Genomic DNA, 55,947 nt, shown 5'->3' with positions numbered 1-55,947 from the left:
GCCTCGGCCCAGTCCAACAATTGATGCGCCGCGAACGTGTTTACGATCCGGCTGTCGTCGCTAAAATTAAAGGTGAACCCAAGTTCCGAACCTAGTTGCGTCAGCCTTTCGCGGGCCTGCTGACTTTGTTCGGCGGTCGAGCCGTATTTCTCCATGATATGCTCACGCAGGTTTTGGCCCTCGGGCGGCATGTTCGGGTTCAGCTCAAAAGGGTGCCATCTGAGCTTGGCCAATACGTTTTCCTGCTGCAGCGCCAGATCCAGCTGTCTGAAGCCCACAATACACCAAGGACAAACGACGTCAGATACGACATCCACCTGAACGACGGGGCGAGGGTCTGGCGTTGTCATGCTAAGGCTCCTGACTGGGCGGATGTATTGAATTTCATGCTACAGATATGAATGGGGAACAGGAAATCAATCCGGCGTGTTTTTGCCTCTTCACATCCCGTTCCGCACCGTCTATATGCGCCTCTACCAAGTCACAGACAGTGCGGTCGTGGCGGAATTGGTAGACGCGCAGCGTTGAGGTCGCTGTGGGGTAACTCCCGTGGAAGTTCGAGTCTTCTCGACCGCACCATTCCCTGAAAATCTGGCAGTGCAAATTTAACGAAACACCGTGTAGAGATGCACCAGTTTCGGGTTCACTAATGTTGCCTGCAATTCCTGTCTCGCTCGTCTGGTCACGGATGTGTATGACTTGAACTCAAGACCACTCGGGAAAGGTGCAGATGTCTCAGGCCATCACCATATTCACGACAATGAAAAACGAAGGCCCCTACATGTTAGAGTGGGTGGCTTTCCACAAGTCCCTGGGGGCCGATCATTTTGTGATCTTTACCAACAGTTGCGAAGATGGAACCGATGACATCGCGCGTCGATTGCAGGAACTGGGTATCGCGACGCACGTTTCCAACGAGGTAAAAGAGGGCGGTAACCCGCAGCACCAGATGCTTCGGCGTGCACGGCGCCAGCCGAAGGTGAAAGAAGCCGACTGGCTCATGTGTCTGGACGTCGACGAGTTTTGGAACATACGCTGCGGGGACAACAGTTTTCATGCCCTGATCGAAGAGGTCGAGCAGCGTTCGGGCCAACCTGTGGATGCGATTTCGTTCGCGTGGAAGCTTTTTGGAAGTTCTGGAAATATCAGTTTCGAAGATAAACCGGTGACCGAGGCTTTCTCGATGGCGGATCTTGCTTATCCACATCATTCAGGTCGTGCGTACGGACTTAAGACCTTGTTCCGAAACAACGGCAAATTTACGCGATTTGGCCCCCATCGGCCCAAGGGCTTCACGGAGGAGGGGGCCGCCGATATTGCGTGGTCCGATGCAGGCGGTAAGCTGTTCCCGGCAGATAAGGTTGGCTGGCGTGCCTGGCGGAACTTCGATCACTCCCTTGGTCGTCTTCACCATTACTCTGTTCGGTCCTTGGACGGGTTCTTGATCAAGCGCGACCGTGGCAGGACAAACCACATCCGGGTGGACCAAGGGCAGTCCTACTGGCAAGACATGAACGCCAACAAAGAACTGGACCAGTCGATCCTGCCCGCGGCGCAGCGAGCGGCCCCGGTTCTGGCAGAACTGAAATCAGACCCCAAGCTAAGAGAGCTACATGAAAACGCCTGTGACTGGCATCGGGCGAAGGTTACAGAAATAAAAATGCGCCCGGATTGGATCGAATTCCGCGCTTGGCTGGCAGAGAACCTGATCTGACGGCAATGGCAGAGGATCTTTCGAAACAGCAACTCAAACCCGACCACCCCGATCGTAAGACGGGATATGAGCGTATTTTGACGGATCCCGCACCACCTTGGTTCGTCGAACTGTATCCGGGTGGCGATGGAAAAGGCTTTCTGCAGAAACTGGAGCGTCATTCGGTTCTGTTTCATCACCGATCGGCCACGCAGCTTGTGGTCAGTTTCGACAATATCGCGAATGCCAATGACCTGTCTTTCGCGCGTGAACCATGGGGTTGGAAATTCTTCCGTGACGAAGGGTGGTCGCATATGGGGGTCTTTGCGCGCACCAAGGCGTGGTACCGCGACCCGGAAATCATCACCTATTTTCAAACCAAGGCAGCCGAAGGTTTTTTTGACCAATTCGACCGGGTTGTCTTTGCCGGCGCGTCTATGGGCGGGTTCGGGGCGCTAACTTTTTCAAGCCTGGTGCCCGGGTCGATAGTGATCGCCTTTAACCCCCAGACGACGCTGGATGAACGCCTTGTGCCGTGGGAGCCGCGCTATCGCTTTGGCCGGGTGCAGGATTGGGATTTGCCGATAGCTGATGCGGCGAAAACCGTGTCCAACGCAAGCAAGGTTTACGTCTTCTATGACCCGTTTTTTGATCTGGACCGGCAACAGGTTCAGCGCCTGCAAGGGGACAACGTCCATCTACTGAAGACGTGGTTTTCGAACCATTTCGCGGCCCCGATGTTGCGCAAGTTGGACATCCTAAAACCTATTATGTTGGCGGCGATGAACGGATCGCTTGAACCAGATGCGTTCTATAAGATGATGCGAGCCAGACGCCGGCTGCCACTGTACATGCGTGGAATCGAAGCCCACTGCGGTGATCGCCATCCCGTGCTCACACAACGCGCACGCCAAAGGTTCAGGCACCTGCGCCGACAAGCCGCGGCCAATGCGGAAAAGGATCCCGCATGAACGGTGCCAAAGGCGTCTTTATCGGCCAACGTAAGGATCGCATGGGTGCAAGACTGCTCATGATGTTGACCTGCATTCGTTTGGCCGAGGATTTTGGGACGACGTACAAGGTCAACTGGTTTCCGCAAGGCGCAGACGCCCCGGAATTGGACCAACCTGATGAGCTGTTTAAGCAAGATTGGATGCGCAAGCACTTTTTGAAAACGGCTCAATTCGAAAAGCTCAATCGCAACACAAAGCCGGTGTGGGCATTTCTGGGCGATCCATCACCTGACCGCCTGATCGCGCATCTGAATGCAGGTCACTCGGTGCTGGTTGAGGAGGGGTTCGAAGTTCTGGCCTTTCCTTGGGAAGACATTGAAGCAATCCGCCCCCGGTATCGCGATTTCATTCATCGGATCGGATTCACCGATGAAATCCGAGCGGTGATGGATCGCGCGGATAAGATGCTGACAGGGCAGGGCGTCTCTGCCTATCACATCCGTCGCGGTGATATCTTGAACGGGCTTCCATGGAAGCACACGACCTGGCCAGCAAAGATCGAGCCCGAAGAACTTTATGAGGCTCATCTTGAGAAAAGCGGCGGGCAAAAGGCGATCATGTTTTCGGACCAGCCAGAACTAATTGCTCGGTTTCAGAAACGTTTCCCCAACCTTATGCAGATGTCAGATATCGCCGACTTATCAATGATGACACGCGCCAAGCGGGATTTCCTTGAGCTTTATACGATGTCGCGTGCTGATCAGGTAATTGCCCCGTATATATCGGCGTTTTCCATGGCCGCCGCCCGCATTTCCGGGCGCCAGAGGCTGATTTTCAAAGAAGTTCTCTCGGCTGCGGAGATGTCCTGCGCAACAGAGCGTGTTATCGACCGCGTCGCAGAGGGGCCAAGTACGTTTCTAAACAAATCCGAGGCGGCACACATATATGCAAAAGCCGCCCAGTACTTGTGTGCGCAGGACCAGATCGAGCGCGCATATGACTTGGCCGAGCCGATACTTGCTGAACAACCGGACAATGCGTTTCTTCCGATGCTACAAGCCCTGAATTGCTTTTACATGTCCAGATGGAAAGAAAGCGGTGCTCTTTGCAAAGGGGGGTTGGAAAACCCCAACCTCTGGCCTGAGGATTTCGCAGTTCTAACTGCTTTGTATGCCGCGACGTTGGGCGCGCAAAAGAAACGCTGGTCAGCAGGGCGACAGCTGGCTCGGGCTTTTTGGGCCAAGCCGTTGCGTCCGGATGTGGTCGTTTTGGGTTCTAGGATGCTGTACCGTGACCAGATCCCATACCGGTTGTTTCCACCCGTAGACTGGAGGTTGCAAAGAGATATCCGACAGCGGCGATTTCCACCCTTTAACAACCTGTATTTGTTGCAGCACAAAGTTATCGTTCGGCAGCCCTGCAATTTTGATATGATACTTCTGGACTGGGCTGAGCTTTCAACCGATCAAAAGGCACACAGACTGGTTCAGGATTCTGTGCGTTTGGAACGGTTGCACACCGCTTTGATCAATGCCAAACGTGTGGAGAAAGCTGACCCAGGCGCTGAAAGCTTGAATGCTGTACTACAGTTTCATTTGGGTGGCATATCTTCGTCAGCAGCTATTGATACTACCCGGGCCTGTATTGCTAAGCACCCGGAAAACCCCATCTATCATATGCGTTTGTCGCGAGTTTATGAGAACGAAGGCGAGCTAAACAGTGCGCAGCGTTCAATGGCTGAAGCAGTCGCATGTGACCCAGAAAACCCTTTTTTGATATTTGCTATGGGGCGGGTTCTTGAGAGAGCGGGATCAGACGAAAAGGGTCAAAATCAGATTCTGAATGCAGCTGAACTGGATCATGTCACGGCTGCGATACAGGGTGCGGCAGGGCAAATTTCGCTCAAACGCGGCGATAAAATTGCGGCGCGTCGATATTTGCAGAAAGCACATGATCTTTATCCACACTATAAGCGGTACGCCAACCAACTAAGACGCGCGCAGGGCTAAGAGTGAGTCGATATTTTTTCCCCTTCGCTAGCGTCTTGGATATGAATGTCATTCCAATTATGGTGGCAAAAAACACGATGCGCTGGTTTTGTCGGATCGTGTCTAGGAGAATAAAATGGTCGGGCAGGACCCAAGGTATGTAAGCATCACCCCAATGAAGAATGAGGGGCCATTTGTTCTGGAATGGGTGGCCCATAATCGGGCGATTGGTGTTGATCAGATTGTGGTGTTCACCAATGACTGTTCGGACGGGTCGGATGCCTTGCTTCAGCGCCTGGATGAGACGGGCTTTGTCACCCATGTCGACAATAATTCACACCGCAAAAACAGCCCTCAGAAAAGGGCGTACAACCGATTTCTAAAGATGGAGTTTGCGCGACCTCAGGACTGGGTCATCGTGATCGATGCAGATGAGCATATCAACGTCAAAACGGGTGACAACACGCTGCGGGCTTTGACCAACGCAATCCCGGATGCAAAGACAATTTCGATGACGTGGCGTTTGTTCGGAAACGCTGGCGTCGTTCAGTACGAAGATCGCTTTTTGTCCGATCAATTCCGCCAAGCCGCGCCAGAGCGGATTTTCCGCCCTCCGCAAGCTTGGGGTCTGAAAACGATGTTCCAGCGCGAGATTTGGGATGGTTTGGGGGTTCATCGACCAAAACGCCCGACTGTCGCGACAATGCAAGACTGCCACTGGTACAACGGATCCGGGGAACTTATGCCAGAGCGTTATTTTGATAGTAGCTGGCGCTCGGCCCGCGACTCGGTCGGTTATGATCTGGTGCAGGTGAACCATTATGCGTTGAAGTCTTGCGAGAGCTATCTGGTCAAGAAAATGCGGGGACGAGCGCACCATTTGGGCGAAAGTCTGGGTTTGGAATACTGGAATACCATGAACCAGAATGCCGAAACCAACACATCAATCGACGCCGTTCTGGATCGAAAACGCGCAATTTACTACGAGATGTTGTCAGATTCCGAGACAGCGCGCCTGCATCACATGTCCTGTGATCAGCATCGTCAGCAGATTGCTCAATTGCGGGAAATACCTGAAATGCAAGAGCTTTTGCGTCAAATGACATCAGATGTTTCCGCAAGTGCGGCGGTGTGATGGTCGCTTAGATGATGGTGGGACGCATCTGATGCTCTGGCTGCATTTGGGGATGCCCAAGACTGGAACCACGGCTTTACAGGCGTTTTTGCGGGGCAAACCAGACCTTCTGAACGATATCGGGCTTCGATACATGGAGACGGGCCGGCGCAGGTTAGAGGGCAGTTCTCGCTTGGCGATCAGCCACAACATCGTCGCCTTTCATATGAACCAAAGCGATCAGCCGATGGACCCGTTCCGGACGGCAATGACATCCGAGTTCGACGCATACTCTGAACAGACCTGCCTTGTATCATCCGAGATGTTCTATTCCTGCGATCTGGCCAAGTTGGCTCAGGTTTTTTCGGAAATCCCGGCTCGTGAGATGAGGATAACGTTCTATTGTCGCCGGTATTCCGAATTCTTCGAAGCCGATTACAAGCAACGCGCAAAGAACGGTCGGATTTCGGTTATCGGTACGCCCTATATCCGCGAACAGCTGTCGCAAATCGAAAGCGACCCACAAAGGTACAGCTTTGCTTTCAAGCTTGGTCAGATACGGGCAGCCTTTCCAGGTGTGACCGTGGTGCCGCTTTTGTATGAGCGGTCCCAGATGATCCGCGGTCATGTCGTGGACGATTTTCTGACGCGTATTGGTACGCCATTGCCCGATGGGTATGTGACGGATCAAACCTCGAACCCATCGCAATCACGGGCCGCAAGCGAGGCGTTCGGGATCGTCACGCGTGCGGTGGGACGCAAGCGAAGCCGCCAATTGCGGCGGTTGGCACCGGACGATCCGGTGATGATCCGCCGGAATGATGTTCTTGAGCCAAATGAACGCGCGTGGCTGGATGAATTCATGGCAGGGAAAGATCGCGCGTTCCATCAGGAATTCTTTGCCGATTCAGCGGAAATGTTCCCTCCCAAACAGCTCAGCGCAGAGGACGAAGGGTTTCGCCGGGATACAGCAGAAGAATACGCCGCGCTGAAAGAAGCGTCTGAGATCGTGTTCAGAATGGCGCTGGACGCGTAAAGTCCGGTTAATCGACCGTAATTTCCTGACGCTGACGACCGGTCGTTTTGTCAAAGATCAGGATGCGATTGTCGTCGGTGACTACAGCGTACCAGTTGCTGCCGATTGTCAGAGCCTCTGCTTTTGCGCCATCCGGTAGGTCGATTTGGTCCGGAAGGGTGGGGGTTCTGTCCGTTAGCCGGATGACAATCAGGGCGAATGTCACTAGAACCCCGCCAATCATCACCGCGGTCAGCAGCATGACCATCCGTCTCAGCAATTTCAGCTGCGGCGTTTCTATCGGTTCTTGAGGCTCGGAAGGGACAGTCATGGGCACTCGCCAGATTGAATTTCAGATCGCGGCTGATCCGCCGCCTCGCCTTGATAAGGCGCTTTCCCGAGATGTTCCAGCCGAGGAAAACCTCTCGCGCACGAGGTTGGGGCGGCTGATCGAAGAAGGGGCGGTCCAAATCGACGGTGCCGAAATCCGCGATCCGAAGGCCAAAGTGGTCGAGGGCACGCGCGTGGTCATATCCGTCGCCGAAGCAGAAGACAGCCATATTGGACCCGAAGACATTCCGCTGAATGTTGTCTTCGAGGATGGTGACCTGATCGTTCTTAATAAACCGGCTGGAATGGTGGTTCATCCTGCTCCGGGTTCGCCAAACGGAACGCTTGTGAATGCACTGCTGCATCATTGTGGTACAGAATTGTCCGGTGTCGGCGGCGTAAAGCGGCCCGGAATCGTGCATCGAATAGACAAGGAAACCAGTGGGTTACTTGTTGTTGCGAAATCTGACGCCGCGCATCATGGCCTTGCCGCCCAGTTCGAAGCCCACAGTGTCGAGCGGTACTACAGGGCCGTCTGTTACGGTGTTCCCGATGCCAATGATCCAAGGTTGCGTGGCGTTAAAGGGGTCAGTTTCGAGCCCGGCAACATCATGCGCCTGACCACGCAATTGGCTCGGCACAAAACGGATCGTCAAAAACAGGCCGTTCTGTTCCATGGCGGTCGGCACGCCGTAACGCGGGCACGGGTGGTCGAGGTATTTGGCACACCGGCTGGTCTTGCCTTGGTCGAATGTTGGCTGGAAACTGGCCGAACGCATCAAATTCGCGTCCATATGGCCCATGCTGGCCACGGGTTGGTCGGGGATCCTGTCTACGGCGGCAAAAGAAAGCTGGCATCGAAAACCTTTAGCGCGGATGTCGCCGAGGCGGTACGCAGTTTCCCACGGCAGGCACTTCACGCAGCTGTTCTGGGGTTCGAACACCCTGTGACAGGCGAATATTTAAGGTTTGAGGCGGATTTGCCTGGCGATATGGAAAATCTGATTGATAAGCTGAGAACACCCCTGACATAATGTGCAAACAGTTGTGAGTAACGCGTTCTTATCTTTCCTTTATCCATCGTTAATTCCAAACTGTTAACGGTACCTCTTGAATGGAATGGGATGACCTCCCATATCCTATGTTAACAACTTAAACATTTGTCGGAGGGACATGAATTATGGCAAATTACGCAAATCTCCCCGCGCCGACGCCGGAAGGCGGTCTGAACCGCTATATGCAGGAAATTCGCAAATTCCCCCTGCTGGAGCCGGAAGAAGAGTATATGCTGGCCAAGCGTTGGGTCGAAGAGCAAGATACTGAATCAGCTCATAAAATGGTTACGTCGCACCTACGACTGGCGGCTAAGATCGCGATGGGATACCGTGGTTATGGTCTGCCACAGGCCGAAGTAATCTCTGAGGCCAATGTGGGTCTTATGCAGGCGGTGAAGCGGTTTGACCCTGAAAAGGGCTTCCGTCTGGCAACCTATGCGATGTGGTGGATCCGCGCCTCGATCCAGGAATATATCCTGCGGTCCTGGTCACTGGTGAAATTGGGCACGACCTCGGCGCAGAAAAAGCTGTTCTTCAACCTGCGCAAAGCCAAAGCACGTATCGGTGCATTGGAAGAGGGCGACTTGCGCCCCGAGAATGTCGCTCAGATCGCCAATGACCTTGGCGTGACAGAAGAAGAAGTCATTAGCATGAACCGCCGTATGTCCGGTGGCGATGCCTCGCTGAACGCGACCGTCGGGTCCGAAGGCGAGGGCACCATGCAATGGCAGGACTGGCTTGAGGACGAAGACGCGGATCAGGCCGGTGACTATGAGGCCCGGGATGAACTTGATGCGCGGCGTGAGCTTTTGGCCGCAGCGCTTGAAGTTCTGAATGACCGCGAGAAGGATATTTTGACTCAACGTCGCCTGATGGATCAGCCGGTCACGCTCGAAGAGCTGAGCACGCAGTACAACGTCAGCCGCGAACGTATTCGTCAGATCGAAGTCCGTGCTTTTGAAAAGCTGCAAAAGAAGATGCGGGACCTTGCGCGTGAAAAAGGAATGTTGGGCGCGATGTAACGCACGCCCAACTCAACGAACAGCCCGCCGATTTCGGCGGGCTTTTTTATTGGGCCAGTTGCTGTCTGAAGACACGCACCATGTTCTCGCCCATCACTTTGCGAACTTGGGCTTCGCTCAGGCCTTCGGCCAGCAAGGCTGACGTCAGCGCAGCCAACTCAGAAGTATCAAAAGCGGTTTCCACAGATCCGTCATAGTCAGACCCCAGTGACACGTGGTCTTCGCCCAGTGTTTCGACGGCGGCCTTGATCATCTTTGCAATACCGGCGGGTGTAATGTCGCCACAGGTCACGTCGGCCCAATATCCCATACCGATCACGCCCCCGGTTGCTGCGATGTCCTTCATTAGGTCATCAGGATAGTTGCGCTTGACGGCACAAAACCCGTGCAATCCACCGTGACTTACGATCAAAGGAGCGTCGGTCAGGGCCAGTACATCCCGGGCAACCTGTGGGCTGGAATGGGCCAGATCGATTACAACTGGCATGGTGGCCAGTTCAGCGACCACCGCGCGCCCGAATTCGGTCAAACCGCTGTCTTCGTGACCGTGCAAAGAAGCCCCCAAGGCGTTGTCAAAAAAGTGCTGTAGTCCAAAAACCCTGTGCCCGGCGTCGAATATGTCTTGGAGGTTCGCCATATCGCCCTCTAACGCATGCGCACCCTCGATCCCCAGAATTCCACCGACCACAGCCTCACCATTCGCCTTTGCCGCCAAAACGGCATCCAGATCGGCGCGGGACTTGACGATTTTGAGCTGACCGTCCGAGGTTGCCTCGAACCGATGCAGTTTCTCCGCTTGATAAATGGCGCGCTCTTTGAGGCTGTTCCAGGTACGCAACGGCCACCGCTGGCCGATCGCAAGAAGGGTGATATTGTCGAAAGCCTCAGCAGAATTGGCTTCGTAGTTTTGACCCGCGGGGGATTTCGTAACCGCCGTGAATACTTGCAGTGCAACATTGCCTTCGATCAGGCGGGGGATGTCCACCTGACCGCGCGTTCCGCGTTTCGTCAGATCGCGGCTCCACAGCAAAGGGTCTGCGTGAAGGTCTCCGACGATCAACTTTTTGTGTAGCGCGGCTGCTTCTTCCGCGACCGCATAGGGGTCGTGCTCGATCACGTTGTTCCGTGTGGACTCGATGTAAGGTGGCAAAAACACGAAGAAAACGATCAAACCGGCGATGATTGCCACAACCACAAACCCGGCGACCCATTTCAAGAATCTGCGCATCTGCTCTTCCTTCCGACATCCCAGCGCAGACTACGCGGGATTGGGGCTTAGAAAAGCCTGACTTTGCGTCGGGTGGTTGATAAACAGGCTTCTGTCTGCCGCACCAGCGGCAAGAAAAGGAGGGGACATTATGCAAAAACCAGTTCAATGGGGCGTTTTGGGCGCGGCCAATTTCGCACGTCAATTTATGGCACCAGCAATTCACGGGGCAGACGGGGCGCGCCTTGCAGGGCTGGCAACGTCCAGCGCCGAAAAAGCGGAACCTTTCCTGTCATTTTGTCCTGATCTGACTGTGTACGACAGCTATGACGCTCTGCTGGCAGACCCGCAGATCGACGCGGTTTATATCCCGCTGCCGAACCACATGCATGTGGAGTGGAGCCTGAAAGCCTTGGATGCAGGCAAGCACGTTTTGTGTGAAAAGCCGATGACGATGCAGGGGTCTGAGTTCGACGCACTGATCAAAAAGCGCGATGAGACCGGTTTGCTTGCGGCCGAAGCCTACATGATTGTTCACCACCCGCAGTGGCAGTTTGCACGCAAGCTCATTGCAGATGGTGCAATTGGCAAACTGGTACACGTGACCGGAGCGTTCAGCTTTGATAACCGCGAAGACACCTCAAACATCCGCAACCGGGCCGAGACCGGCGGTGGTGGTCTGCGCGATATCGGCGTTTATGTCATCGGCAGCGCCCGCTTTGCGACGGGGCAAGAACCGGTCAGCGTTCAATCGGCTATCCGCTGGGAAGATGGGATCGACGCGTTCACTGAAATTCGCGCCCAGTTCCCGGACTTTACCTATTCCAGCTACGTTTCGATCCGCATGCACCCCTACCAAGAGATGCTGTTCCACGGTGAAGGTGGTGTCATCCGTCTGACCGCACCGTTCAACGCCCGCGTTTTTGGAGAAGCCAGGGTTGAACTGCACCGGCCGGGGCTTGAGGTGCAGGTCACGCGGTTCCCAGGTGATGATCACTACAAACTGCAGGTCGAGGCGTTTTGTAGATCTGTCCGCGAAGAGGTCGAGTACGCTTGCCCGCTGGAGTTCTCGCGCGGCACGCAGGAAATGATCGACCGCGTGTTCGAAGGGGCTGTTTCGCTCTGACTTGCCACGTTGTGCCCGGCTGAACTAATCTGGCTGTCACCTGAACAGGAGGCATCTATGGCTGGCGGCTGGGCGCGCGACGGCGCTGTGAGTGAACAGATCGAAGCGTCCATTTCGGACGAGCTTGCTCGGATGAGGGCAAACAAACGACCTGTTGGAGAGAGCCTGACCCACTGCGCGGAATGCGAAGAGCCTATCCCGGAAAAACGACGCCTCGCTTTGCCGGGGGTGAAGTTGTGTCTGGAGTGTCAGCAGGAACGGGACGGAGCCTTCAAGTTGCGCGCTGGGATCAACCGGCGCGGCTCCAAAGATAGTCAGTTGAAATAGGCGTTGAGGATGAAGCGCACCAAGACGTCAAATGCTTTCATGCAAAACGGTTTGGTGCTGGGGTTTCTGGCTGCTTTCTTGTGGGGCACGCATAGCGTTATCGCTCGATACCTGACGAACGATCTGGGCGGGTTGCAGATCGCCGTCTCACGGTTGTTTATCGCCGCGTTGGCGATCTATGGATTGCTAAAGCTGATGCGGGTGCCTGCGCGAATTCAACTGGGCGACTGGAATTTCCGCCTGGCCGTTCTTTCGACCGTCATCAACTACATTTTTTTCCACATAGGGTTGGAATACACGGGCGCCGCCAATGCGATAGTGTTGGAGAATACGGCCCCATTCTTCGTATTGGTTTTCTTGTACTTTTTCGCTGACGCTCCGGTAACGCGTGTGGATGTACTGGCCACAGGCCTGGCAATTTTGGGCGTTTTCCTGACCGTCTTTCGCGATTTTCAGGGCGGAGGAGACCCGCTGTTCGGTGACCTACTGGAAATCGGTGCAGGTCTCAGCTGGGCGGTGTTTCTGATTTGCAGCAGCCGGGCGATGCGCAGCTCTCAGTCGACGGGTGAGAGGTTGAATTTCCTGTTTGGTATCTTCGTGTGCTCAGGCGTTCTGCTGCTGCCGATGGCCATGTTTTCCCTGCAAGTTCCCACAGTGAATGACGTGGTATTTTTGATCCTGCTGGGAATGTTGCCGACCGCGTTAGCCTATTACCTGTGGTACGAGGCGGCAGCGCGCGTTTCCACGTTGACCGCAACGCTGATGTTTGCAGCCTCGGTGGTGTTTACGTTCATAAACTCTGCTTTGTTTTTGGGGGCTGCAATCACGCCGATCGCAGCCCTCGGGGCTGTACTGATCGTGGCCGCAATATTCCTGACGACCAAGAACCAGAAGTGATCAGCCTTCCATCGCTTCAAGCTCGTCAATAAAGCCCGAAATCATCGACAAACCTTTGTCCCAGAACTGCGGATCGCTGGCGTCCAGTCCGAACGGGGCCAGAAGTTCTTTGTGGTGCATAGAGCCACCGGCGCGCAACATGTCAAAGTATTTGTCTTCGAAGCCTTCAGCGCCGCTTTCGTAGACAGAATAGAGCGCGTTTACGAGGCCGTCCCCAAAGGCGTAGGCATAGACATAGAATGGCGAGTGTACGAAATGCGGGATATAGGCCCAGAATGTCTCGTACCCTTCCATGAACTCAAATGCGGGCCCAAGACTTTCGGCTTGCACACTCATCCACAGCGCATTGATATCGTCTGGTGTCAGTTCACCTTCGCGTCGTGCGGCATGCAGCTTGCATTCAAAGTCATAAAACGCGATCTGGCGGACCACCGTGTTGATCATGTCTTCGACCTTTCCGGCTAGCAGAACCTTGCGCTGTTCCGGCGTTTCAGCCTTATCCAGCATTTTGCGGAAGGTCAGCATCTCGCCAAAGACCGATGCAGTTTCGGCCAGCGTGAGCGGGGTGGAGGACAACATCTCACCCTGACCCGCGGCCAATACCTGGTGGACACCATGGCCCAATTCATGCGCCAGTGTCATCACATCGCGCGGTTTGCCCAGATAGTTCAGCATCACATAGGGGTGGACGTCCGTCACGGTCGGGTGCGCGAAGGCACCGGGCGCTTTGCCGGGTTTGACGGCCGCATCAATCCAGCCTTTCGAGAAGAAGGGCGCTGCGATCTCACCCATGCGGGGATCGAACGCGTTATAAGCCTCCATCACCATTGTTTCGGCTTCGTCCCAGCCAACGATGCGCGTGTCTTCCATCGGCAGCGGAGCGTTACGGTCCCAGACCTGCATGACATCAAGGCCCAGCCATTTCCGCTTTAGCTCATAATAGCGGTGACTCAGTTTGGGATAGGCGGCTACCACAGCTTCGCGCAGGGCTTCGACCACTTCGGGCTCAACATCGTTCGAAAGATGGCGACCGGTTTGGGCCGTAGGCATGTTACGCCAGCGGTCGACGATTTCCTTTTCCTTTGCCTGTGTGTTGTGTACGCGCGCGAATGTTTTGATGTTGCTTTGGAAAACGCGGGCCAATTCTTGCGCCGCAGTTTCGCGTTTGGAACGGTCCTGTTCTGTCAGCAGGTTGAGCGTGCCCTCGATGTTCAGTTCTTCGCCATCGATATCAAAGGTCAGCCCGGCAATGGTCTCGTCGAACAGGCGTTCCCATGCGTCACCTACGACGCCCAGATCGTGCATGAATTTTTCAAGCTCGTCCGACAATTGGTACGGCTTCATTGCGCGGATTCGGCGGAAAACAGGCTCATACCGGGCCAAGTCGGTGTTTGCATCGAAGTGACCCTGTAAAACCCCATCATCAATGCGGTTGATTTCCAGGGTGAAGAACACCAGCGGGGTCGTGAAGATGGTGATCTTTTCCTGCATATCCGACAGGAATTTTGCACGGTCAGCGTCCGTAGTCAGCTGGTAATAGCGCAGTCCGGCAAAGGACATGATCCGACCGGCGATGGCGTTGATCTTTTCGTTGCGCAGAACGCATTGCAAAAGGTCATCAGCACTCAGGCCAGCCAGCTTGCCTTCGTAGTCCGATGCGAAGGCCGCGCATTCAGCCTCCAGCCATTCCAGATCACGCGACAGTTCGGGCGCGTCTTCCGAACTGTAAAGATCGGTCAGGTCCCATTCCGGAAGGTTGCCAAGGTTGTCGGCTCCACCGATTGCATTTGCGTCACGGACGGGGAAGGGAAGGTCGCGCATGGATCACCTCGAAAATCTGCATTGGCAAACATCTAGGGCCGCAGGACAAGGATCACAAGCAGGGTCTTAGCCCGGGATGGCGGGTTCGCTTGATTGCTCGGGCTGGACAGCCAGGAAATGCGCGGTCAGTTGGTCGAAAATCGGGCCACGAACGCTGGGAGGTTCCATCAAAACCTCGTGTTCGCCATCAGGTATTTCAACCAGAGTGCCACTTGGCCAGTTCGCCATGCGCGCGCGAATGGCTTTGCGGTCCACGATTTGTTCGTGGGTCCCAAGATATGTCAGGCAGGGTATGGTCGGTGCGGTTTGCTCCATCAACCAGGCGCATTCGTCCAACGCCTCGCGCAGCCAGATCGTCGACGGTGCACCCAAGGCCAGCTCCGGGCAGGCGGTCAGCTGGTCCTGCATCATTTTGTACATTTCCGGGTCGCGCGTCAGCACATTGCCTTCGAAAGGTTGGGACAGCACATAGCTTTCAAGGCTGGTCGTCGGAGGTGTTTTCTCACCCAGTCCGAACCGAGGACCCCAATACGCAGTTAACCGGCTGAGAGGTTTCATCAACGGTGTGAAGAAAATACCCCACATCGGGCCGGTAAAGGCGCAAGTTGCGAAACAATTGTTTTCCAGCGTCGCTCGCAACCCGATTGCACCGCCCATCGAGTGACCGATGACGTGCCAAGGTTTCGGCAATCCAAGCTCGGCCGCCAGATCAAGCACGACCTGCACGTCTTTCTGGTAGTCGGATATCTTTTCAACATGACCGACGCGGGGGTCGTCCAGCAGGCGGTCAGCCAGACCTTGACCGCGCCAGTCGATCGCCATGAACGCAAAGCCGCGGCCAACGAATTCATTTGCCGCGTCTCCGTATTTCTCGATGTATTCGGTGCGTCCGGGAAACATCAGAACAGTGCCACGGCTTTCGCCTTGCGGCAGCCAATGTCCCGCACGAATGCGAATACCGTCGGCGGTGCGCAGCCAATGGGCCTGTCCACCGGCGGGTACGCCGGCCAAGTCTTCAAAAAAGGGGGCCGGCGTCAGTTCCATCAGGCCAGCGCCGATGCCAGTTGCATGGCAACACCCATGTCGCCGTCCACCGTCAGTTTGCCAGACATGAACGCACCTGTGGGGTTCAGTTCGCCGCTGAGGATTTGCTCGAACGTATCTGCGTCCGCGCTCATGGTGACGTCTGCATCCTCATCGCTGACCCGCGCACCTGCGCCGTCCAGCACAATCGCGCCCAGACCTTCAATGGCAAACTTGGCGGATGCACCAAAGCCGCTGTCGGCCAGTTTTTCGTTCAGAGCCGCTGCCGCTTTTTCCAGAGTGTCGCTCATGTTCTTCCTCACTTTGATTTGAGCGTCGGGAATGGACATCCCGATACGCTACGCTACACTGACCGTTGTTATGAGCATTGCAAGCACCAATCTCAAAGGTATCGTTGCGGCACTTGTCGCCGTAGTGATGTTTTCCACGCCTTCTTCCGCGCAACAGGCGGATTCGAGGGACGAAGCTGAGCTATTGCAGCAACTGGCGCAATCAACCCCGGAACAAGCAATTGGCATCGACCGTCAGCTCAAGTCGCTGTGGTCGCTTTCGGGTTCTGCTTCGGCTGACCTGCTGCTAGAGCGCGGCCGCGACGCATTGGATGATGGGGATACGAAAGCCGCGATAGAACATCTTACGGCATTGACAGACCACGCGCCGGACTTCGCTGAAGGTTGGCACATGCGTGCGTCGGCATTCTTTGGAGTTGAGCGTTTTGGATTGGCGGCTGCTGATCTGGAATATGCTTTGACGCTGAACCCGAACCATTACGAAGCCATATACGGGCTAGGTCTGATTTTTGAGATCATTGGTCAGCCCGACAAAGCCTTTGCGGCGTATGAGCGTGCGTTGGCTATACATCCCCATCACGAAGAAGTAACCAATGCGGTGAATCGACTTAAGCCATCGGTCGAGGGATCAGCCCTCTGAGAAGCCGAGGCAGGGGGCAAAGGTGAGCGGGTCATCCCGAATCGTGGCCGTACTTGGCCCAACCAATACAGGTAAAACCCATTACGCGATTGAGCGGATGCTGGGCTACCGGACCGGTGTCATCGGTCTGCCGCTGCGCCTTTTGGCGCGCGAGGTCTATGACAAGATCGTCGCTATTCGTGGTCCATCCGTGGTCGCGCTGGTTACCGGGGAAGAGCGCATCGTGCCGCCCCGCACTCAGTATTGGGTCTGCACGGTTGAGGCTATGCCCGAAGGCATGGGGGCCGACTTCGTCGCCATCGACGAAATTCAGCTTTGTACCGACCCTGAACGCGGCCATGTCTTTACGGACCGCCTGTTAAGGTCCCGTGGCACGAACGAAACGCTGTTTCTGGGCTCGGACACCATGCGCGGCCCGATTGCAGCCCTTGTGCCCGAGGCACAGTTCGTGCGGCGCGAGCGGATGTCGCAACTGGTCTATGCCGGGTCCAAGAAAATCAGCCGAATGCCACCGCGCAGTGCCATAGTCGGGTTCTCGGTCGACAGTGTGTACGCCATCGCGGAACTTCTGCGTCGTCAAAAGGGTGGGGCGGCTGTGGTGATGGGGGCCCTCAGTCCTCGGACGCGAAATGCGCAGGTGGATCTCTATCAGAATGGCGAGGTCGACTATCTGGTCGCTACGGATGCCATCGGTATGGGGCTGAACCTGGATGTGAACCATGTGGCGTTCTCATCCCTGACCAAATTTGATGGCCGACGGATGCGGCCTTTGGCGCCCAATGAGCTGGCTCAGATCGCCGGTCGCGCCGGTCGCGGAATGTCCGATGGCACGTTTGGCGTCACCGGTGAGGCCCCACCGCTGGATGATGGCGTCGCACAGGCAATCATGGACAGCCGCTTTACGCCGATGAAAAAGCTAAACTGGCGGAATGCCGCCTTGCGGTTTGGCTCGATCGAGACGCTGATCGACTCGCTTGAGGTTGGTCCGGACAACGAACACCTGATCAAGGCGCGTCCGGCCGACGACCTGAACGTGCTGAAGTCTCTGTCTCAGGTAACCGAGGTGATAGCGCGCGCGAGCGATCCCCAATCCGTGCGTTTATTGTGGGATGTGTGTCGAATCCCTGATTTCCGGGGCATCAGCCATTCAGAACACGCCAGCCTGCTTGAGGTCATTTTCGGCCACCTGCACGAGCGGAACTCGGTCCCAGATGACTTCATGGCGCGGCAAATCCGCCGGATTGACCGCACCGACGGGGATATTGATGCACTGTCCAAAAGGTTGGCTTATATTCGCACCTGGACATATGTTGCGCAACGAAACGGTTGGGTGCGTGACGAATCCCATTGGCGCGAGGAAACGCGCACTGTAGAAGACAGATTGTCAGACGCTCTTCACGATCGTTTGACACAGCGATTTGTGGACCGGCGCACATCCGTATTGCTGCGCCGGCTCAAACAGAAGGAGGCCCTTTTGGCCGAAGTAAATGATAAGGGTGAAGTGACCGTCGAGGGTGAATTCGTCGGTCGTCTTGAAGGGTTCCGGTTCATTCCGGACAAGGCTGCGCAGGGGACCGAGGCGAAAGCTTTGAAATCGGCGTCCTTGCAAGCCCTCGCGCCGCAATTTCATCTGCGTGCCGACCGTTTCTACAATGCGCCCGATACTGAAATAGATTTCACTGAACAAGGCGGCCTGATGTGGGGCGAATATGCAGTCGGCAAACTGGTCGCCGGTGCTGAGCCTCTGAAGCCCATGGTCGAGGTTTTTGTGGACGAGGCCGCAGGCCCCGATGTCGAGCAGAAAGTGCAGCGCCGGTTGCAGCATTTCATCGACCGCAAGATCGCTGCGCTGTTCGAGCCGCTGCTGAACCTGTCTCGCGATGAAGAACTCGCCGGGCTGGCCAAAGGATTTGCCTTCCGCATGGTCGAGGCGCTGGGCGTGCTACCGCGTGCACAGGTCGCGCAAGAGGTCAAAGATCTGGATCAGGATGCTAGGGGGGCTCTGCGTAAGCACGGTATCCGGTTCGGCCAGTTCACGATCTTCATGCCGCTGCTGCTGAAACCTGCGCCAACGCGTTTGCGCCTGGTTCTTTGGGCGTTGTCGAGCGGCCTTCAGGAATTTCCTGAGGCACCCCCTCCGGGCCTCGTTACTGTCCCGGTGGCCAAAGATGCGCCACAAGGTTACGACACCATGTGCGGGTACCGCGATGCGGGCGATCGCTCGATCCGTATCGACATGCTGGAACGGCTTGCCGATATGTTGCGGGCTGAGGACAGTCGAGGTGGTTTCGAAGCCAAGGCTGATATGCTGTCGATCACCGGTATGACGTTGGATCAGTTCGCCGATCTGATGCAGGGTCTGGGTTACAAGGCCGAGCGCGGCGAGCGAGAAAAAATCAAATTGACGCCCGCAGAAACGCCAGCGGCAGACACGGCTGAACAAGCTATTGCCGAAGAAACCCCAGCACCGGAAGCACCGGTTGAAGAAGTCGCGGCGCCTGCCGAGGCGTCAGCCGAGGCTACCGAAAACACCGAGGCGGCAGCCGAGGCTCCGGCCAGTGAAGAGCCCGAGGTCGAGGTCTTCTATACCTTCACTTGGGGCCGTCAGCGACAGCAGAACCGTGGCCCTCGCCGTGAACACGGGCAGGGCAAGGGCAAGCCGCGTGGCAAACCTCAGCAGGGGCGCGGAAAACCGCATGGCAATAAGGGCGGCAAACCGCAAGGCGCCAAGTCCTTCTCGTCCCGTCCGCCCAAGAAAGAGAAAGCCATTGATCCCGACAACCCATTTGCGGCTGCGCTTATGGGGTTGAAGGACGGCAATTAAGTTCGGATGGCGGACGCCAAGCTGCGGATCGACAAGTGGTTGTGGCAGGCGCGGTTCTTCAAGACCCGCAGCCTGTCCGCCAAGCAGGTCACTGCAGGCCATGTGCGTGTGAATGGCAACAGGGTCCTGAAAGCTTCTCAAGCGGTGGGGCCGGGGGATGTATTAACGTTCCCTCAAGGGCGGATCGTGCGGGTTGTTCGCGTTGAAAAACTGGGCGAACGACGCGGACCAGCGACCGAGGCGCAAACACTTTATTCGGATTTGACCGAAAAGCAGGACACGCCTCCGCCAAATCCGGGGTTTGGGGGAAAAGGTCGTCCGACAAAGAAAGATCGGCGCGCGCTTGATCTTTCTCGCATTCAAGATAGCTGATCATATCTTGAAGCCGACGCAATACTGATTTAGCTAGACGCCCAAAGCGCAAACGGGAAACTCACCATGACCTATGTTGTCACCGAAAACTGCATTGGCTGCAAATTCACCGACTGTGTCGAAGTGTGTCCTGTGGACTGTTTCTACGAAGGTGAGAACACGCTAGTCATTCATCCAGATGAATGCATTGACTGTGGTGTATGCGAACCGGAATGCCCCGCAGACGCCATCCGCCCCGATACTGAACCTGGAATGGATCAGTGGGTCGAGTTCAACCGGAAGTATTCGGAAATGTGGCCCGTGATCGTCACCAAGAAAGATCCGCTGCCCGAGGCCGAGGAACGTGATGGTGAAGAGGGCAAGATGGAGAAATATTTCTCTGAAGCACCGGGTGAGGGCGGTTAAGCGATTCGCCTAACCAAAACTTTCCGCTGAACGGAGAAAAGCGCCGTAAGCGGTTGTTTCGAAATGGATTAAACCCGGGTTGAGCGGGTTCTGCTTTCGTATGTCGCATTTTTGTGATATACTCAGTAACTGAATGATGACTGAGTTGGGGATGTACTCCGTAAGTATGAACGCTTTGGAGTTGTGATTTTTTGACAAGACAGCCGCCTGACCGAGCCGATTTTGGCGCGGGCCGGTGTGTTTTGTTGTCTGTGCCCACCTCATTTAACCAAGGATGAACCTGTATGTCTAAGTCGAAAAAGCTTGAGTTCCGCCCAAACGATTACGTTGTTTATCCTGCGCATGGCGTAGGACAGATCATCTCGATCGAAGAGCAGGACGTCGCGGGATTTTCGCTTGAGCTGTTCGTGATCTCTTTTGAGAAAGACAAAATGACCCTGCGGGTCCCAACCAACAAGATTACAGAATCGGGCCTTCGGTCGCTCAGCTCGCCCGACGTTATCAGTCAGGCGATGAAAACCCTAAAGGGCAAGGCCAAGGTGAAGCGCGCTATGTGGTCCCGTCGTGCGCAGGAATACGAGCAAAAGATCAATTCCGGCGACCTGATTTCGATCGCTGAGGTCGTGCGCGACCTGCACCGCACCGACGATCAGCGCGAGCAGAGCTATTCCGAGCGTCAGCTTTATGAAGCAGCGCTTGAGCGGTTGACACGCGAAGTTGCCGCCGTTTCCGGTGCGGGCGAAGTCTCGGCCGCTAAGCAAGTAGATGAGGTTCTGACCTCTCGCGCCGCCTGATATTCAGGCATTTATGCAATTTGGGCCGTTCCTGAAAAGGGGCGGCCTTTTTTGTGCCCGGTCGCTTGGTAAGTCGGGCGTTTGTGGGTATTTTTGCTGCCAGCCAAGGCAGGTACATGGATAAGTTAAAACAAAATCTCAAGTATCTTTACGTCGCGCATGACCCTGTCTGCGTCTGGTTCAGGTACGGTTTGATCCTGTTCGATGCGGTTACAATCATATTCTTCATTTCAACCGCGCATATCCCGCATGGCCCCGGCATTACGATTGCCAGCCTGGTTGTAGGCCTTCTGATCCTGATGGATTTTTCGGCCCGCTTGTGGATTGCTAAGGATCGCTGGAAGCTGTTTTTCAAGATCTATACGCTGGCGGATTTGGTGGTCATTGTATCTTTGATGCTTGATCCGCTCTTGTCGGGAAACCTGGCGTTTCTACGAATCCTTCGTGCGCTGCGTTTGATCCATTCCTATCACTTACTGCGGGATTTACGGCGCGACAGCGAGTTTTTCCGAACGCATGAGGACGCGGTGATCGCTGCGATCAACCTGTTGGTCTTCGTCTTTGTGACCTCGACCGCGGTACTGGTGTTTTTTATCCCCGAAGACAGCCAAACAGCCTATATCGACGCGCTCTATTTCACGATGGCAACGCTGACAACAACGGGTTTTGGCGACATCACTCTTGCCACGCCGGGCGGCAAGTTGTTTTCGGTTTTCATCATGGTCGTGGGCGTGGCGCTTTTTGTGCGTTTGGCGCAAGCCATTTTCATGCCGCAAAAGGTGCGCCACAAATGCCCAAGCTGTGGGCTGTTTCGCCATGATCCAGATGCCGTGCACTGCAAACACTGCGGGGCGACCATACGGATCGAAACGGGAGGGGCGTCTTAACCCTGCGCCGCGATGACCATGAGGATGGTGATCTCAGACAAGACCTGCGAGGCCCCCAAGACATCACCGGTTTGCCCGCCGATTTTTGTTTTCGCGACTATGGCGATCGCGAAAGCGAGTATTGATCCAAACAGAATGACCCAAAATGTGCTTAGGCCAAGCAGAAAGAAGGTCAAAAGCAAAGCAATCCCCAAACTCACGAACGTAGCCGCAACGGTGGGGGCCCCAACTGAGTGGCTCAGCCCTGACTGGCGTGCGTTTGGAAGTGCTGTCATCAAAACCGGCATCACCGCGCGTGACAGAACGCAGGCCGCCAGAATGCCGCCGAGATTACCCGCTGTCAGTAGGGTCCAAACTAGGGCGACGCGCAGCAGTTGCGACAGCATTAGCGCCAGAACACCATATGTCCCGATATGGCTGTCTTTCATGATTTCCAAACGCCGAGCTGGTGTGAAACCACCCCAAAAGCCATCAACGGTATCGGCTAGACCGTCCTCGTGCATCGCACCGGTTGTGATGATAAGGACCGCGACCGCTACGACTGCGCCGACGATCGGAGGCAATCCGGCATACAGTACAAGCCAAGCCGCGGCACAGCCCAGCAGGCCCACCACAAGCCCAACCAAAGGAAAAGCCCATGCCGCGCGGGCCTGACGTGAAAAGACAGGCTCAGGCAAACGCGGGATGGGAAGTCGGGTCAACAGGACCAGCGCCAGCGGGATATCCCAAAGGGAAATGAACCTCGTGTCGTTTTTTAGCACTTCCGCGCCTTTCGGGGTCTTGTTGGTTTAGTTGCTTCGGTTAAACACACAGGACCACTCTGATGCAACGAGGCTTTGGATGCTGCCTGAACTTAACGATCTGAATTCCTTCCTAGATGCCCTGATACAGGCTGACGGCCCTGATGATAGCGCCTTGCAAGGTGCCACTGGTCGCAACGGTCAGTTGACCAAGCCGCCTGGGGCGTTGGGGCGTCTGGAAGATCTGGCAATTTGGTATGCCAGTTGGCGCGGAGATGCGCGGCCTCAAATCAAAGCGCCTCAGGTGATTGTCTTTGCCGGGAACCACGGTGTTACTGCGCAAGGCGTTTCGGCATTTCCGCCGGAAGTCACAGTCCAGATGGTTATGAATTTCGAACATGGTGGGGCTGCAATCAACCAGCTGGCCAAGGCTGCTGGCGCAAAGATGGATGTCCATGCACTGGAATTGGATCGACCCACGGCGGATTTCACCGCTGGCCCAGCGATGACCGAGGTCGAGCTGCTGGACGCACTCCGTACAGGATGGAATGCCGTGGATACAAACGCTGACCTCTTGGTGGTTGGCGAGATGGGGATCGGCAACACGACGCCTGCCGCCGCTATCGCGTGCGCCCTGTTTGGTGGCGAGGCTGCCGACTGGACCGGGCGTGGAACCGGGGTGGATGATGCCGGTCTGGCCAACAAGACCCGCGTCGTGGCGGAAGGTGTCGCGCTTCATGCCGGATCAGGTGACGGAGTGGAAATCCTGCGCCGTCTTGGCGGTCGCGAGATTGCCGCCATGGCCGGAGCAATTGCAGCTGCGCGCGTTTTGCGGATACCGGTCCTTTTGGATGGTTTCATCTGTTCGGCCGCCGCGGCTTGCCTTGCTGATGTGATTCCCACCGCACTCGATCACACCGTCGCAGGCCATCAAAGTGCCGAAGGGGCTCATGGGGCCGTGTTGGATAAGCTTGGTAAAACGCCGTTGCTGAACCTGGGCCTGCGTCTGGGCGAGGGGTCGGGTGGAGCGTTGGCGATCAACATCCTAAAAAGCGCTGTCGCCTGCCATTCAGGCATGGCGACCTTTGCAGAGGCGGGCGTTTCGGACGGTTAAACCGTTTGGCCTGACCGATCAGAGGTCAGGCCGACTTTTGAGCGTGTTTCTCGGCCAGTTCCAACAGCTCGGTTTCCAGATCCTTCTCAAGCTGGCGTGCGCGCTCGATGTATTTTTTATTCTCGGCCGTTGGCATGCCCGGAATCCAAAGCTCAGCCAGCTCTCGCACCGCTGTTCGGTCGTGGTGATAAAAGGTCTGCTCGGCCTGCGCGGCCTCGTACTCACTAAGGCCGATATTCTCCAGAACATAACGTCCGGCACGTAATGAGCCGTCGAACATCTCGCGTACGATGTCATTCGCCCCGGCCTGATATAGCTCGTAAACATGGGTCCGGTCATGTGCACGGGCGATAATGTGAAGGTCTGGGCGTTGGCGTCGTGCGAAGCCGACCAGCCGGGTGACGGTTTTCGCATCATCCATCGCAGCGACTAAAACCGATGCTTTTTCCAGCCCTGCAGCCCGCAGCAGTTCCGGGCGGGTCGGGTCGCCAAGGAACCCTTTCACCCCGAAACGACGCATAAGCTGGATTGTCTCAATGTTGTGGTCGAGGACAACGGTTTTGAAGCCGCTCGCCTGAACCAGACGGTTGACGATTTGTCCGAACCGTCCGATGCCAGCGATGATGACCGGGCCCTTTTCGTCGATCTCATCGGGTTCTGGTGTGGGTGAGTTATCGTGGATACGCCGCGATACAAGGTCATAAATGATGAACAAAAGCGGCGTGATCAGCATGGTCAGCGCGATGATCATCAACAGTTTTTGAGACAAGTCCGGCGGAATTACATTCTGTTGGGTCGAGAAGGCCAATAACACGAAACCAAACTCGCCCGCTTGGGCCAGCCCCAACGTAAACAACCAATGGTCGCGCCCCCGCAGCTTGAACGCGCGCCCAACCAAAAACAGGATGAGACCTTTAGCAAGGATCACCAGTAGTGCCAGACCAATCAGGTCTAATGGGTCGTTGAAGAAATACGCAACATCTATTCCCGCACCGACTGTGATAAAGAACAAGCCGAGGAACAGGCCCTTGAAAGGCTCTAGGTCGCTTTCCATCTCATGTCGAAATTCTGAGCTTGCCAACACCACGCCGGCCAGAAACGCGCCGAGGGCAGGGGAAAGGCCAACAAGCGTCATCAGAAACGAAATCCCGACCACAATCATCAGTGCCAGCGCGGTATACATTTCGCGCAGGCGGGTCGCGTGGATAAAACGGAAGAGGGGACGGGTCAGGTAAACGCCCGCCAGAATGACAAACGCGATAGCCCCTATGGTGACCAGCGTTACCGCCCAACCGGGAAGACCCTCGACCAGTGATAGGCTGTGATGGGCTGCATCATGCAAGTCCTTGCCGCCGCGTGCGATAGAGCCGTCGTTGTTGATTTGCGGGATCGCGGGCAATGCCAACAAGGGCAACAAAGCCAGTATTGGAATAACGGCGATGTCTTGTGTCAGCAGGACAGAAAAGGTGGCGCGTCCGCCGTTGGTTTGCATCAGTCCCTTCTCGGACAGGGTTTGCAAGACGATCGCAGTAGATGACAGAGACAATGTCAGCCCAACCGCTAGCGCGACAGACCAGGGATGATTTGCGTACATGGCCACACATGCAATGACAGCGGTGGACAACAGCACCTGCAGCCCACCAAGGCCCAACAAGCGGTCTCGCATGTCCCACAATGCGCGTGGTTCAAGTTCTAACCCGATCAGGAACAGCATCATGACCACGCCGAATTCCGCCACGTGCTGCAGGCTTTCCGTTTCCGCGCCGACCAATCCGAACATCGGCCCGATGACAATGCCCGCGGCCAGATACCCCAACACGGACCCGAGCCCCAGGCGCGCCGAAAGCGGAACTGCGATCACGGCGGCCGCCAGATAGATCGAAGCCTGGTAAAGGAAATCGTCCATAGTGCCCTCTTGCTCGAGTCAGGTGGGTAGCGGCGCGTCGCGCTTGAGTTGGTCCATTACGATCTGGCTTTGCACGCGTGCAACGGCAGGATGCGGCAGTATCACCTGATGAAGCAAGCGATTGAGTGCGGATAGATCGTCGCAATAGACATGTAGCAGATAGTCTGCCTCTCCAGTCATCGTCCACGCGCTTGTGATTTCAGGGCGGGTGTCGACCATACGGGCAAAACTTTCGGATTGCTCTGGGCCATGGGTGCCTAAATGCACTTGAATGAAACCTTGTACCTGAAGACCAAGGCGCAAAGGATCGAGCCGCGCCGTGTATCCGGTTATGTAGCCTTCCGTCTCAAGCCGTTGGCGACGACGCCCGGCCTGACTGGCAGACAGGTTCAGCATCTCGCCAAGCTCATGGGCGGTCAGGTGCGCGTTCTTTTGGAGGGCTGACAACAACCGCGTGTCAGTGGAATCCAGCATATGCGGCGTTTCTCCATAAATATTCATAAATATGCGGAATTATCGCGTATGAAGTTAGTTTACATGAAAAATACGCGCAGAAACAGCGCTTGATAAGACATATTTTGGAATCAGCAAAGAAATTCCTGTTATGGAGGAGACACGCCATGGGTCCTTTCCCTCACAATGCCCCGAAATCTGCGATTACGCCCGAAAACCCAGCCGGAACGGATGGTTTCGAATTTGTCGAGTTTGCACATCCCGAACCGCAGGAACTTCGCGAACTTTTTGCAAAGATGGGGTTCGAATTAGTCGGCCATCATACGGATATGCCTTTGGTCGAGTTATGGCAGCAAGGCGACGTGACATACATCCTGAATGCCGACCCCGATAGTTTTGCGGCCAAGTTCGTGCAAGAACATGGCCCCTGTGCGCCTGCCATGGGGTGGCGCGTTGTGGATGCGCAGAAAGCCTTTGAGCATGCGGTGTCGAAAGGGGCCGAGCCTTATGAGGCCGCGGACAAAACCATGGACGTACCTGCCATCAAAGGCATTGGTGGTTCACTGATCTATTTCATCGACCAGTATTACGATACTTCGCCCTACAATCAGGAATTTACGTGGACCAAGCAGTCCAAGCCACGTGGGGACGGGTTCTACTATCTCGATCACCTGACGCATAACGTCTACAAGGGCAATATGGACAAGTGGTTCAAGTTCTACGGTGATCTGTTCAACTTCCGCGAAATCCGTTTCTTTGACATTCAGGGTAAGTTCACTGGCCTCTACAGCCGTGCTCTGACCTCGCCATGTGGGCGCATTCGTATTCCGATCAACGAAGATCGCGGTGAAACGGGGCAGATCGTCTCGTACCTGAAGAAATACAAAGGCGAAGGTATTCAGCACATCGCTGTCGGCAGCGAAGATATCTACGCATCGACTGACGCGATCGCCGAGAAAGGGCTGAAGTTCATGCCGGGCCCGAACGAGGCCTATTACGCCATGTCCAAAGAACGCGTTGCTGACCATGAAGAGCCGCTGGATCGCATGATGAAACACGGCATCCTGATTGACGGCGAGGGTGTACTCGACGGCGGTGAAACACGTATCCTGCTGCAGATATTCTCGAAAACTGTCATCGGGCCGATCTTTTTCGAGTTCATTCAGCGAAAAGGCGACGATGGATTCGGTGAAGGCAACTTTCAGGCGCTGTTTGAGTCGATTGAACGCGAGCAAATTGAAAGTGGTGAAATTTCAGCCGCTTGACGCTGGAATTTTATAAACGACTGAGGCGGTGCAGAAATCATGCGCCGCCTTTTCACGTCCGCTAACTGCGGGGCATACGCAGGGTAACGTTCTGGCCGCGCTTTTGGTACCGAAGTTCACTGTCGCTGATCGCGATGACGTTGCCGCCATCTATTCGATCTCCGACCTTCAGTTTCTTGTAGCGGCCGCTGGGCAAACGCACCAGTGCGCGGCGGTTCGCCGGTGTGCCATAGACGCCGATCAGGTTTAGCTTGCGCAGGTTTATCGCGTTGTCGATCGTGGCCTGCCGCGCGACCGAGGCTGACGACGGGATTTTCGGTGAAACCGCTTTTGGCTGGAACGAGCCGGGCTCATCTGCGGGCGGCTGCACTGCTGCCGTCGATCCAAGGCTCGCGGTACTTGACTGCGCAGGCCTGGACAATCCAGCGGGTCGTGGTTTTGGCCGAGGAGCCACCACGACAGCTAGAGCAGTCGGTGTCTCGTCGATCTGGGGTCTTTGCTGCAGGGATTCAGGGCGCTCTTTGGGGCGCACCCCAGCGAGTTCGTCGCGTGTGCGTCCACCAAGTTGCGCGCGCTCGAATTGTTCAATCAAGTTGGCTGGGCGCGGGTTGGGGCGCAGCTCGGCCAATCTGGAACTAGGCTCTTCTTCGATTGGCTCCTGCTCAAACCGAACGGGGACTTCCGGTGGAACTTTTGCAGGGCGACCCAGGTAAACCAACACGCCGTCCGGATTTAACGTGCCCTCAACCGATGCTGTTACAAGCCCGCGTTCGTCCAAATCAAAGCGTTGGCCTGCGGGGCTGGGTTCGTTGACTTGATCAAACGGTTCATCTGCCCCGTATGTGCTGACCAACGGCAACGCTACCGCATCCCGAGAAAGATCGGACCTGTCGATTGAGGCAAGAAACTGAACATCCGACTGCTGTAAGTCAGGATCTGGCAAGGCTTCGGGCGTAACAATCCGTGCGCCTGCATGTATTTGTTCCGGCTCTGGTTCGGGTTCAGGATTGCGAGCCACCTCTTCAACCACTGTCGGAGCGATTTTCAATGCCTCGAGGATCGCTGCGTCCGTAGCTGAAAGTTCGGTTTCTTGGCCGCCACTGGTATCTGGAAGCGCCTCTATCGGTGCAACCTCGGCCGTTTCCGGTTCTTCAATCGACTCGGGCTCCTGGGCTGCGGTTGGCTCGGGCTCCGGGGCTGCGGCTGGTTCGGGCTCCCCAACGGTTTCAGGAACTTCTACCGGTTCAGGTAGTGCGGCGATGACCTCTGATGGCTCTGGCGCAGGCTGAGTTTCAGCCGGTTCGGCCTGCGCTGTGTCCACCTGAGGCTGTTCCGAGGGGCTGATCAATGCCCAAGCCACAATCGCGGTCACGAACACTGCGGCCGCGGCACCCGCTGGGATGGCATAAGCGGGCAAAACCTTGCGTTCAGCGCCCTGACTTTGACTGCCATGTACGGCGAGCGCTACGGGCCGAAACTCTGTCGGCGCTTCACCATCGGCAATCGCGTGAACGGGCGGCTCTTGAACCGGGACTGGTGTAGTATCTTCGTCAGTCTCGGCGGTTTCTTCGACCAAAAACTCAGGTGTTCCCGGATACTCTTGCTCGTCGGTTGGTACAGTAACCTGGATGGGTCGGAAACCGTGTTCGCTTGCGAAAGTGTGGGCCTCGTCCAGTGTCTGACGGGCCATGGCAGCAACATAAGTTACCCCGTCTTGTGTTTCAGTGTCATAGACAAGCTCATCCAGCGAATATGGCGTCGCTTCTGTCAGCGCATCCTGAACTCGCTGTTGTTGGTCTGAGATGTCGGCGCTTTCAGCTTCGACTTTGAGAAACCGGACCTGATCTACGGGCAGCACCAGTTTGCACGTCAACTCGTTTTCCAGGGCGAACGCCTTGTCACGCAGCGCGTTTACTTCGGCGTTCAGGTCCTCAACATCCAGTGGGACCTCGCCAATGCAAAACCATTCTCCGTCGGAAAAGTGGTGCAAGGAAATTCCGGCAGTAGAAAAAGACAGCGCAAAGGCGGGTATCATAATCCGGATGAACCATAATTATCAGCGTCACAACAGACGAAACATCGCCTGCAGGCTGACAATAAAGCAGGATCTTGCCGAGGAAAAGAAAAAGGCAAGCATTCCTCTTGTTCAGCAGACACCCGCCACCCCATGTAATTTGAAACGACTTTGGAGGGAAAACCTTGAAGAAATTCGCTTTTTTGGCCGCAGCAATCGCTGTGGCGGCCGCTGGAATGGCCCATGCGGAAGAACGTCACATCACCGTTAGCGCGGTTGGTGTGGTCCATGCTGAACCCGATATGGCGACGATTACTCTTGGTGTTACGAATGAGGACACTCAGGCGTCAAACGCCATGAGCGCAACTTCGGACGCTGTGTCCAAGATTCTCACCCGTTTGGATGGGATGGGGATTGATGCCCGCGATGTGCAGACGCGGGATGTATCGCTATCTCCGGTTTGGTCAGGGCGCGGAAACTCAACGGCTGAAAAACCTGAGATCACGGGTTTCGTTGCATCGAACCGTGTCATTGTGCGTGTACGTGATTTGGACCAGCTCGGCTCGGTTATGGATGCGGTCATTCAAGACGGTGCAAACGACTTTGGTGGTCTCAGCTTTGGCATTCAGGACCCCAAACCGCTTGAAACGGAAGCGCGTGCAAAGGCCGTTGCCGAGGCAACAGCAAAAGCTGAACAACTGGCGCAGGCGGCAAATGTCACCTTGGGTCCAGTCGGTAAGATCAGCGAGCAGGTGGGCAGCGTGCGCCCGGCCGCTCAGATGCGAGAGTTCGCTTCCGCTGACGCCGGCGGAGTACCTGTCGCTGGCGGAGAGGTCTCTGTCTCGGTCACTGTTTCCATGGAATTTGGGATCTCGGACTGAATTTAGCCCTTAGAGCGGGCCTGCAGTGCAGTTCGTTGCTGGCCCGCCGCGTCAAAATTGTCAGCAGATAGCCAGGCCTCAAAAGCCGCACGAATACGCGGCCATTCGCTATCCAGAATTGAATACCAGGCGGTGTCGCGGTTGCGGCCTTTATAGTGGGTGGCCTGTCTAAAAATGCCCTCGAAGGTAAAGCCCAAACGCTCGGCCGCCTTGCGCGATGGGGCGTTTAGCGCGTCGCATTTCCATTCGTAGCGTCGGTATCCAAGTTCGTCGAAAACGCGACGCATCATCAGGTACATGGCCTCAGTCGCCATTGGGGTTCGTTGAAGCAGGGGAGAGAAGTGAATGTACCCAACTTCAATAACCCCACTTTGCGGTTGAATACGCAGGTATGTGGCATGCCCGACGGGATCACCGTTGCCATCCAGAACTGTGAAAAACAAAGGATCGCTGCTGCTTTGACACTTCACCAGCCAGTCTTGGAATGCGTCCGGCGACGTGATGGGGTCTTCGGGCAGATACGTCCAGTTCGCACCAGACGGATCCTGTGAAAACGCCCGGAACAATCCGGGCGCATGCGTTTTCGCGCCTAATGGAACGACCGAACAGTATCGCCCCACCATCGGACTGCGCGGCGGGGCTGGACGCGGGAATTCGCCCGAGACCGGCAGGCCAATGGGTTGGCCAAGCGCGTTCGTGTCATGTTCGGCCATGTCCTCAGGCGCTGGCTTTGCTGAGTGCCTGATCCAGATCGGCGATCAGGTCGTCGGCGTCTTCGATTCCAATAGAAACCCGAACAACACCCGGACCGGCACCTGCGGCCTCTTGTTGTTCCGGTGTAAGCTGCCGGTGTGTAGTCGAGGCCGAATGGATAATCAATGATCGCGCATCGCCAAGGTTCGCCACATGGCTGAAAATCTCGAGCGCATTCACCAGCTTCACACAGGCGTCATAGCCGCCCTTGACCGCAAAGGTGAACAGCGCGCCTGCACCCTTCTTGTACTGGGACTTGACCCGGTCATGGTAGGGTGACGAGGGCAGGCCCGCATACGTCACATAGTCCACACGATCATCCGCCTCGAGCCATGCCGCGATTTTCTGGGCGTTTTCCACGTGACGCTCCATCCGCAAGGACAGGGTTTCGATCCCCATCAAGGTGTAGTGCGCGGCCTGAGGGTTCATTGTCATGCCCAAATCACGCAGGCCGATGGCGATGCCGTGGAAGGTGAAGGCCAGCGGGCCGAATGTCTCGTGGAATTTGAGGCCGTGATAGGCGGGCTCTGGCTGGCTGAGTGACGGGAATTTGTCATTCGCCGACCAGTCGAACTTGCCCGAGTCCACAATGCAGCCGCCAGTAACAGTCCCGTTGCCGGTCAGGTACTTTGTGGTCGAATGCACAACCAATGTCGCACCATGTTCAATGGGTCGGCACAGGTAGGGCGTGGCCGAGGTGTTGTCGACGATCAGCGGAACGCCCGCTTCATCGGCCACATCCGCTAGGGATCGGATGTCGGTGACATAGCCGCCGGGGTTGGCGATGGATTCGCAGAAGACGGCCCGCGTGTTTTCGTCGATTGCAGCTTTCACCGCATCCAGGTCGTCCGTGTCGACGAACTTAGCGGACCAACCAAAACGTTTGATCGTTTGACTGAACTGCGTGACGGTACCCCCGTAAAGGCGGGTCGAGGCCACGACGTTGCAGCCGGGGCCCATCAGCGGGAACAATGCCATGATCTGCGCCGCATGTCCCGACGAACAACAGACCGCGCCCACGCCGCCTTCAAGGGTTGCCACGCGTTCCTGCAGGACAGCTACGGTTGGGTTGGTCAGGCGCGAATAGATAAAGCCCACTTCTTGCAGGTTAAACAGCGCTGCGGCATGTTCAGCATCCCGGAAAACGTAGGCAGTGGTTTGGTAAATCGGTGTCTGACGAGCGCCAGTCGCTGGATCAGGGCGCGCGCCCGCATGAATTTGAAGCGTGTCAAAACCGTAGGTTGGGCCGTCAGACATCGTTGAAATCTCCCTTTGGAATGTTTGTTGCAGAATCTCTAGGCGATTGAGGGCTTGCGCACAACAATCCTGTCACCGCATCCAAAGACCTTTGCTTTTGATCTGATTGCGGAGTGCTTGTTCGCGTTGCGGCAGGTTATCGCGATCGAACATCGCGCGGATTTTGTGGCCTTTTTGCTGGATCACCAGTTTCTTGATCGGCTCATAGGCCTTCAGCACTTTCTTGATGCGATTTGGTGCCACCACGGCCTCCAACACGTCGATCACGTGATCGCTCTCGCGTGCATATAGCAGGGGAAACAAGCGATAGTGGCAGGTGACCGACCCATCCAGCATACCTGTTGGCAGAACATCGCGGCCGCCCCCAAGCGAGTGAATGACCAGGGGCAGGGCAATCTGGTCCAGCCAGGGATCCAACGTTTGACCCGCCAATTCGGGAATTTCGTCATCCCGGATCGCGCGTGCATAATCCAGAAACAGTTTGCCGAATTGCCGGGGGCATTTGTAAAAAAAGTATCCGGCATTGAAATACAGGTAGCGGCGCCAGTAATCGTGCGGCTGTTCCTTATCCATCGAACTGTCAAAATCCAGCCCGAACTGACCGTAAAGCGCCTGCCATATTCCGTCGAAGTCCGGACCATAGAGGGTTGGGCGAGGCCACGTGCCTTCGACCTTTTGCGACGCTCCGGGGCGGTCAAAGTCAAATGGAACGCTGTTGATGTCCCCTGTGATCAGCGTGTCGCTGTCGAAAAAGACAAATGGTTCGCCCTCTGGCAGGGCGCTGAGTGCCTCGATTTTATTGCCGTAGGGATAGCTTTCACCAAAGACCTGATTGTCGAACGGCAATATCTCGGCACCCAATTGTTGCAAGGCTTTCAGAACATCTTCGTTTTGAATGCGAGGGTCATTTGACCAACGTGGACCGGGTTGGGGAACGGCGACAAACAGGCGGCCTTCGAAGTTTGGGCTGCTATGGCGAAGAGACGCGGCAAACAGCACAGCCTCGTATTGCAAACGATTATCTTGCCCGATGATGACGATGTTGAACTTTGGGGGCCTGGCCTGCATCGAAGGTCTTTCAGGAGTTCGGCCGTTGACCGGCACGCAGCAATTTCCGTTTGCGCCACAGTACGCATGAGGCACAGACAAAACCAGATGTGAAGGGCTGTCTTCGCGATGAAATTTGAAAATCGCCGAGACCTACCCATTTTATGCAGGGACGCCGCAGCAGGAGAGAGCACATGAGGGTCAACGCAGATTTCACCAAACGCGTCGCCGTTCATTTCGACCAGAACGAATGGGTTGCTTCGCCAGCAGCAGGTGTCGAGCGCAAGATGCTGGATCGCATTGGCGAAGAAGTCGCCCGCGCAACGACGATCGTTCGTTTTGCACCCGGCAGCGCCTTTGCCGCGCATACGCATGACGGGGGCGAGGAGTATCTGGTTCTGGATGGTGTCTTTCAGGATGAAACGGGCGACTTTCCTGTCGGAAGCTACGTGCGCAATCCGCCGACTTCGTCACATACACCTTCGGCGAAAGAGGGCGCGACGATCCTGGTTAAGCTACACCAGTTTGATCCTGATGATCGCACAGAAGTACGCCGGTCGATTAATGGCGTTGGGAACGTTCAACTGTATAAAGACACCGGTGAAGATGTACGGGTTCTGGCAATGGCTCCGGGTGAAAGTCTTGATCTGGACGCAGAACAAGGTCTTGAGCTGTTTGTAATCGACGGCATGGTCACCGAAGCGGGCGAGGATTTTGCGACTTGGGATTGGCTCAGATTACCGCCCGGATCACGTTCATCTGCTACCGCCGGAGAGGCGGGCGCACGTGTCTGGGTGAAAACGGGACATCTGTCGCAGATGGTGTGACGCCTGACGTCGCCGCAAAAACAGGCATTCATTTCGGAAACCGGGTCAAAAGGCCCGGTTTTTGCATTTTTTGACCAATTGGCAAATTTTACCAATTGATAAAATTTCAGACTATGGCAAGCTGATCCCATAACGAACATATCTACAGGGAGTAGAGCGATGGCACAGGGCCAGATTGCCCCCGGCATAGTCTCCGGTCGGCTTTCCAGCGATGAGCTGACCTCGAATTTCACGGATTTACATCCTCCGCTTGCCGCGCACGAAGCCGCCGTTGCAGCTGACAGATGCTATTTCTGCTATGACGCGCCATGTGTGACTGCGTGTCCGACGGATATCGATATTCCGTTGTTCATGCGTCAGATTCAGGCAGGTCAACCCGAGGCGGCGGGCGAAACGATCCTTGCGCAGAATATTCTTGGCGGAATGTGCGCGCGTGTTTGTCCGACTGAAACACTATGCGAAGAAGCGTGCGTTCGAGAGACGGCCGAAGGATCACCGGTCGAGATCGGGCGCTTGCAACGTTACGCAACCGACAGCGTAATGGTATCGGGCGACCATCCGTTTGAACGTGCAGCGGCAACGGGAAAGACAGTTGCTGTTGTCGGGGCAGGTCCCGCGGGTCTAGCTTGCGCGCACCGGCTGGCGATGCTGGGCCATGATGTGGTCATTCATGAAAGTAAGCCTAAGCCCGGCGGTCTGAACGAGTACGGAATTGCCGCCTATAAATCGACAAACGATTTCGCGCAGGCCGAGGTAGACTGGCTGTTGAAAATCGGTGGCATCACGATCGAGACGGGCTCTGTGCTTGGCGAAAGACTCTCGCTGGATGGTCTGGTCGAAAACTATGATGCTGTGTTTTTGTCCATTGGTCTGGCTGGGGTGAACGCCCTGCGTGCAGGCGGCATTGACAAGGACGGCGTCCGTGCCGCGGTCGAGTTCATTTCGGATGTGCGACAGGCGGATGATCTTGCCAGCTTGCCTGTGGGTCGAAATGTCGTGGTTATCGGCGGCGGCATGACGGCAGTCGACGCTGCGGTAAAGTCCAAACTGCTTGGGGCCGAGCATGTCACAATCGCCTACCGTAGGGGTCGCGACGCGATGGGAGCAAGCCGGTATGAACAGGACCTTGCCGCTTCGCATGGCGTAAAGATCATGACCAATGTTCAACCCGTAGCCATTCATGGAAACGGGGCCGCGGCAGAGATCGAGTTGGAATATACGTCCAGCCATGATGGCCAGCTGACCGGTACGGGTGAGATGATCCGCGTGCCTGCTGATCAGGTGCTCAAGGCGATTGGTCAAACCTTGGAGGGTGCGCCAGAAGGGCTTGCGCTGGATGGTAACAAGATTGCTGTCACAGGAGCCGGTCGCACGTCGATGGCAGGTATCTGGGCCGGTGGCGACTGTGCTGCGGGCGGCGAGGACCTGACCGTAACTGCCGTGGCTGAAGGCCGCGATGCCGCGATGGATATCCACGCGAGCCTGACTGCGTGAAACTTACAGTTCAAGATGCCAAATTGCATCAGGGAGGCCGGATAGATGGCTGATTTAAAGACAAACTTTCTGGGCATCGAAAGCCCCAACCCATACTGGTTGGCTTCGGCGCCGCCGACCGACAAAGAGTACAATGTCCGCCGTGCATTCGAGGCCGGATGGGGCGGTGTGGTTTGGAAAACACTCGGTGCCGAAGGCCCGCCCGTCGTAAACGTCAACGGCCCTCGTTACGGCGCGATTTATGGTGCGGATCGACGTTTGCTGGGCCTGAACAACATTGAGTTGATCACCGATCGACCGCTTGAGGTCAACCTCGAGGAAATGGCTCGAGTCAAGGCGGACTACCCTGACAGAGCCCTGATCGCGTCCATCATGGTGCCTTGCGAAGAAGGGGCCTGGAAAGAGATTCTGCCACGCGTTGCGGAAACCGGGGCGGACGGTATCGAACTGAACTTTGGCTGTCCCCACGGCATGAGCGAGCGCGGTATGGGGTCAGCCGTCGGGCAGGTTCCGGAATACATCGAGATGGTGACCCGATGGTGCAAGAAATACTATGATCGTCCAGTCATCGTAAAACTGACGCCCAACATCACTGATATCCGTAAACCCGCCGAAGCCGCAAAAAATGGCGGTGCGGATGCGGTTTCTCTGATTAACACGATCAATTCGATCACAAGTGTAAATCTGGACACCTTCAGCCCCGAGCCCTCAATCGACGGAAAGGGCAGTCATGGCGGATATTGCGGCCCAGCGGTCAAGCCAATTGCGCTGTCGATGGTTTCAGAGATCGCGCGGGCGCAGGCTACGCATGGTCTTCCGATATCGGGCATCGGTGGTGTGACCACGTGGCGCGACGCGGCCGAGTTTATGGCGTTGGGGTGTGGCACCGTTCAGGTGTGCACGGCCGCCATGACTTATGGCTTTAAGATCATTGACGAGCTGACGGCCGGCCTGTCCAAGTGGATGGATGAGAAAGGCTATGAGGATGTGTCACAGATCGTTGGGCTGGCAGTGCCGAACGTGACGGATTGGCAGTATCTGAACCTGAACTACGTGGCCAAAGCCAAGATTGATCAGGATCAGTGTATCAAATGTGGTCGGTGTTACGCCGCATGTGAAGATACGAGCCACCAGGCGATTTCGATGTCTGACGACCGGGTTTTTGAGGTGATGGACGACGAATGTGTCGCCTGCAACCTGTGCGTCGATGTGTGTCCGGTCGATGGGTGTATTTCGATGGTGCCCATGCAGGCTGGAGAAGTTGATCCGCGTACTGGTCTTGAAGTTCAGCCAGACTATGCCAACTGGACGACGCATCCGAACAATCCGATGGCGAAGGCGGCTGAGTAAGAGATTTTTCGTCGAAAAATCTTGGTAGAGAAAATTCGACGAATTTTCTTAGAACAGGATATCGATGGGGCCACCATGGCAGACCACGATGTATTGATTGGCGGTGCGGATTAGGTGAAATCCGCGCCGCTTTATCTCTTTTTGGAAACGTTCGTGCCCGACCTCCCGCTCGACCCAAGCGATTGATCTTCGCACCACGGCACCGCCCTTCGCGGATTTGGTGGAAAACATCTGTGTGATCCAGGGTTCGGGGTTTGGGCGCAGTGTAACCATACCGCGACATTGTATCTTCTAAGTTAACAGCAGCTTAAGGGGTCAGGAGTTTGCGATAAAGCGTATCGATAAACGGTTCGGCACCCTCAAATGGATCTTCGTCGCCCAAGATCGCCCTTACCTGAACATCGAAATCCGCGTAGTGCTGCGTTAATGCCCAAACCGAAAAAATAAGATGGTAGGGATGCAATCGCGCAATTCTCCCTTGATCCATCCAATCTGTGAGAATCGCGGTTTTCTCATCAACCAACTGTTTTAGGTCCGTAGATAGCGACTCGTGAATTCGCGGCGCGCCCTGTACAAGCTCGTTGGCAAATAGTCTGCTTTCGCGCGGCAGGTCGCGGCTCATTTGCAGTTTGCGCCGGATGTAGGACAGTATCTCTTCCATCGGATCGCCTTCGGCATCCAAATCATGAAGCGGGGCAAGCCAAACGTCCAGAAGGCCCGACAAGAGCGCGGTGTGGATAGCCTCTTTCGAGGGGAAGTAATACAGTAGGTTCGGTTTGCTGAGACCTGCCTCGGCCGCGATCTGGTCGACAGTTGCACCGCGGAAACCATGCGCAGAAAACACGTTCAGTGCGGCTTCGAGTATCGCGGCGCGGTTCTTTTTCTGAATTCGGGTTGGGGCGCGGTCTTTGGGCATGTTTTCAGGTTGTCTCTTTTTCCGGCACGCGGGCGGTGAATAGGTCAAAAAAACCGACGGTGTCCTGCAATTTCTTGACTGATCTCGAACCCGTGATAGCGTGAGTTTGACCAGATGGTCAAATCAAGACACCAAAAGCGAGCCAAATCGCAAGCAACAGGGAAAAGTAAGATGGCAGCTCCTGCGCAGAACCTCAGGATCAATGGCGACAGGCTGTGGGACAGTCTGATGGAGATGGCGAAGATCGGCCCCGGTGTTGCAGGCGGGAACAACCGTCAAACGCTGACGGATGAAGACGCAGAGGGGCGCGCACTGTTTCAAAGGTGGTGTGAGAACGCAGGTTGCAGCATGGGTCTGGATCAGATGGGCAACATGTTTGCCCGCCGTGAGGGAACGGATCCCGACGCGCTGCCGGTTTATGTTGGCTCGCACCTGGACACGCAGCCCACGGGCGGCAAGTATGATGGCGTTCTGGGTGTTTTGGGAGGGCTGGAGATCATCCGAACGCTGAACGATCTTGGCATCAAAACCAGGCATCCGGTCGTTGCGACCAATTGGACGAATGAGGAAGGAACACGTTACGCGCCCGCGATGTTGTCGTCAGGTGTTTTTGCAGGAATGCATACGCAGGATTGGGCCTATGAGCGTGAAGACGCTGAGGGCAAAAAGTTTGGCGATGAGTTGCAGCGGATTGGCTGGCGCGGAGATGAAGAGGTTGGTGCGCGAAAGATGCGCGCATTCTTTGAATTGCACATTGAGCAAGGTCCGATCCTAGAAGCCGAAGGAAAGGACATTGGTGTTGTCACCCATGGTCAGGGCTTGAGCTGGACACAGGTTACAGTGACTGGCAAGGATGCCCATACCGGGTCAACCCCTATGCCAATGCGTAAGAATGCGGGTTTGGCGATGGCCCGTATTTTGGAAAAGGTGGATGAGATCGCGTGGTCGCATGCCCCTCATGCCGTTGGGGCTGCTGGTCACATAGACGTTTTCCCGAATTCGCGGAACGTTATTCCGGGTAAGGCTGTATTCACGGTAGATTTCCGGTCACCCGATCTGGACGTGATTACGGATATGGAAAACCGTCTGAAGGTCGCGGCCGAGGATATCGTCAACGAAATGGGCCTAGAGATTTCGTTTGAAAAGGTTGGGGGGTTTGAACCCGTTGAATTTGACGAAGGCTGTGTCGCAGCCGTTCGCAATGCGGCTGAGCGTTTGGGGTATTCGCATGCGGATATCATTTCAGGTGCCGGGCATGACGCATGCTGGATTAACCGGGTTGCGCCGACGGCCATGGTGATGTGCCCATGTGTTGATGGCTTAAGCCACAACGAAGCCGAGGAAATCAGCAAGGACTGGGCTGCGGCCGGGGCGGATGTGCTGTTTCATGCAGTCGTCGAGACGGCGGAAATCGTGGAATAGGGGGCGCTGCCCCCGTCGCCCGAGGGGCGACTCCCCCGGGATATTTATAGCCAGATGAAGCAAGCGGCGCAGACCGCATCAGGGAGTATAAGATGAGCACTGTGATCAAGAACGGAACCGTGGTTACCGCCGATCTGTCTTACAAAGCGGATGTCATGGTTGAAGATGGTGTTATCACTGAAATCGGGCTGGACCTGAAGGGTGACAAAGAACTGGATGCAACCGGTTGTTATGTCATGCCGGGCGGGATTGATCCTCATACACATCTTGAGATGCCGTTCATGGGCACATATTCCAGCGACGATTTCGAAAGCGGGACGCGGGCTGCGCTGGCGGGTGGCACCACGATGGTGGTGGATTTTGCACTGCCAAATCCGGGTGAAAGCCTGCTGGACGCGTTGAAACGCTGGGACAACAAATCGACCCGCGCAAATTGCGACTATTCCTTCCACATGGCCGTGACGTGGTGGGGCGAGCAGGTGTTTGACGACATAAAGACCGTAATCGAGACGCGCGGTATCAACACGTTCAAACACTTCATGGCCTACAAAGGCGCGCTGATGGTGAACGATGATGAGTTGTTCGCTTCGTTCAAGCGTCTGGCTGAGTTGGGCGGGATCGCCATGGTTCATGCCGAGAATGGTGATGTCGTCGCCGAGCTCAGCGCCAAACTGTTGGCTGAGGGCAATTCCGGCCCCGAGGCACATGCTTATTCCCGCCCGCCGCAGGTTGAAGGTGAGGCCACGAACCGGGCCATCATGATTGCCGACATGGCGGGTGTACCGCTTTATGTGGTGCACACGTCCTGTGAAGAGGCACATGAGGCCATTCGTCGGGCCAAGATGCAGGGCAAGCGCGTATGGGGTGAGCCTTTGATCCAGCACCTGACCCTGGATGAGAGCGAGTATTTCCACCACGATTGGGACCACGCGGCGCGGCGGGTCATGAGCCCACCATTCCGCAATAAGCAGCATCAGGACAGCCTGTGGAACGGGCTGCATTCTGGCACGTTGAGCGTAGTGGCCACCGACCACTGCGCCTTTACGACCGAACAGAAACGCTATGGCGTTGGGGATTTCACCAAGATTCCCAACGGCACCGGTGGGTTGGAAGATCGGATGCCGATGCTGTGGACCCACGGAGTTAACACCGGGCGGCTGACCCCGAATGAGTTTGTGGCTGTGACGTCAACGAACATTGCCAAGATATTGAATTGCTACCCAAAAAAGGGGGCGATTCTAGTCGGAGCGGATGCAGATATCGTTGTCTGGGACCCCGAAAAGACCAAGACGATCAGCGCGGATACCCAGCAATCTGCGATCGACTACAACGTATTCGAGGGCAAAGAGGTCAAAGGTCTGCCACGCTTTACCCTGTCGCGCGGTCAGGTTGCAGTTCATGACGGCGAAATCCGCACGCAGGAAGGACATGGCGCGTTCGTGGCACGTGAACCGAATGGGCATGTGAACAAGGCGTTGAGTACCTGGAAAGAGCTGACCGCGCCGAGACCTGTAGAGCGGGCGGGCATCCCTGCGACTGGCGTGTAACGTGGTCGGGCCGCAGGCGCTGTGGTCCAAAACCAAATCTTTTCAAGGCAATTGAATGAATACTGAAAGTACCACGCGGCCGGTGATCCAGGCTAAAAACCTGGATTTGACCTTTCAAACCAATGACGGTCCGGTTCACGCGTTGAAGGATGTTAACTTAACCATCGACAAGGGTGATTTTGTTAGTTTCATCGGGCCGTCCGGCTGCGGGAAGACTACCTTCCTGCGCTGTGTCGCTGCGCTTGAGACGCCGACCGGAGGAACCCTGACCGTTAACGGCATGACGCCAGATGAAGCGCGACGTAAGCGGGCCTATGGGTATGTGTTTCAGGCTGCCGGGTTGTATCCTTGGCGGACAATTGCCAAAAACATCAAACTGCCGCTTGAGATCATGGGGTTTTCGGCCTCAGAACAGGAAGTGCGTGTAAAGAACGTTTTGGAACTTGTTGATCTGGAAGGTTTTGGCGGGAAATTCCCCTGGCAGCTATCCGGAGGCATGCAGCAACGGGCCAGCATCGCGCGGGCGCTGGCCTTTGATGCCGATATCCTGCTGATGGACGAACCGTTCGGTGCCTTGGATGAGATCGTTCGCGATCACCTGAATGAACAGCTTTTGGCCCTATGGGCACGAACAGAGAAAACGATCGGTTTCGTGACGCATTCCATCCCTGAGGCGGTTTACCTGAGCACTAAGATCGTTGTTATGAGTCCTCGGCCCGGGCGGATCACTGATGTCATCGACAGCCCACTTCCAAAGGAACGACCGCTGGATATCCGCGACACGCCCGAGTTCATAGAAGTTGCGCACCGGGTGCGTGAGGGCCTAAGGGCGGGGCATTCCTATGATGACTGATTGCTGGTGCAAAGTGGGGGTGGCATGAAGAACCTTGTGCCTATACTCGTGGTCCTCGGCGCGATTGTTGTGCTTTGGTATGCCGCAGTAGCGCCGATGAATATCCGTATCGCTTTGGATCAAGCAGAGCGCGCCGGAGAAACGGTAACACCGGAAACATCGCGCACGCGTAGGGACGAATCTGTTTGGATCTTGATGGCTAAGAACCCCGGTCATGTTGCCGTTGGGTATTCTTTGGATCGTCCACGCTTGCCGACGCCCGGGCAGGTCGGGCAAGAGCTTTGGAAAACGACCGGAGAGATGGTGGCCAAAGGTCGGGCGTTCTCGAAAAGGTCGTTGATTTATCACGCGGGTATCACCCTGCAGTCGACCCTATGGGGTTTTTTGTTGGGGACAACGCTGGGTATTTTGGCAGCCGTCGCCATTGTCTATTCGCGCGTCGCCGACATGAGCCTTATGCCTTGGGCCATCATCAGTCAGACGATCCCAATTGTTGCACTGGCGCCGATGATTATTGTGGTCAGCTCACAAGTTGGCATCGAAGGGCGCGGTGTGCCCAAAGCTATTATCTCGGCTTACCTGTGTTATTTTCCAGTTTTGGTGGGGATGGTGAAAGGCTTGCGGTCGCCGTCGCCGCCGCAGTTGGATTTGCTGAAAACGTATAGCGCTTCAGGTGTTCAGGGGTTCTTCAAGCTCCGATTGCCGTCCTCGGTGCCGTATCTTTTTACTTCGCTTAAGGTCGGTATCGCAGCGGCGCTGGTCGGGACCATTGTCGGGGAATTGCCGACAGGTGCGGTGTCCGGGCTGGGCGCGCGTATTCTGATTGGTGACCAATTCGGAACGCCACTAGCGATCTGGGCAGCATTGCTGGCCGCAGCTATTCTGGCCGGGATTTTGGTTACTTTGCTGGATCTGCTACAGCGCCTGGCGCTGCGCCGGATGGGGTTAAGCGCATGACGTGGCTATCCTTTTCACTGTTGTTCTGGGGGTTGGCTTGGTGGGCCAACTACCGGTTAGCAATCTCGCAGTACCGTACGCACCGCGGGGTTCGGATTCTGGTGCCGGTACTCTTCGGTGTAACGCTTTTGGTTCTGTGGGAAGGCCTCGTGCGAGGGCTCGAGGTGTCCCCGGTGATCCTGCCGCCACCGTCGGACGTGGCCGAGGAATTTGTGAATTCGTCCAACATTCTATGGGAAGACTTTAAACAGACGGTCTTCAAGGGTGCGTTGACGGGTTTTGCCATCGGTTCTGCTGCGGCCTTTGCCTGTTCGATCGCGATTGACCGGTCGTCGTTCCTGACACGCGGACTGCTACCCATCGGGAACTTCGCCGCGGCGCTGCCGATCGTGGGTATTGCACCAATTCTGGTCAGTTGGTTTGGTTTCGACTGGCAATCAAAGGCCGCAGTCGTTGTGGTGATGGTGTTTTTTCCCATCTTGGTCAATACTGTACAAGGCTTACGTGAAGCTGATGCGATGCAACGTGATTTGATGCGGACCTATGCGGCAAGCTACTGGCAAACGCTTCTCAAACTGCGACTGCCGGCGGCGATGCCATTTGTGTTCAACGGTCTGAAGATCGCGACAACACTCGCACTGATTGGCGCCATCGTGGCCGAGTATTTCGGGTCGCCGACGCGCGGAATGGGCTTTCGCATTTCGACGGGGGTCGGAAGTCTGGAAATCGATCTGGTTTGGGCCGAGATCGCCGTAGCGGCGCTGGCTGGAACTGCGTTTTACGGTGGGGTCGCGGCGATCGAAAAAACGGTCACGTTCTGGCACCCGTCACAACGAGGGTAAACATAATTCAACAGACCCCGAAAATGGGGCAACAACAGCAACTAGGAGACATGAAGATGAAGAAGCTACTCAGCGGGGCGGTTGCCGCTTTTAGCCTGGCAGCAAGCGCGGCCTGGTCCGCCGAAGAGGTGAAGCTGCAGTTAAAATGGGTCACGCAGGCTCAGTTTGCAGGGTACTACGTCGCTAAGGATAAGGGGTTTTACGAAGAAGAGGGTTTGGACGTCACGATCCTGCCTGGTGGTCCTGACATCGCACCCACACAAGTTATTGCAGGCGGTGGCGCCGATGTAACGGTCGAGTGGATGCCAGCAGCCTTGGCTGCCCGTGAAAAGGGTTTGCCGCTGGTCAATATCGCGCAGCCGTTCAAAAGTTCCGGCATGATGCTGACCTGTTGGAAGGACGCAGGCATCGCTTCGCCCGCCGATCTCAAGAACCGCACGCTGGGTGTCTGGTTCTTCGGAAATGAGTTCCCATTCATGAGCTGGATGAGCCAGCTGGGCATTGATACCGGTGGCAAAGGCGAAAGCGGTGTCGAGGTGCTTAAGCAAGGCTTTAACGTCGATCCATTGCTGCAGCGCCAGGCTGACTGCATCAGCACCATGACCTATAACGAATACTGGCAGGTGATTGACGCAGGCGTTAGCCCGGATGAGCTGGTGACCTTTAAGTACGAGGATCAGGGCGTTGCAACTCTGGAAGACGGTCTTTATGTCCTGGAAGAAAACCTGAGCGATGAAGCTTTTGTGGGCAAGATGGAACGTTTTGTCCGTGCTTCTATGAAGGGATGGAAATATGCTGAAGAGCATCCCGAAGAAGCGGCCGATATCGTGCTTGAAAACGACGCAACCGGTGCTCAGACCGAGGAACACCAAAAGCGTATGATGGGTGAGATTGCCAAACTGACGGCTGGTTCGAACGGTACGCTGGACCCTGCGGATTTTGAACGCACAGTGGCCACTCTGCTGGCTGGCGGTTCGGACCCGGTGATCACCAAGCAACCCGACGGAGCTTGGACGCACAAAATCACGGACGCCGCTCTGAATTAAGTCGAGTTCGATGCAAGCGGAACGCGGTCCCGACGGGGCCGCGTTTTGCGTTTCTGATGTCGGAAAAGTGTGTGTACTTACCGGACAAATCGCATAGTATTCTTTTGTAATTTAACGCATTTCGTACGATATGCGATAAAGATGGAAGAATATGCAGGGATTTGCATCAGAATTCAGTGCAGCGTTTTCTCTGATCCTGAACGGGGATGCAGAGCTTTGGGCGATTGTGCTTTTGTCGCTTAAAGTTTCCGTTTTTGCGGTGCTGATTTCCGCCTTGATCGGCATGCCGATTGGGGCCGCTTTGGCCGTTGCTCGGTTTCCGGGGCGACGCCTGATGATTATTCTGATGAACGCCTTGATGGGGTTTCCTCCGGTCGTTGTGGGTTTGTTGGTTTATTTGATGTTGTCGCGTTCAGGTCCTTTGGGTGTCCTAGAATTGCTCTATACACCGACCGCTATGATCATCGCGCAGGTGGTGCTGGTGACGCCGATAGTCGCGGCACTGACCCGACAGGTGATCGAGATGCTGGCCGAAGAATACGCGGAACAACTGCGATCACTGGGCGTGTCGCGACTGGCCTCGGTTCCTGTGCTACTCTGGGATGCGCGGTTGGCGCTTGTGACGGCTTTGCTAGCCGGTTTTGGGCGCGCGATAGCCGAAGTTGGTGCTGTTATTATCGTAGGCGGAAACATCAATCACGTAACCCGGGTGATGACGACGACGATTGCCCTTGAAACGTCCAAGGGAAATCTGGCGCTGGCATTGGCACTGGGCGCAATACTCATCGGCATTGCGGTTGCCGTGAACGCCATGGTCAGTGCCGTTAGCCTAAGGGCAGAACAAGAGGGGCTGCGTCATGCGTGATCTCGTTTGCGAAATTGTCGGTGGCCTTGCCGTTCAGGGGCTAAAAATCGCGCGTAACGGCAAAACTTTGCTGGACGTGCCGCATTTGTCTTTGGATGGACCCGGTCCAACCCTGATCCTTGGCCCCAATGGGGCTGGCAAAAGCTTGCTTCTGCGATGTTTGCACGGGTTGATTATGCCCGATCAGGGTCAGGTGGTTCAGGATGGATCACCCCTAAACGCGGATGACAAAGCACGTCAGGCCATGGTGTTTCAACAGCCGGTTCTGCTGCGCCGATCCGTGGCCGGGAACCTGGATTTTGTGCTGAAACGTCAAGGATTGCCGCGTGCATCGCGCAAATCCCGGATCGAAGAGCTTTTGACCGAAGGCGGGCTGGAAGGCAAAGCCCGCCAATCGGCACGTTCATTGTCAGGCGGCGAAGCGCAACGGCTTGCCATTTTGCGTGCGCTTGCCTTGAACCCCGAAACACTGTTTTTGGATGAGCCCACCAGCGCCTTGGATCCGGGGGCGACACAAATGATCGAGCGGATGATCTTGCGTGCGTCGGCCCGCGGTGTTCGCATCGTTATGGTAACCCATGACATCGGTCAGGCACGGCGGTTGGCTGCTGATATCGTGATGATGCAAGGTGGCCGCGTGGTAGAACACGGCGCTGCCAAGCAAGTGCTGGATGCCCCTGAAAGTGATGCATCGCGTCGCTATCTTGCAGGCGGACTTGTAACTTAATCGAATGATGGAGATCTGAATGATCCGGACTTTTCTTCGGATGGCTGTGGTATGGCTTGGATTGATGGCGGCCCCAGCCGTTGCTGAAGCGCCCTTTATCGTGGTTCAGTCCACGACCTCGACGCAGAATTCAGGGCTGCTGGATTATATTTTGCCGGGGTTCGAGGCTGAGACTGGCATTGATGTGCGCGTTGTCGCCGTGGGAACGGGGCAAGCGATCCGGAATGCGGTTAACGGTGATGGTGATGTCCTTTTGGTGCATGCAAAACCTGCCGAAGAGCAATTTGTTGCGGATGGCTGGGGCGTTGAGCGATTTGACGTCATGTACAACGATTTTGTGCTGGTCGGCCCCAATGCGGACCCGGCAAAGGTAAAGGGTGGTGATGATATCGTTGCGGCACTTGCTGCAATCGCTGAAGCTGAATCCCCATTTGCATCGCGCGGGGATGACAGCGGAACGCACAAAGCAGAAATGAAGCATTGGGCGTCGGCAGACTTAGATCCGACGGCGGCGTCCGGAACATGGTACCGTGAAACAGGCTCGGGCATGGGCGCTACGCTGAATGTTGCCAGCGGTATGAACGCCTATACCTTGACGGATCGTGCCACGTGGCAATCCTTTGGAAATAAGGGGAATCTTGCGATTTTGGTCGAGGGAGATCCTCGTTTGTTCAATCAGTACGGTATAATCTTGGTAAATCCTGAAAAACATCCCCGCGTGCGTGCTGCGGCGGGGCAACGTTTCATCGATTGGCTAACTGGCCCAGATGGGCAAGCGGCTATCGCGTCGTACAAATTGGATGGAGAACAGTTGTTTTTTCCCAATGCCAAGTGATCTAGCCGCTGGCCCCGTTGTGATGGATTGTGCCCAAACCTTTCAGGTCATATCCGCCAAACTCAGCGGCCCGATTGGCAAAACGGTTGGATTGCAGGAACTGCAACAACTTTAGCATTGGGTCGTCAAAGTAGGCGCGGCGCCAGATCGCAAGGTCCAGCCGCTCGGAATGTGTCGGGGCAAAGCCCAGATTGTACAACCCGGCCAAGGCACCAAGTCCAAAACCAGCATCTGCCTTGCCGTCATGCAGGGCAATGGCCAACTCTTCCTCAGTACGGGCGCAGGTCGGTAAAGCATCGAGATCCTCGTAGGACAGACCGTGAGCCTGTAGCTGCGCCTCAAACAAGCGTTGGCTGGCTGCCGAGCTTTGGCGCAATATCACACGCCGCCCGGACAAGTCCTGGAACGTGTTGATGTCTGAAATGCCGGGGGCCAGCAGCAACCCGCGTTGGCGTTTTGCAATTTCGTACAGAACAACAGGCGCCTCGCCCAGTTGGTCGCGCAAAGCGCGGGCGTTGAAACCGTCTTCTTCGTGAATATGAAGGGCAGCTGCCTGCGCGGTACGATCTTTTAAGCGATTCAAACCATCGAACGACCCGTCATAGTACGTCGCCAAACCAGACCCACTTTCGCGTAGCGCCCAATCCAGTAGTGGATCGTGACTGCCAGCGACGATCGGGGGCAGGGGTGGTTCAGCCACCTGCGGACCGGAACGCGAGGCGTTGAGCCAGGCAATGATTTCAGCCCGTGGGAACAGTAGTTTTCCCATTGCGCGCACGCATGGAACCTCGCCCGACGAGGCAAGGTCGTAGGCTTTGCGCTCGCCGATGCGCAACAGATCGGCAAGCTCTTTCGTGGTTAGGTATTCGCTCATTCAGTCGAGGCGTACGGCGGAACCCGTCCCTGCATCAGCCGCGCTGAAACCGATCTGGCCCAGCACATATGGTGCAGCCACGGTAATAACGACCATCGCAGCGACAGCGACAAGAAAGGCTTTCATCGTTTTCCTCCGGTTCAGTTTTCCGGTGCCGTGGCCTGGCGCAGAAAGGCGATCAGATCGTCCCTGTCGCTGGCCTGCGTTATCCGTTGCATCGGCATCTTAGACCCCGGAATGTAGTGGTCCGGCCCCTCGTCGAAAAGGGCATTTATGGTTTCATCATTCCAAATGATATCAGAGTCTTGCAAGGTATCCGAGAAAAAATATCCCGGCAGAGTTCCGGCCTTTCGCCCAAATACACCGTGCAGCGTCGGGCCCGCGCGCCGTTTACCATCCGGTGTCAGGCTATGACAGATCGAGCATTTACGGGCGAACTGGCGTTCTCCGTTGCTCATCTCGCTGGGGTTTTTCAGAAAGCTCGGCTCGGCACCTGCCATCTGTTCCTGACCGCGCAGGCTGTCGACGGGCCAGCTGAACATAGCCTCATCAATACCACCGGCATGGATGTTTTGACCGTCCGGTGAAAAGGCAAGCGCCCATACGGGCCCACGCAGCGTCGCGCGAAAGTCTTGCGCGATGCGCCATTCCTTGGTGTCGATGACCATAATAAAGCCTTCGCCGTCCCCAACAGCCAGAAGACTGCGATCCGGGCTCAGCGCCAGAGCAAGAATAGGGCGGCGATCCAGTGTGAAATCCCGCTCCTCGCCCGTGGTCAGGTCGCGAATGCGGGTTACGCCATCGACCGCTCCGTACGCGATCCAGTTGTCTTGGGCATTCAGAACCAGTTCATTGACACCAAAGCCGTGCTCGACGATACGCAACGTCTCTTGCCCAGTTTCAACATTCCAAAGCCGCAAAGTTCCATCCACACCGGCCGAGTAAAGTTGCCTGCCGTCCGGTGTAAACACGACAGAGTTCACGCCGCTGCCTGTCGGGCCAAGTATCTGCGGAGCGGAGCCGTCTACCGGCCAAACACCGATCGTGCCGTCCCAACTGGCTGTAGCGACATGGGTTTTGGATGCTGAAATGCTTACAATCTTACCTTTGTGGCGGCCCACGACTTCGCCGCCGGGCCAGCGCCGCAGGGTAAAGTCATCCCCGGCAGAGTAGATCGCGGTACCGTTAAAGGCCACGCTGTTGACGGCGGCTTCGTGACCTTCCAGCCACTCGGGCATTTGGTCGGACCAGACGCCGACCGAATTGTCAAAGCTGGCCGTCGCGATCCGCCCGTCTGGCGCAGTGGCGATACCCATGATGGGGCCGCCATGCCCTTTGAGCGTAAAGAATTCGGCCCAGGCGGGCAGGGGCAAAAGGGCAATAACCAGCGCGAAGGCGCGCATTTATTCAGCGGGCGAGGCCGCAGCTTTGCCAGCCTCTTTTTCCTGAACCTCCTCAAGCCACAGCGAGTGGTGCTCGCGCGCCCATTGCTCTTCGACTTCACCGGTGCCCATGGCGTCAAACGCGCCTTCCATGCCAACCGAGCCAAGGTAGATATGTGCAATAATGATCGCGATGAAGACATACGCAACCATCACGTGCCAGACCTGCGCGTACTGCATTTCCTCTTGCGGGGACATCTGCACAGGCAGGTTCAAACCCAACATTTGAGGAATGCCGGTCGAGTTCGCGATCGAGAACGTCTTGGCGAACAACGGCATCTCGAACGGGAACAGCAGCGAAAGCCCAGACAGGCTGATGGACACGCCCAGCAGAACACAAGACCAAAAGATTACCTTTTGTCCGGCGTTAAACTTCTTAGCCGGGGGATGGCTGCCTTTCGTAAATAGCCCGCCGCCCGCAGCCAACCATTTCAGGTCAGTTCGGTTCGGGATATTGTGGGCGATCCAGTTAACAGTGATGATGATCAACCCGAGCATAAAGGCCCAAGCGAGGTTGTTGTGAAGCCACTTGCAGCCCTGTGCGATAGTGGCGAAGCCTTCTTTCCCGAAGATAGGGATCAGAAAGTCGCGACCATACAGGGTAAGCAGACCCGTAATTCCAAGCACCAGGAATGACCCGGCAAACAGCCAGTGGCCAAAGCGTTCAATTCCGTTAAAGCGCGTTACTGTGCGGCCGGTTTTCTCACCGTCGATGCGGATCTTTCCGCGGATCAGGAAGAAAAGCAGAATGATCGCAGCCATTCCCGCGATGATGTATGAGCCATACTCGCGCAGTGGGCCGGTACGGAAGGACCACCACCACATGCCGCCATCCTGGATAAGAACGCTATCAGCCGGGCCGCGCGAGGATACTGTGACGTCAGCGGACCCATAACGAAGCGCGCGGTAAACCTCGCTGTCCGAGGCGACGCCTCGGGTGCCGAACTGACCCAACAGGCCTTCGACATTGCCTTGACCGGTGTTTTCCGAGCGATACGTGTTGTCCACTTTTTCGCCGCGCTGGCGGGCGAGGATGTCCTCAAGCGTCGTCGCGCCGCCTGTTGCAGACCGGTCTGGTGCTGCGGGCTCAGACGTTTCCTGTGCCCATGCGGCCCCGGTCAGAAAGAGTGAAACGAGCAAAAAATGGATCAGGCGCATGGGTTCTTTCCCTATTCTTGGTCGTGTCAGCGGTCAAAGCCGCCGATTTGCGTGTGAAAGACAGCTCCGACAGGGGACAGGGCCGCCTGTAGGTCGTCTTTCGCGGGGCCGTACACATCAAACTGGACCGGCGTAAGCAAAGACATAAACCGATCCGCGAAGTTTGCCCCAAAATTTTGCATATGAATCATCGCATCTTCGGAACTTGCGTAACGTTCATAGATGTGAATGGCGTTGTCGCTTTGGTGCCACTCATAGCTTTTGGCACCCGTTTCCTCGCGTGTGGCGGCGACCATTTCGGCCATCAGGCCCTCAAACTCAGACTGCTTTTCGGGGTTCAGATCCAGCTTTAGCAGCCAGTAGACATCTTCGGTCATGTTCGCTCCACCACGGTCAGGAAATACGGCGGCCGACAAGCGGCCACCGAAAAGAGTGGAACAGCCCCCCGCTAAAGACAGGGGGCTGTAAGGCTTTGGTCAGACCTTAGCCGTCTTTCTGGTCGTAGGCTGTGCCCCAACCCCACGCGCCCGAGCCAAAGCCACGGGCGACGACGCGCTCGCGGTAGATGGCCGAGACCACGTCGCCGTCACCGGCGAGCAGGGCCTTGGTGGAACACATCTCGGCGCAGATGGGCAGTTTGCCCTCGGCGATCCGGTTGCGACCATATTTGGCGAACTCTGCGGTCGAGTGCGTTTCCTCGGGGCCGCCGGCGCAGAAGGTACATTTGTCCATCTTGCCGCGCGATCCGAAGTTGCCCGCCTGCGGATATTGCGGCGCGCCGAAGGGGCACGCGTAAAAGCAATAACCGCAACCAATGCACAGGTCTTTGGAGTGCAGGACGACACCTTCTTCGTTTTGATAGAAGCAGTCGACCGGGCACACCGCCATGCAGGGCGCATCCGAGCAATGCATACAGGCCACCGAGATCGAGCGTTCGCCCGGGTTGCCGTCATTGATCGTCACCACCCTGCGGCGGTTCACGCCCCACGGCACCTCGTGTTCGTTCTTACACGCGGTGACGCAGGCATTGCACTCGATGCAGCGTTCGGCGTCGCAGAGAAACTTTGCTCTTGCTGCCATTTTCTCTTCTCCTCCTTACGCTGCCCAGATCTTGCAGAGAGTACACTTGGACTCCTGCATCTGGGTCACTGAATCGTAGCCATAGGTCTGGGCGGTGTTGGAACTTTCACCCAAGACATAGGGGTCTGCACCAGCGGGGTATTTCGACCGCAGATCATCGCCCTGGAAATGGCCGCCAAAGTGGAACGGCATGAAGGCTACGCCGGCACCGACCCTGTTGGTCAGCATCGCCATCACCTTGACCTTGCCGCCTTCCGGACCTTCGACCCAGACCTGTGACCCGTCACGAATACCAAGGTTGTTGGCATCGCGGGGGTTGATCTCGACGAACATGTCCTGCTGCAGCTCGGCCAGCCACGGGTTCGACCGCGTCTCATCACCGCCGCCTTCATATTCGACCAGACGACCAGACGTTAGGATTATCGGGTAATCCTTTGAAAAGTCGTTCTTCTGGATCGAAGCATAAAGGGTGGGCAGGCGATAGGCCTGACGGTCCTCGTAGGTTGGATAGTCCTCCACCAGATCGCGACGCGGCGTATAGAGCGGCTCGCGGTGCAGTGGGATCGGATCCGGGAAGGTCCAGACGACCGCGCGGGCTTTTGCGTTCCCGAAGGGCGCACAGCCATGCTTGATCGCAACCCGCTGGATACCGCCGGAAAGGTCGGTTTTCCAGTTGGTCTCTGGTCCCGCGACAGCGTCGATCGCCGCGCGTTCCTCGGCTGTCAGATCGCCATCCCAGCCAAGATCCATCAGCATCTGCATCGTGAATTCGGGATAGCCATCCTGAATTTCCGATCCAACGCTATAGACCCCTTCGGCCAGCAGGTTGTCACCATCACGCTCCACCCCGAAACGGGCGCGGAAGGTCAGGCCGCCTTCGGCCACCGGCTTGGACATGTCATAGAGGTTTGGTGTCCCCGTATGACCCATCTCAGGCGTTCCCCAGCAGGGCCACGGCAGGCCGTAGTATTCGCCGTCGTTGGGTCCACCAATGGCTTGCAGCGTGGTTCTGTCGAACGTGTGCTGGTTGGCCATATGGCTTTTCAGACGTTCCGGCGACTGACCGGTATACCCGATAGTCCAGAGGCCCGAGTTGAATTCACGCGTGATGCTTTCAACATTGGGGGTTTCAGCGTCTTCCATCTCGATGTTGCGGAAGAAGCGATCTGCCCATCCAAACTTGTTGGCGAACTTGGCCATGATGACCTCGTCCGGCAAGCTTTCGAACAGCGGATCAACCACCTTGTCACGCCACTGCAGCGACCGGTTCGATGCCGTGGCCGAGCCACGTGTTTCGAACTGCGTACAGGCGGGCAACAGGTAGACGCCATCGGTGCGGTCATGCAGAACGGCCGAGACGGTGGGATACGGGTCGATCACGACCAGCATGTCCAGCTTCTCCATCGCCGTCTTCATTTCCGTCATCCGGGTCTGCGAGTTGGGCGCGTGGCCCCACAGAACCATGGCGCGGACGTTATTGTCCTGATCCATGTTGGCAGGATCTTCCAGAACACCGTCGATCCAACGAGAGACCGGGATGCCGCGCTCGTTCATGAGCGGCTTGTCCTTGCCTTCCTTGTCCTTGATCGTTGCGAACTGACCTTTCAGCCAATCCAGATCTTCACCCCAGACGCGGCTCCAGTGACCCCATGCACCTGCGGACAGGCCATAGTAGCCGGGCAGGGTGTGGGACAGAACACCAAGGTCCGTCGCGCCCTGCACGTTGTCATGGCCGCGGAAGATGTTGGTGCCACCACCCGAGGTGCCCATGTTGCCCAGCGCAAGCTGAAGCACGCAGTAGGCGCGGGTGTTGTTGTTGCCGTTGGTGTGCTGTGTACCACCCATGCACCATACAACGGTGCCGGGACGGTTGTTCACCATGGTCCGGGCGACGCGGCGCAGCTGCGAGCCGGGTGTGCCGGTGACGCGCTCAACCTCGTCGGGGTTCCACTTTGCAACTTCTTCGCGAATCTGGTCCATACCCCAGACACGGGTGCGGATGAACTCTTTGTCCTCCCAACCGTTGTCGAAGATGTGCCACAGGATACCCCAGACCAGTGCAACGTCGGTGCCGGGGCGGAAGCGGACATATTCATCCGCATGCGCCGCGGTGCGCGTAAAGCGCGGGTCGCAGACGATCAGAGGGGCATTGTTCTGCTCTTTCGCGCGCAGGATATGCAGCAGCGAGACGGGGTGTGCCTCGGCCGGGTTACCACCGATGATGAAGATGGCCCGGCTGTTGTGCATGTCGTTGTACGAGTTGGTCATGGCGCCGTAGCCCCATGTGTTCGCAACGCCCGCAACAGTGGTCGAGTGGCAGATACGGGCCTGGTGGTCCACGTTGTTCGTGCCCCAGTAGGCGGCGAACTTGCGGAACAGATAGGCCTGTTCGTTGTTATGTTTCGCGGAACCCAGCCAGTAAACACTGTCCGGCCCGGATTCTTCGCGGATGTTCATCATGCCGTCGCCGATCTCGTCGATCGCCTGTTCCCAGCTGATGCGTTTCCACTCGCCGCCTTCCTTTTTCATCGGATATTTCAGGCGGCGTTCGCCATGGGCGTGCTCGCGGACCGAGGCCCCCTTGGCGCAGTGTGCACCCAGGTTGAACGGGCTGTCCCAGCCGGGTTCTTGCCCGACCCAGACACCGTTCTGCACTTCGGCTACGACGGTACAACCGACCGAGCAGTGGGTACATACGGACTTGATGTTTTCCACGGCCTGATTGGCCGCTGTCTGGGCACTGGCTTGCGTTACGGTTCCACCCGTCGCGCTGATCGCGGCGAGGCCGCCGATCGTCAGGCCCGAACCACGCAGAAATGCGCGGCGATCGACGGTTTTCTCGCCGACCTGGGACAGGATACTTGTCCGCTGGGGGCGTCTCGCAACCCCGTTGGTCTTTTTCCTAAGCATTACTTTCCTCCCTTGCGCGCCGTGTCAGCCACGGCTGGCTTGGTACTGTTCAAAACCGACGTCAGGGCCAATCGCAACCGTCAGTCGGGTGGTGACGTCGTCCGGTCTTAGAACCGGGCGCTGTCGAGATATGCGCGCGTGTGCGCGGTGTCCTGCATCCGGGTTTCGTCCGTAGGCAGCTCGGCTGCTTCGGCCTGTCCGGTCAGGCTGGCTGCGGCGACAGCAGCGGGTGCTGCGGTTCCGGCCAGTTTGAGGAAGTCGCGGCGTGTTGCGCCTTCTTCCTTGGTCTTGCTCATGGGTGTCTCCTTTCCCATTTGCAGTTTAACGCCCCGCGAAGGGCGCTGGCGAATGACAGCGCGTCACGCTGTCGTCATTCGGAACGCCTCGCGCTCGATCTCCATGAACACGCGACCGGCTGTCCCGATCGAGGCATAGAGAACCGAGCTTTCGGCGGCTTCCAAATCCGAAAAGAAATGTGTGGCCCAAGGACCGATATGCTTGCTCCAGAACGCCTTTTGGTCGTCCAGCCCGGCGGCCGTACCGAAGCGGCCAACAATCATGCCGGCCATCATCTCCATCAAAGAGGCAATATTGTCTTCGGGTTCGAACACGTTCGGCGCGCGGGTGATTCCGCGAATAGCCATATCGTTGCGCAGCTGTGCCAGCGGTTTTTCGTTCAAGAATCCGGTTAGATAGAAACTGGCATACGGCAGCAGCTCGCCACGTCCAAGACCGATGAACAACGCGTTGAATTCACGCTCGGCAGCAGCCGGTTTGGTGATTTTGGCGACACGTGCCATTGCCTGGATAGCTTGCCCAAGGTCGGTGTCATCGCCGGTCAGACCCGCAACCTGGTCCAAAAGCAATTGATCGGGCGGGCCGGATAGCAGCAAACCCAGAAAGTTATAGAAATCCGCGCGCAGGCGATCCTCGGCCGAGACATCGATCTGTTGCGCTTCGCTTGCGGTCATCAGGTTATCCTTCAAATTCAAATTTCATACGGCGCGGGGCAGGGGGAAGCTCTGCTTCTTCGGGTTCTTCGGCTTGCGCCATTTCGAATGGTTCGGGAGTCGGATCTTCGATTGCGTCAGGTTCAGGCTGTTGATCTTCAACCTCGGTTTCGTGCTGGACTTCGTCTACTTCGGTATCCTCGGCTTGCGCAGCCAAGGCTTCGACATGGGCCAGCATCCCTTTGCCAACCTGATACGCAGTCTGGATGTTTTCGATGACGCAAGCGGCGTCGGTATAGTCTTCGCCGTAATCGACCAAGCCGTCGACATTCGCCAGTACCGGGTTAAGCCTCCACAACCGACGCAGGGCGCGGCGGCGCAGACGATCGGGAACCGCCTTGGCCATAAAGCCTGAAACGTCGTCACCTGCCTGCAACTCATCCGGATGGGGCAGGTTCAACTCGGCCAGGATTTCGGCATCCGTTTTTTCTTCGAGTTCTGCGCGCTGATCCGCGATTACCTGTTCCTCGGCCGCAATGACTTCGGCTTCTGCCTCGGCTTGCACAGCGGCCTTTCGGCGGGACCAGAAATCGCGCGCTTCGGTCATTGGATGATCCT

At 56.3% G+C, this 55,947-nt stretch carries 57 protein-coding genes and 1 tRNA gene (2 of these 58 running past the window's edge); 32 read left to right on the top strand and 26 right to left on the bottom strand.

Annotated elements, in window-relative coordinates:
- Positions 1–350: the 5' portion of a DsbA family oxidoreductase gene (locus ACR0DG_RS10665; protein WP_480697666.1), read on the bottom strand. It extends 310 nt beyond the left edge of the window; the window shows 350 of its 660 coding nt (coding positions 1–350); it begins with the start codon at positions 348–350; the stop codon falls past the left edge of the window.
- Between the two features lie 142 nt (positions 351–492).
- On the opposite strand from ACR0DG_RS10665, the gene ACR0DG_RS10660 reads away from it, so the two are divergent.
- The 6 genes from ACR0DG_RS10660 to ACR0DG_RS10635 all read left to right on the top strand — a co-directional run bounded on the left by ACR0DG_RS10660 (position 493) and on the right by ACR0DG_RS10635 (position 6,784).
- A tRNA-Leu gene (locus ACR0DG_RS10660) sits at positions 493–579 on the top strand.
- Between the two features lie 151 nt (positions 580–730).
- The gene (locus ACR0DG_RS10655) at positions 731–1,714 is read left to right on the top strand and encodes a glycosyltransferase family 2 protein (RefSeq protein ID WP_480697664.1); all 984 of its coding nucleotides are present in this window, start codon (positions 731–733) and stop codon (positions 1,712–1,714) included.
- A 5-nt stretch (positions 1,715–1,719) separates the two neighbouring features.
- Positions 1,720–2,664, top strand: coding sequence for a hypothetical protein (locus ACR0DG_RS10650; protein ID WP_480697662.1), 945 nt, complete (start codon positions 1,720–1,722; stop codon positions 2,662–2,664).
- Positions 2,661–4,655, top strand: a complete 1,995-nt coding sequence (locus ACR0DG_RS10645) for a hypothetical protein (RefSeq protein ID WP_480697660.1) — start codon at positions 2,661–2,663, stop codon at positions 4,653–4,655. The genes ACR0DG_RS10650 and ACR0DG_RS10645 overlap by 4 nt, the downstream gene beginning before the upstream one ends.
- A gap of 115 nt (positions 4,656–4,770) precedes the next feature.
- Positions 4,771–5,769, top strand: a complete 999-nt coding sequence (locus ACR0DG_RS10640) for a glycosyltransferase family 2 protein (protein WP_480697658.1) — start codon at positions 4,771–4,773, stop codon at positions 5,767–5,769.
- A gap of 31 nt (positions 5,770–5,800) precedes the next feature.
- Positions 5,801–6,784 carry a hypothetical protein gene (locus ACR0DG_RS10635; RefSeq protein ID WP_480697656.1) on the top strand — a complete coding sequence of 328 codons (984 nt, stop codon included), beginning with the start codon at positions 5,801–5,803 and terminating at the stop codon, positions 6,782–6,784.
- Between the two features lie 7 nt (positions 6,785–6,791).
- Here the strand turns inward: ACR0DG_RS10635 and ACR0DG_RS10630 are convergent, their stop codons facing one another.
- Positions 6,792–7,094 (bottom strand): DUF6476 family protein, encoded by a 303-nt coding sequence (locus tag ACR0DG_RS10630; RefSeq protein WP_480697654.1) that lies wholly within the window; start codon positions 7,092–7,094, stop codon positions 6,792–6,794.
- Here ACR0DG_RS10630 and ACR0DG_RS10625 point away from each other — a divergent pair.
- Positions 7,093–8,127, top strand: a complete 1,035-nt coding sequence (locus ACR0DG_RS10625; RefSeq protein ID WP_480697652.1) for an RluA family pseudouridine synthase — start codon at positions 7,093–7,095, stop codon at positions 8,125–8,127. The two genes, ACR0DG_RS10630 and ACR0DG_RS10625, sit on opposite strands and share 2 nt — an antisense overlap.
- 146 nt (positions 8,128–8,273) lie before the next feature.
- The gene (rpoH, locus tag ACR0DG_RS10620) at positions 8,274–9,170 is read left to right on the top strand and encodes an RNA polymerase sigma factor RpoH (RefSeq protein WP_480697650.1); all 897 of its coding nucleotides are present in this window, start codon (positions 8,274–8,276) and stop codon (positions 9,168–9,170) included.
- A 46-nt stretch (positions 9,171–9,216) separates the two neighbouring features.
- Here the strand turns inward: rpoH and ACR0DG_RS10615 are convergent, their stop codons facing one another.
- On the bottom strand, positions 9,217–10,398 hold the full coding sequence (locus tag ACR0DG_RS10615) for a dipeptidase (protein WP_480697649.1): 1,182 nt from the start codon (positions 10,396–10,398) through the stop codon (positions 9,217–9,219).
- Positions 10,399–10,528: 130 nt separating this feature from the next.
- Between ACR0DG_RS10615 and ACR0DG_RS10610 the strand changes: the two genes are divergently transcribed.
- The 3 genes from ACR0DG_RS10610 to ACR0DG_RS10600 are packed head-to-tail and all read left to right on the top strand — an operon-like array spanning position 10,529 to position 12,727.
- On the top strand, positions 10,529–11,503 hold the full coding sequence (locus tag ACR0DG_RS10610) for a Gfo/Idh/MocA family protein (RefSeq protein WP_480697647.1): 975 nt from the start codon (positions 10,529–10,531) through the stop codon (positions 11,501–11,503).
- 57 nt (positions 11,504–11,560) lie between these two features.
- The gene (locus ACR0DG_RS10605) at positions 11,561–11,830 is read left to right on the top strand and encodes a DksA/TraR family C4-type zinc finger protein (RefSeq protein ID WP_480697645.1); all 270 of its coding nucleotides are present in this window, start codon (positions 11,561–11,563) and stop codon (positions 11,828–11,830) included.
- 9 nt (positions 11,831–11,839) lie between these two features.
- Complete coding sequence (locus tag ACR0DG_RS10600) at positions 11,840–12,727, top strand: DMT family transporter (protein ID WP_480697643.1); 888 nt, start codon at positions 11,840–11,842, stop codon at positions 12,725–12,727.
- On the opposite strand, the gene ACR0DG_RS10595 is transcribed toward ACR0DG_RS10600, so the two are convergent.
- From ACR0DG_RS10595 to ACR0DG_RS10585, 3 genes are all read right to left on the bottom strand, one after another.
- Complete coding sequence (locus ACR0DG_RS10595) at positions 12,728–14,548, bottom strand: M3 family oligoendopeptidase (protein WP_480697641.1); 1,821 nt, start codon at positions 14,546–14,548, stop codon at positions 12,728–12,730. It lies immediately after the preceding gene.
- Between the two features lie 66 nt (positions 14,549–14,614).
- Positions 14,615–15,592: an alpha/beta fold hydrolase gene (locus ACR0DG_RS10590; protein WP_480697639.1), complete on the bottom strand. Its 978-nt coding sequence runs from the start codon at positions 15,590–15,592 to the stop codon at positions 14,615–14,617.
- Complete coding sequence (locus ACR0DG_RS10585) at positions 15,592–15,882, bottom strand: SCP2 sterol-binding domain-containing protein (RefSeq protein ID WP_480697637.1); 291 nt, start codon at positions 15,880–15,882, stop codon at positions 15,592–15,594. Before ACR0DG_RS10585 ends, ACR0DG_RS10590 begins: the two co-directional genes overlap by 1 nt.
- 31 nt (positions 15,883–15,913) lie before the next feature.
- On the opposite strand from ACR0DG_RS10585, the gene ACR0DG_RS10580 reads away from it, so the two are divergent.
- The 6 genes from ACR0DG_RS10580 to ACR0DG_RS10555 all read left to right on the top strand — a co-directional run bounded on the left by ACR0DG_RS10580 (position 15,914) and on the right by ACR0DG_RS10555 (position 21,804).
- Complete coding sequence (locus tag ACR0DG_RS10580; protein WP_480697635.1) at positions 15,914–16,522, top strand: tetratricopeptide repeat protein; 609 nt, start codon at positions 15,914–15,916, stop codon at positions 16,520–16,522.
- Positions 16,523–16,544: 22 nt separating this feature from the next.
- On the top strand, positions 16,545–19,346 hold the full coding sequence (locus tag ACR0DG_RS10575; protein ID WP_480697633.1) for a helicase-related protein: 2,802 nt from the start codon (positions 16,545–16,547) through the stop codon (positions 19,344–19,346).
- 6 nt (positions 19,347–19,352) lie between these two features.
- The gene (locus ACR0DG_RS10570) at positions 19,353–19,718 is read left to right on the top strand and encodes an RNA-binding S4 domain-containing protein (protein WP_480697631.1); all 366 of its coding nucleotides are present in this window, start codon (positions 19,353–19,355) and stop codon (positions 19,716–19,718) included.
- Between the two features lie 66 nt (positions 19,719–19,784).
- The gene (gene fdxA, locus ACR0DG_RS10565) at positions 19,785–20,123 is read left to right on the top strand and encodes a ferredoxin FdxA (RefSeq protein ID WP_480697629.1); all 339 of its coding nucleotides are present in this window, start codon (positions 19,785–19,787) and stop codon (positions 20,121–20,123) included.
- 284 nt (positions 20,124–20,407) lie between these two features.
- Positions 20,408–20,917, top strand: a complete 510-nt coding sequence (locus ACR0DG_RS10560) for a CarD family transcriptional regulator (RefSeq protein ID WP_480697627.1) — start codon at positions 20,408–20,410, stop codon at positions 20,915–20,917.
- A 116-nt stretch (positions 20,918–21,033) separates the two neighbouring features.
- Entirely contained in the window at positions 21,034–21,804 is a 771-nt protein-coding gene (locus ACR0DG_RS10555; RefSeq protein ID WP_480697625.1) for an ion channel, read from the top strand.
- Here the strand turns inward: ACR0DG_RS10555 and cobS are convergent.
- A complete protein-coding gene (gene cobS, locus ACR0DG_RS10550; RefSeq protein ID WP_480697623.1) occupies positions 21,801–22,565 on the bottom strand; it encodes an adenosylcobinamide-GDP ribazoletransferase in 765 nt (254 codons plus the stop codon). The genes ACR0DG_RS10555 and cobS overlap by 4 nt on opposite strands.
- 79 nt (positions 22,566–22,644) lie before the next feature.
- Between cobS and cobT the strand changes: the two genes are divergently transcribed.
- Positions 22,645–23,658, top strand: a complete 1,014-nt coding sequence (gene cobT, locus ACR0DG_RS10545) for a nicotinate-nucleotide--dimethylbenzimidazole phosphoribosyltransferase (RefSeq protein ID WP_480697621.1) — start codon at positions 22,645–22,647, stop codon at positions 23,656–23,658.
- Positions 23,659–23,683: 25 nt separating this feature from the next.
- On the opposite strand, the gene ACR0DG_RS10540 is transcribed toward cobT, so the two are convergent.
- Together ACR0DG_RS10540 and ACR0DG_RS10535 are read right to left on the bottom strand one after the other, a co-directional pair.
- Positions 23,684–25,564 carry a monovalent cation:proton antiporter-2 (CPA2) family protein gene (locus ACR0DG_RS10540; protein WP_480697619.1) on the bottom strand — a complete coding sequence of 627 codons (1,881 nt, stop codon included), beginning with the start codon at positions 25,562–25,564 and terminating at the stop codon, positions 23,684–23,686.
- An 18-nt stretch (positions 25,565–25,582) separates the two neighbouring features.
- Entirely contained in the window at positions 25,583–26,038 is a 456-nt protein-coding gene (locus ACR0DG_RS10535; protein ID WP_480697617.1) for an Lrp/AsnC family transcriptional regulator, read from the bottom strand.
- 146 nt (positions 26,039–26,184) lie between these two features.
- On the opposite strand from ACR0DG_RS10535, the gene hppD reads away from it, so the two are divergent.
- Complete coding sequence (gene hppD / locus ACR0DG_RS10530; protein WP_480697615.1) at positions 26,185–27,282, top strand: 4-hydroxyphenylpyruvate dioxygenase; 1,098 nt, start codon at positions 26,185–26,187, stop codon at positions 27,280–27,282.
- 61 nt (positions 27,283–27,343) lie between these two features.
- Here the strand turns inward: hppD and ACR0DG_RS10525 are convergent, their stop codons facing one another.
- Positions 27,344–29,317 (bottom strand): DNA polymerase III subunit gamma/tau domain-containing protein, encoded by a 1,974-nt coding sequence (locus ACR0DG_RS10525; RefSeq protein WP_480707142.1) that lies wholly within the window; start codon positions 29,315–29,317, stop codon positions 27,344–27,346.
- A gap of 164 nt (positions 29,318–29,481) precedes the next feature.
- Here ACR0DG_RS10525 and ACR0DG_RS10520 point away from each other — a divergent pair, with 164 nt between their 5' ends.
- Entirely contained in the window at positions 29,482–30,177 is a 696-nt protein-coding gene (locus ACR0DG_RS10520; protein ID WP_480697612.1) for an SIMPL domain-containing protein, read from the top strand.
- A gap of 2 nt (positions 30,178–30,179) precedes the next feature.
- Here the strand turns inward: ACR0DG_RS10520 and ACR0DG_RS10515 are convergent, their stop codons facing one another.
- The 3 genes from ACR0DG_RS10515 to ACR0DG_RS10505 all read right to left on the bottom strand — a co-directional run bounded on the left by ACR0DG_RS10515 (position 30,180) and on the right by ACR0DG_RS10505 (position 33,255).
- Complete coding sequence (locus ACR0DG_RS10515) at positions 30,180–30,890, bottom strand: GNAT family N-acetyltransferase (protein WP_480697610.1); 711 nt, start codon at positions 30,888–30,890, stop codon at positions 30,180–30,182.
- Positions 30,891–30,894: 4 nt separating this feature from the next.
- Positions 30,895–32,187, bottom strand: coding sequence for an O-acetylhomoserine aminocarboxypropyltransferase/cysteine synthase family protein (locus ACR0DG_RS10510; protein WP_480697608.1), 1,293 nt, complete (start codon positions 32,185–32,187; stop codon positions 30,895–30,897).
- 72 nt (positions 32,188–32,259) lie between these two features.
- On the bottom strand, positions 32,260–33,255 hold the full coding sequence (locus ACR0DG_RS10505; protein ID WP_480697606.1) for a hypothetical protein: 996 nt from the start codon (positions 33,253–33,255) through the stop codon (positions 32,260–32,262).
- Positions 33,256–33,428: 173 nt separating this feature from the next.
- Between ACR0DG_RS10505 and ACR0DG_RS10500 the strand changes: the two genes are divergently transcribed.
- From ACR0DG_RS10500 to preA, 3 genes are all read left to right on the top strand, one after another.
- The gene (locus ACR0DG_RS10500; protein WP_480697604.1) at positions 33,429–34,061 is read left to right on the top strand and encodes a cupin domain-containing protein; all 633 of its coding nucleotides are present in this window, start codon (positions 33,429–33,431) and stop codon (positions 34,059–34,061) included.
- A gap of 159 nt (positions 34,062–34,220) precedes the next feature.
- Entirely contained in the window at positions 34,221–35,555 is a 1,335-nt protein-coding gene (locus tag ACR0DG_RS10495) for an NAD(P)-dependent oxidoreductase (RefSeq protein ID WP_480697602.1), read from the top strand.
- 45 nt (positions 35,556–35,600) lie between these two features.
- Complete coding sequence (gene preA / locus ACR0DG_RS10490; RefSeq protein WP_480697600.1) at positions 35,601–36,905, top strand: NAD-dependent dihydropyrimidine dehydrogenase subunit PreA; 1,305 nt, start codon at positions 35,601–35,603, stop codon at positions 36,903–36,905.
- 48 nt (positions 36,906–36,953) lie between these two features.
- On the opposite strand, the gene ACR0DG_RS10485 is transcribed toward preA, so the two are convergent.
- Both ACR0DG_RS10485 and ACR0DG_RS10480 read right to left on the bottom strand, forming a co-directional pair.
- On the bottom strand, positions 36,954–37,178 hold the full coding sequence (locus ACR0DG_RS10485; RefSeq protein ID WP_480707140.1) for an N-(5'-phosphoribosyl)anthranilate isomerase: 225 nt from the start codon (positions 37,176–37,178) through the stop codon (positions 36,954–36,956).
- Positions 37,179–37,212: 34 nt separating this feature from the next.
- Positions 37,213–37,821, bottom strand: a complete 609-nt coding sequence (locus tag ACR0DG_RS10480; protein WP_480697596.1) for a TetR family transcriptional regulator C-terminal domain-containing protein — start codon at positions 37,819–37,821, stop codon at positions 37,213–37,215.
- Between the two features lie 171 nt (positions 37,822–37,992).
- Between ACR0DG_RS10480 and ACR0DG_RS10475 the strand changes: the two genes are divergently transcribed.
- The 9 genes from ACR0DG_RS10475 to ACR0DG_RS10435 all read left to right on the top strand — a co-directional run bounded on the left by ACR0DG_RS10475 (position 37,993) and on the right by ACR0DG_RS10435 (position 46,915).
- On the top strand, positions 37,993–39,243 hold the full coding sequence (locus ACR0DG_RS10475; RefSeq protein WP_480697594.1) for a Zn-dependent hydrolase: 1,251 nt from the start codon (positions 37,993–37,995) through the stop codon (positions 39,241–39,243).
- Between the two features lie 92 nt (positions 39,244–39,335).
- Positions 39,336–40,790: a dihydropyrimidinase gene (gene hydA, locus ACR0DG_RS10470; RefSeq protein WP_480697593.1), complete on the top strand. Its 1,455-nt coding sequence runs from the start codon at positions 39,336–39,338 to the stop codon at positions 40,788–40,790.
- Positions 40,791–40,845: 55 nt separating this feature from the next.
- A complete protein-coding gene (locus ACR0DG_RS10465; RefSeq protein ID WP_480697591.1) occupies positions 40,846–41,643 on the top strand; it encodes an ABC transporter ATP-binding protein in 798 nt (265 codons plus the stop codon).
- Between the two features lie 24 nt (positions 41,644–41,667).
- Positions 41,668–42,600 (top strand): ABC transporter permease, encoded by a 933-nt coding sequence (locus tag ACR0DG_RS10460; RefSeq protein WP_480697589.1) that lies wholly within the window; start codon positions 41,668–41,670, stop codon positions 42,598–42,600.
- Positions 42,597–43,442, top strand: a complete 846-nt coding sequence (locus tag ACR0DG_RS10455) for an ABC transporter permease (RefSeq protein ID WP_480697587.1) — start codon at positions 42,597–42,599, stop codon at positions 43,440–43,442. The genes ACR0DG_RS10460 and ACR0DG_RS10455 overlap by 4 nt, the downstream gene beginning before the upstream one ends.
- A 56-nt stretch (positions 43,443–43,498) precedes the next feature.
- Positions 43,499–44,488 (top strand): ABC transporter substrate-binding protein, encoded by a 990-nt coding sequence (locus tag ACR0DG_RS10450; RefSeq protein ID WP_480697585.1) that lies wholly within the window; start codon positions 43,499–43,501, stop codon positions 44,486–44,488.
- A 151-nt stretch (positions 44,489–44,639) separates the two neighbouring features.
- Positions 44,640–45,353: an ABC transporter permease gene (locus ACR0DG_RS10445; protein WP_480697583.1), complete on the top strand. Its 714-nt coding sequence runs from the start codon at positions 44,640–44,642 to the stop codon at positions 45,351–45,353.
- Positions 45,346–46,080, top strand: coding sequence for an ATP-binding cassette domain-containing protein (locus tag ACR0DG_RS10440; RefSeq protein WP_480697581.1), 735 nt, complete (start codon positions 45,346–45,348; stop codon positions 46,078–46,080). The genes ACR0DG_RS10445 and ACR0DG_RS10440 overlap by 8 nt, the downstream gene beginning before the upstream one ends.
- A 19-nt stretch (positions 46,081–46,099) precedes the next feature.
- On the top strand, positions 46,100–46,915 hold the full coding sequence (locus tag ACR0DG_RS10435) for an ABC transporter substrate-binding protein (protein ID WP_480697579.1): 816 nt from the start codon (positions 46,100–46,102) through the stop codon (positions 46,913–46,915).
- Between the two features lies 1 nt (position 46,916).
- On the opposite strand, the gene ACR0DG_RS10430 is transcribed toward ACR0DG_RS10435, so the two are convergent.
- From ACR0DG_RS10430 to ACR0DG_RS10380, 11 genes are all read right to left on the bottom strand, one after another.
- On the bottom strand, positions 46,917–47,789 hold the full coding sequence (locus tag ACR0DG_RS10430) for a substrate-binding domain-containing protein (RefSeq protein WP_480697577.1): 873 nt from the start codon (positions 47,787–47,789) through the stop codon (positions 46,917–46,919).
- Entirely contained in the window at positions 47,790–47,915 is a 126-nt protein-coding gene (locus ACR0DG_RS10425; RefSeq protein WP_480697575.1) for a hypothetical protein, read from the bottom strand.
- Positions 47,916–47,929: 14 nt separating this feature from the next.
- Positions 47,930–49,192 carry a c-type cytochrome gene (locus tag ACR0DG_RS10420; protein ID WP_480697573.1) on the bottom strand — a complete coding sequence of 421 codons (1,263 nt, stop codon included), beginning with the start codon at positions 49,190–49,192 and terminating at the stop codon, positions 47,930–47,932.
- The gene (locus ACR0DG_RS10415; protein WP_480697571.1) at positions 49,193–50,389 is read right to left on the bottom strand and encodes a formate dehydrogenase subunit gamma; all 1,197 of its coding nucleotides are present in this window, start codon (positions 50,387–50,389) and stop codon (positions 49,193–49,195) included.
- Positions 50,390–50,415: 26 nt separating this feature from the next.
- On the bottom strand, positions 50,416–50,766 hold the full coding sequence (locus tag ACR0DG_RS10410) for a putative quinol monooxygenase (protein WP_480697569.1): 351 nt from the start codon (positions 50,764–50,766) through the stop codon (positions 50,416–50,418).
- A gap of 106 nt (positions 50,767–50,872) precedes the next feature.
- The gene (gene fdh3B, locus ACR0DG_RS10405) at positions 50,873–51,469 is read right to left on the bottom strand and encodes a formate dehydrogenase FDH3 subunit beta (RefSeq protein WP_480697567.1); all 597 of its coding nucleotides are present in this window, start codon (positions 51,467–51,469) and stop codon (positions 50,873–50,875) included.
- A 15-nt stretch (positions 51,470–51,484) separates the two neighbouring features.
- Positions 51,485–54,379 carry a formate dehydrogenase subunit alpha gene (locus ACR0DG_RS10400; protein ID WP_480697565.1) on the bottom strand — a complete coding sequence of 965 codons (2,895 nt, stop codon included), beginning with the start codon at positions 54,377–54,379 and terminating at the stop codon, positions 51,485–51,487.
- Between the two features lie 107 nt (positions 54,380–54,486).
- Complete coding sequence (locus ACR0DG_RS10395; protein ID WP_068334771.1) at positions 54,487–54,675, bottom strand: ubiquinol-cytochrome c reductase iron-sulfur subunit N-terminal domain-containing protein; 189 nt, start codon at positions 54,673–54,675, stop codon at positions 54,487–54,489.
- A gap of 63 nt (positions 54,676–54,738) precedes the next feature.
- Entirely contained in the window at positions 54,739–55,350 is a 612-nt protein-coding gene (locus ACR0DG_RS10390; protein ID WP_480697563.1) for a TorD/DmsD family molecular chaperone, read from the bottom strand.
- A 4-nt stretch (positions 55,351–55,354) separates the two neighbouring features.
- Complete coding sequence (locus ACR0DG_RS10385) at positions 55,355–55,936, bottom strand: DUF3306 domain-containing protein (RefSeq protein WP_480697561.1); 582 nt, start codon at positions 55,934–55,936, stop codon at positions 55,355–55,357.
- A protein-coding gene (locus tag ACR0DG_RS10380) for a DUF3305 domain-containing protein (RefSeq protein ID WP_480697559.1) crosses the window boundary here: on the bottom strand, positions 55,933–55,947 show its 3' portion. The gene runs 540 nt beyond the window's last position; 15 of the gene's 555 nt are visible here — the last part of the coding sequence; its start codon lies off the right edge, out of view; the stop codon is at positions 55,933–55,935. Before ACR0DG_RS10380 ends, ACR0DG_RS10385 begins: the two co-directional genes overlap by 4 nt.

Source organism: Ruegeria sp. BG8 (assembly GCF_056538325.1).
Note: the sequence above shows the minus strand (reverse complement) of the source record. Positions and strands in the feature narration are given on the sequence as shown.

Coding starts and splice junctions, on each gene's coding strand:
- ACR0DG_RS10655 (WP_480697664.1), top strand. CDS start 731: ATGTCTCAGGCCATCACCATATTCACGACAATGAAAAACGAAGGCCCC.
- ACR0DG_RS10650 (WP_480697662.1), top strand. CDS start 1,720: ATGGCAGAGGATCTTTCGAAACAGCAACTCAAACCCGACCACCCCGAT.
- ACR0DG_RS10645 (WP_480697660.1), top strand. CDS start 2,661: ATGAACGGTGCCAAAGGCGTCTTTATCGGCCAACGTAAGGATCGCATG.
- ACR0DG_RS10640 (WP_480697658.1), top strand. CDS start 4,771: ATGGTCGGGCAGGACCCAAGGTATGTAAGCATCACCCCAATGAAGAAT.
- ACR0DG_RS10635 (WP_480697656.1), top strand. CDS start 5,801: ATGCTCTGGCTGCATTTGGGGATGCCCAAGACTGGAACCACGGCTTTA.
- ACR0DG_RS10625 (WP_480697652.1), top strand. CDS start 7,093: ATGGGCACTCGCCAGATTGAATTTCAGATCGCGGCTGATCCGCCGCCT.
- ACR0DG_RS10630 (WP_480697654.1), bottom strand. CDS start 7,094: ATGACTGTCCCTTCCGAGCCTCAAGAACCGATAGAAACGCCGCAGCTG.
- rpoH (WP_480697650.1), top strand. CDS start 8,274: ATGGCAAATTACGCAAATCTCCCCGCGCCGACGCCGGAAGGCGGTCTG.
- ACR0DG_RS10615 (WP_480697649.1), bottom strand. CDS start 10,398: ATGCGCAGATTCTTGAAATGGGTCGCCGGGTTTGTGGTTGTGGCAATC.
- ACR0DG_RS10610 (WP_480697647.1), top strand. CDS start 10,529: ATGCAAAAACCAGTTCAATGGGGCGTTTTGGGCGCGGCCAATTTCGCA.
- ACR0DG_RS10605 (WP_480697645.1), top strand. CDS start 11,561: ATGGCTGGCGGCTGGGCGCGCGACGGCGCTGTGAGTGAACAGATCGAA.
- ACR0DG_RS10600 (WP_480697643.1), top strand. CDS start 11,840: ATGAAGCGCACCAAGACGTCAAATGCTTTCATGCAAAACGGTTTGGTG.
- ACR0DG_RS10595 (WP_480697641.1), bottom strand. CDS start 14,548: ATGCGCGACCTTCCCTTCCCCGTCCGTGACGCAAATGCAATCGGTGGA.
- ACR0DG_RS10590 (WP_480697639.1), bottom strand. CDS start 15,592: ATGGAACTGACGCCGGCCCCCTTTTTTGAAGACTTGGCCGGCGTACCC.
- ACR0DG_RS10585 (WP_480697637.1), bottom strand. CDS start 15,882: ATGAGCGACACTCTGGAAAAAGCGGCAGCGGCTCTGAACGAAAAACTG.
- ACR0DG_RS10580 (WP_480697635.1), top strand. CDS start 15,914: ATGGACATCCCGATACGCTACGCTACACTGACCGTTGTTATGAGCATT.
- ACR0DG_RS10570 (WP_480697631.1), top strand. CDS start 19,353: ATGGCGGACGCCAAGCTGCGGATCGACAAGTGGTTGTGGCAGGCGCGG.
- fdxA (WP_480697629.1), top strand. CDS start 19,785: ATGACCTATGTTGTCACCGAAAACTGCATTGGCTGCAAATTCACCGAC.
- ACR0DG_RS10560 (WP_480697627.1), top strand. CDS start 20,408: ATGTCTAAGTCGAAAAAGCTTGAGTTCCGCCCAAACGATTACGTTGTT.
- ACR0DG_RS10555 (WP_480697625.1), top strand. CDS start 21,034: ATGGATAAGTTAAAACAAAATCTCAAGTATCTTTACGTCGCGCATGAC.
- cobT (WP_480697621.1), top strand. CDS start 22,645: ATGCTGCCTGAACTTAACGATCTGAATTCCTTCCTAGATGCCCTGATA.
- ACR0DG_RS10540 (WP_480697619.1), bottom strand. CDS start 25,564: ATGGACGATTTCCTTTACCAGGCTTCGATCTATCTGGCGGCCGCCGTG.
- ACR0DG_RS10535 (WP_480697617.1), bottom strand. CDS start 26,038: ATGCTGGATTCCACTGACACGCGGTTGTTGTCAGCCCTCCAAAAGAAC.
- hppD (WP_480697615.1), top strand. CDS start 26,185: ATGGGTCCTTTCCCTCACAATGCCCCGAAATCTGCGATTACGCCCGAA.
- ACR0DG_RS10525 (WP_480707142.1), bottom strand. CDS start 29,317: ATGATACCCGCCTTTGCGCTGTCTTTTTCTACTGCCGGAATTTCCTTG.
- ACR0DG_RS10515 (WP_480697610.1), bottom strand. CDS start 30,890: ATGGCCGAACATGACACGAACGCGCTTGGCCAACCCATTGGCCTGCCG.
- ACR0DG_RS10510 (WP_480697608.1), bottom strand. CDS start 32,187: ATGTCTGACGGCCCAACCTACGGTTTTGACACGCTTCAAATTCATGCG.
- ACR0DG_RS10505 (WP_480697606.1), bottom strand. CDS start 33,255: ATGCAGGCCAGGCCCCCAAAGTTCAACATCGTCATCATCGGGCAAGAT.
- ACR0DG_RS10500 (WP_480697604.1), top strand. CDS start 33,429: ATGAGGGTCAACGCAGATTTCACCAAACGCGTCGCCGTTCATTTCGAC.
- ACR0DG_RS10495 (WP_480697602.1), top strand. CDS start 34,221: ATGGCACAGGGCCAGATTGCCCCCGGCATAGTCTCCGGTCGGCTTTCC.
- preA (WP_480697600.1), top strand. CDS start 35,601: ATGGCTGATTTAAAGACAAACTTTCTGGGCATCGAAAGCCCCAACCCA.
- ACR0DG_RS10485 (WP_480707140.1), bottom strand. CDS start 37,178: ATGGTTACACTGCGCCCAAACCCCGAACCCTGGATCACACAGATGTTT.
- ACR0DG_RS10480 (WP_480697596.1), bottom strand. CDS start 37,821: ATGCCCAAAGACCGCGCCCCAACCCGAATTCAGAAAAAGAACCGCGCC.
- ACR0DG_RS10475 (WP_480697594.1), top strand. CDS start 37,993: ATGGCAGCTCCTGCGCAGAACCTCAGGATCAATGGCGACAGGCTGTGG.
- hydA (WP_480697593.1), top strand. CDS start 39,336: ATGAGCACTGTGATCAAGAACGGAACCGTGGTTACCGCCGATCTGTCT.
- ACR0DG_RS10465 (WP_480697591.1), top strand. CDS start 40,846: ATGAATACTGAAAGTACCACGCGGCCGGTGATCCAGGCTAAAAACCTG.
- ACR0DG_RS10460 (WP_480697589.1), top strand. CDS start 41,668: ATGAAGAACCTTGTGCCTATACTCGTGGTCCTCGGCGCGATTGTTGTG.
- ACR0DG_RS10455 (WP_480697587.1), top strand. CDS start 42,597: ATGACGTGGCTATCCTTTTCACTGTTGTTCTGGGGGTTGGCTTGGTGG.
- ACR0DG_RS10450 (WP_480697585.1), top strand. CDS start 43,499: ATGAAGAAGCTACTCAGCGGGGCGGTTGCCGCTTTTAGCCTGGCAGCA.
- ACR0DG_RS10445 (WP_480697583.1), top strand. CDS start 44,640: ATGCAGGGATTTGCATCAGAATTCAGTGCAGCGTTTTCTCTGATCCTG.
- ACR0DG_RS10440 (WP_480697581.1), top strand. CDS start 45,346: ATGCGTGATCTCGTTTGCGAAATTGTCGGTGGCCTTGCCGTTCAGGGG.
- ACR0DG_RS10435 (WP_480697579.1), top strand. CDS start 46,100: ATGATCCGGACTTTTCTTCGGATGGCTGTGGTATGGCTTGGATTGATG.
- ACR0DG_RS10430 (WP_480697577.1), bottom strand. CDS start 47,789: ATGAGCGAATACCTAACCACGAAAGAGCTTGCCGATCTGTTGCGCATC.
- ACR0DG_RS10425 (WP_480697575.1), bottom strand. CDS start 47,915: ATGAAAGCCTTTCTTGTCGCTGTCGCTGCGATGGTCGTTATTACCGTG.
- ACR0DG_RS10420 (WP_480697573.1), bottom strand. CDS start 49,192: ATGCGCGCCTTCGCGCTGGTTATTGCCCTTTTGCCCCTGCCCGCCTGG.
- ACR0DG_RS10415 (WP_480697571.1), bottom strand. CDS start 50,389: ATGCGCCTGATCCATTTTTTGCTCGTTTCACTCTTTCTGACCGGGGCC.
- ACR0DG_RS10410 (WP_480697569.1), bottom strand. CDS start 50,766: ATGACCGAAGATGTCTACTGGCTGCTAAAGCTGGATCTGAACCCCGAA.
- fdh3B (WP_480697567.1), bottom strand. CDS start 51,469: ATGGCAGCAAGAGCAAAGTTTCTCTGCGACGCCGAACGCTGCATCGAG.
- ACR0DG_RS10400 (WP_480697565.1), bottom strand. CDS start 54,379: ATGCTTAGGAAAAAGACCAACGGGGTTGCGAGACGCCCCCAGCGGACA.
- ACR0DG_RS10395 (WP_068334771.1), bottom strand. CDS start 54,675: ATGAGCAAGACCAAGGAAGAAGGCGCAACACGCCGCGACTTCCTCAAA.
- ACR0DG_RS10390 (WP_480697563.1), bottom strand. CDS start 55,350: ATGACCGCAAGCGAAGCGCAACAGATCGATGTCTCGGCCGAGGATCGC.
- ACR0DG_RS10385 (WP_480697561.1), bottom strand. CDS start 55,936: ATGACCGAAGCGCGCGATTTCTGGTCCCGCCGAAAGGCCGCTGTGCAA.